Genomic DNA, 56395 nt, shown 5'->3' with positions numbered 1-56395 from the left:
ACGGCCCGTACCGCATGACACCCTGAGCGGGTGAAGAAGCAGCAGTCCCGCAACCCCGTCGGCGGTCATGTCCCCGTGGCCGGTGGCCTGAACTCCGTCGGGCTCACGTACGCCCGTGATCTGAAGGCCGAGACCGTGCAGGTCTTCGTGGCCAACCCGCGCGGCTGGGCCACGCCCGCCGGGAACCCGCGGCAGGACGAGGAGTTCCGCGCGGCGTGCGCGGCCGAGGCGATCCCGGCGTACGTGCACGCGCCGTACCTGATCAACTTCGGCTCGCACACCGAGGCCACCGTCGAGAAGTCGGTGGAGTCGCTGCGGCACTCGCTGCGGCGCGGGCGGGAGATCGGGGCGCTCGGCGTGGTGGTGCACACGGGCAGCGCGACGGGCGGGCGGGAGCGGTCCGTGGCGCTGAAGCAGGTACGGCAGCACCTGCTGCCGCTGCTCGACGAGCTGACGCACGACGACGACCCGTTCCTGCTGCTGGAGTCGACCGCCGGGCAGGGCGCCTCGCTCTGCTCGCGGACCTGGGACTTCGGGCCGTACTTCGAGGCGCTCGACGCCCATCCGAAGCTGGGTGTCTGCCTGGACACCTGCCACGTCTTCGCCGCCGGGCACGACCTGACCGGCCCCAGCGGTATGCACCAGACGCTCGACCTGCTGGTGGACACCGTCGGCGAGGGCCGGCTGAAGCTGATCCACGCCAACGACTCCAAGGACGTCGTCGGCGCGCACAAGGACCGGCACGAGAACATCGGCGCGGGTCACATCGGCGAGGACCCGTTCCGCGCGCTGATGACCCACCCCGCGACGGAGGGCGTACCGCTGGTCATCGAGACGCCCGGCGGCAAGGAGGGGCATGCGGCGGACGTGGAGCGGCTGAAGAAACTTCGTGATTCGTAGGACGCTGATTCATAAGGCGCTGATTCAAAAGACGTCGAGGACGTTCAGGAATACCCCCTAGGGGTATACGGTTCCTGCCAGGTGCAGGAACCGGTATCCGACGTTGGGGGCACCCATGCAGCACGAGGCACACACGCAGCACCACGAGACCCACGCACACCACCACCAGGCCGCCGCCACCTGGGCCATGGCCGCCCAGGCCACCCTGCACTGCCTCACCGGATGCGCCATCGGCGAGGTGCTCGGCATGGTGATCGGCACCGCGTTCGGCTGGGGGAACCTGGCGACCACGATCCTCGCGATCGTGCTCGCGTTCTTCTTCGGCTACTCGCTCACCCTGCGCGGAGTCCTGAAGGCGGGCGTCGGCTTCCGCGCCGCGTTCCGGGTGGCACTGGCCGCTGACACCCTGTCCATCGCCGTGATGGAGCTGATCGACAACGGCGTGATCGTGGTGTGGCCGGACGCGATGGACGCGACCCTGAGCGACCTGCTGTTCTGGGGCTCGCTCGCGATCTCGCTGGTGATCGCCTTCCTGGTCACCACGCCGGTCAACAGGTGGATGATCGGGCGGGGCAAGGGGCACGCGGTGGTGCACCAGTACCACTGACCCGCGGGAAGGACGCCGGGAGTCAGAGCTCGGGGCCATCCCCGGGCTCTTCCTGGTAGGAGTAGCGCTGTTCCTTCCAGGGGTCGCCGATGTTGTGGTAGCCGCGCTCCTCCCAGAAGCCGCGGCGGTCGGCGGTCATGTACTCCACGCCCCGGACCCACTTGGGCCCCTTCCAGGCGTACAGGTGCGGGACGACCAGGCGGAGCGGGAAGCCGTGTTCCGCGGTCAGCAGCTCGCCGTCCTTGTGGGTGGCGAAGATGGTCCGTTCGGACGCGAAGTCCGACAGCCGGAGATTCGAACTGAATCCGTACTCGGCCCACACCATCACATGGGTGACGGCGGGCGACGGCGGCGCGATCTCCAGGATCGTACGGGCCGGAATCCCGCCCCATTCGGCGCCGAGCATGCTGAACTTCGTGACACAGTGCAGGTCGGCGACGACGCCGGTGTACGGCAGGGCCGTGAACTCCTCGTGGTTCCAGCAGTGCTTCTCGCCGTCCGCGGTGGCGCCGAAGACCCTGAACTCCCAGCGCTCGGGGCGGAACTTGGGGACCGGTCCGTAGTGGGTGACCGGCCAGCCGCGCTGCAGGCGCTGTCCCGGCGGAAGCTCGGGCTGACCTGCTCCTCCTGAATCGCGCTCTCCCGATTCGCGCTCCACCGGCTGACCCATGTCTCCATCCTGACAGACCGAGGAGGGTGCATCCGACCTGCCCCACTCAAACCGGGGCAACCGCGACTAAGCATGCACTTACTTACTAAGTGAAGACTTACTGGACGATCTTCGTCGCCAGTGCAATCATGCGGCGCAACCTGCCAGTTCCCCTGTCGGAAGGAGCCTCTGCAATGCAGGGCGACCCCGAGGTCATCGAATTCCTCAACGAGCAGCTCACCGGCGAGCTGACCGCGATCAACCAGTACTTCCTGCACGCGAAGATGCAGGAGAACTTCGGCTGGACCAAGCTCGCGAAGTACACCCGCCACGAGTCGTTCGACGAGATGAAGCACGCCGAGGTGCTCACCGACCGGATCCTCTTCCTGGAGGGGCTGCCGAACTACCAGCGCCTCTTCCACGTGCGTGTGGGGCAGACGGTCAAGGAGATGTTCGAGGCCGACCGGCAGATCGAGGTCGAGGCGATCGACCGGCTCAAGCGGGGCATCAAGGTGATGCGCGAGAAGGGCGACGTCACTTCCGCGAACATCTTCGAGTCGATCCTGGAGGACGAGGAGCACCACATCGACTACCTCGACACCCAGCTGGAACTGGTGGAGAAGCTCGGCGAGGCGCTGTACATCGCGCAGCTGATCGAGCAGCCGGAGAGCTAGGCCGCCTCGTCCAGTTCCGCCAGGGCCGACGCTCCCTGCTCGACGAGCTCACGGCGGGGGCACGCACCTCGACCCAGGATCGCCTGGATACGGCGTACGCACGAACCGCAGTCCGTGCCCGCCTTGCAGGCCGAGGCTATCTGGCGGGGGGTGCAGGCACCGTCCTCCGCGTGCTTCTTGACCTGCTGCTCGGTGACGCCGAAGCAACTGCAGACGAACACGCGGTTCACCTCCCGCCGGGGTCGATCGTCGTGCCATCCCCGTTGATCGGTGAGGCTAACCTAACCTTACCCGCCGTCTGGGGACCGCAAAAGTGGAGCGGGGCGCGGATCGTATGTGATCCGCGCCCCATTTCACGCCCCTGTAACAGGCGAAACCCTTACTGGTCCCTGTACATCTCCGCCACGAGGAACGCCAGGTCGAGCGACTGGCTGCGGTTCAGCCGCGGGTCGCAGGCCGTCTCGTAGCGCTGGTGCAGATCGTCGACGAAGATCTCGTCGCCGCCGCCCACGCACTCGGTGACGTCGTCGCCGGTGAGCTCGACATGGATGCCGCCCGGGTGGGTGCCGAGGCCCTTGTGGACCTCGAAGAAGCCCTTGACCTCGTCGAGCACGTCGTCGAAGCGGCGGGTCTTGTGGCCGGAGGCCGCCTCGAAGGTGTTGCCGTGCATCGGGTCGGTCACCCAGGCCACGGTGGCACCGGACGCGGTGACCTTCTCGACCAGCTCGGGCAGCTTGTCGCGGACCTTGTCGGCGCCCATGCGGACGATGAAGGTCAGCCGGCCGGGCTCACGGTCGGGGTCGAGGCGCTCGATGTACTGCAGCGCGTCCTCGGCCGTGGTCGTCGGGCCGAGCTTGATGCCGATCGGGTTGCGGATCTTCGAGGCGAACTCGATGTGCGCGCCGTCCAGCTGCCGGGTGCGCTCACCGATCCACACCATGTGCGCCGAGACGTCGTACAGCTGCCCGGTGCGCGAGTCGACGCGGGTCAGCGCGGACTCGTAGTCGAGCAGCAGCGCCTCGTGCGAGGAGTAGAACTCGACGGTCTTGAACTCCTCCGGGTCGGTGCCGCAGGCCCGCATGAAGTTCAGCGCGTTGTCGATCTCCCGCGCGAGCTGCTCGTAGCGCTGGCCGGAGGGGGACGACTTCACGAAGTCCTGGTTCCAGGCGTGCACCTGGCGCAGGTCGGCGTAGCCGCCGGTGGTGAAGGCGCGCACCAGGTTGAGCGTGGAGGCGGACGCGTTGTACATCCGCTTCAGGCGCTCGGGGTCCGGGACGCGGGCGGCCTCGGTGAAGTCGAAGCCGTTGACGGAGTCGCCGCGGTAGGTCGGCAGGGTCACGCCGTCGCGGGTCTCGGTCGGCTTGGAGCGGGGCTTGGAGTACTGGCCGGCGATACGGCCGACCTTCACGACCGGCACCGAGGCGGCGTACGTCAGCACCGCGCCCATCTGCAGCAGCGTCTTGAGCTTGTTGCGGATGTGGTCGGCGGACACCGCGTCGAAGGCCTCGGCGCAGTCGCCGCCCTGGAGGAGGAACGCCTCTCCCTTGGCGACGGCCGCCATCCGGGCGCGCAGCTGGTCGCACTCGCCCGCGAAGACGAGCGGCGGATACGACTCGAGGTCCGCAACGACAGCGCGCAGAGCCTCAAGGTCGGGGTACTCGGGCTGCTGCGCCGCGGGCAGATCTCGCCAGGTGTTGCCGGCGCCGGCGCCGGTCTTAGCGTTCACGGTCACCCCCCAAACATTACGGGGTCGTGTCGACTGGTTTGTGCCGCGCCCGCCAGATGAGACGCACGTCCCGCTCAGCCGGCCACCGGATAGCCCGCCGCCGCGGCGTCCCCGGCCACGTCCGCGAGAGTGGACGCGCTGTTGAGGACGGTGACGATCTCCTCGGTCAGCGGGCGCAGTTCGTAGACGTGTCGCAGGGCGGCCGGATCCAGCGGCTCCCCGTAGTAGTCCTCGGCGAACTCCCGGAAGGCCTCCGCGGCCAGCGGCTCGGGAGCGACGAGGAGGCGGAAGAGATCGTTCGCGCCGTCCGGGTCCGGATCGTCGGGGTACTCGACCTCGCCCGTCCGCCAGACCTCGTCGGCCGGTTCGCGCCACAGACACGCGGTGACCACCGGCATCCCGTGCTCGTCGCAGAAGGCCGGTTCGGTGACCCAGCCCCGCAGCGGCTGCGGCACGGTGTCGACCACGCCGGGCCAGGGGCCGTCGGCCTGGTAGGGGCTCATCGGGGACTCGTGGGCGAAGCCTCTGATGTACGTCCCCTCCGGGGTGAAGACGACGGAGTACTCGTCGCCGGAGCCGTCGCGCATCGAGGCCAGCTCCACACCGGGTGCCCATCGGTGGTCGTAGGAGTGGTAGCGGTCGCCCCACTCGGGGCTGAGGATCGCCTCCAGCACCGCCATCGCCCGGCACCGGTCCCGCAGAGCTGATACGGAGGGCAGCAGACGGGCCACCTCGTGTGCCGTCACTCGGGACCGACCCCCAGATCGAAGTGCCAGCGGCCGGCGGCGGCTCCCTGGTCCAGCAGGGCCAGCACCGGCCCGGCCGGGGCGGACGCCGGGACGTCCACCGCGACCAGGCCGAAGGGGGTGGCGTGGGCCCGGCAGCCCAGCTCCTGGAAGAGGCTCGCCACGTCGTCGAGCGCGGCCGGGTCCTTGGGCACGACCCGGCTGGTCCAGTGCCCGGCCTGCTCGACGACCTCGGTGACCCACAGCCGGTCGTCGCCGCGCACCCGGGCGACCTTCACGACGTCGCCGACGGCGAGTCCGTAGACGAAGACCGGGACGCCCTCGATCCGGAACCGGCCCCCGCCCATCTCCGTGGCGTCGATCTCCTCCTCGTCGAAGGGCGGGTAGCCGTCCTCGTCCCGTTCCAGGGACACGTACACATGGGTCACCGGGCTCGGTCCATTCCCTAGGGGCCCCACGGTGCCGGGCCGTCGGACTTGTCTCCGTTGCAGACCCTACAGAGGCCCTGCCCGTTGGACGGATCCCCGGACCCGCCGTGCGCCTGCGGCTCTATGTGGTCGACCGCCGCCTCGTCGGAGCGCGGAGTGACACCGCTGCGTGACTGCTGGGCCTTGGTGAGCGGCACGTTGCACGTCGGGTTGGCGCAGCGGGCGATGCCGTCGGACTGGGCGGAGGCGTTGCGCTGCAGCACCTCGTCCTTGCCGGCCGGGGTGAACTTCATGTACGGCCTGCTGCCGGGTGCCCCGCCCCGGCCCGGGGTCGGAGTGAAGCCGGGTCGCTTGGTGACGTACTCGACGCCGTCCTCCAGACCGCTGCCGGGCTTGCCGCCGGTGATCTTGCGGGCGGTGTTCGCGATCCCCTTGGCGATGTCGGCGATCTTGCTGCCGGGCTTGGAGTTGGCGATGGCCTTGCCGGCCCGGGCGGCCGCCCCGGTGACCGCGGAGATCGCCTTCCCGCTGCCGCCGGACACGGCCCTGCTGGCCGCGGAGGTCACCGCCTTGCCGGCACTGCTGTTGAGCGCGGCGCGGGCACCGGCGCCGAGTCCGGCGAGCGCGCCCGCCGTGGCCGCTCCGGTGACGGCGCCGACCCCGGTGGCGGTGAGCAGTCCGCCGACGGAGAAGTCCGTCTTGCCCTCCGCGGCGTCCACGCTGTACCCGGTCGCCGCGCCGGCCGCACCCGCCACCGCGCCGGCGAGGATCACACAGCCGACGCCGGTGGAGCACACGGCCCCGACGGCGATGCCGACCGCGATGCCCACCGCCACGTTGGCGATGACGCCCTTGTTCTCCTTGGCCCAGTTCCAGGCGTCGGAGGCGCCTTCCTTGACCGAGTTCCAGACGCCGGACAGCGACCAAAGACCCGTCGGGTCGACGAACATGACGGGGTTGTCGGCGCCGTAGGAGTAGGCGTTGGCGGTCTGTGCGGAGGTCAGGTCCAGGGCCGGGTCGGTGGAGACGAAGCGGCCGAGGTCGGCGTCGTAGTAGCGGGCGTCCAGCGCGTTCAGGCCGGTGCTGGGGTCGCGGACCTTGCCGAGCCAGCCCCGGTCGGTGGGCGGCGCGTGCAGCAGCGGGTCCCTGATCTTCCCGTACGGGTCGTAGTACGCCCGCTCGACCAGGCCTGTGCCTTCCGGCACGGCGATCTGCGCGGAGCCCTGGGTGTCGTTGAACCGCCACTTCAGGATGCCGGCCGGGAGCCGTTCGGCGACCGCGGTCCCGGCGAGGCGGTAGTAGCGGGTGCCGCCCTTGAGGATGCCGAGGGCGACGGTGATCTCCTGGTCGTCGAGGTAGAGGGTGGCCACGCCGAGCGGATCGATCCGGGCGATCCGGGTGCCGTCGGGGGCGTAGACGAAGTCGGTCTTCTTCAGCAACGCCGTCGTCACCGAGGCCAGGCGCTGCTGGGCGTCCCATTCGTAGGAGGCCGGGACCAGGTCCTTGACCTTCTTCTTCAGGGCGCCGTCGGCGTCGTAGGCGTAGGTGTCGTGACCGACCTGGGTGACGGCGTGCGGATGGTCGGGGTCCTCGTACGCGTAGTCCTGCTTGAGGAGGAGGGAGCGGGCCGAGGTGATGTTGCCGTCCGCCGAGTAGGTCCAGGACTCGTTGTAGCCGGCCGGGCCGTCGTGGACGGTGGTCGAGTCGTCGTCCGAGCAGTCGGTGCGCTCGGTCGTCCAGGCGTGGGCGAGCCGGTCGAGGCCGTCGTACGTGTAGCAGGTGGCGACCGGGGTCTTCAGGGCGTTGTCGGTGATCGAGGTGAGGTTGCCCGCCTGGTCCCAGGCGTAGCCGTCGTCCTGTTTCGCCTCCCAGGAGTCGTCGTGGGCGGAGCCGACGAGGGTCTGGATGCGGGACAGCCGATGGGTGTCGTCCTCGTAGCCGTAGGCGCGGCGCAGCGGGTGGAGGGCGTCGGCGTAGTCGCGGGTGGCGAGCTTGCCGTCGGCCGCGTAGCCGGTGCCCGAGATGTAGCTCCGGGTGTGGTCCTCGCCGGTCAGCGGGTCGGTGATGGTACCGGTGAGGGTGGTGGGGTTGCCGAGGCTGTCGTAGCCGGTGGTGAGGGTCTCCTTCGGGGTTCCGGGGGCGGCGTCCGGGTAGCTGGTGCGGACCACGTGGTCGGAGGCGTCGTAGCCGTACTCGACCCGGTAGGAGGTGTCCTTCAGCAGGCCGCCGAGCCCCTTGGGGAAGGTCCACTTCTTGCCGGTGATGCGGCCCCGCGGGTCGAAGCCGGTGGCGGCGAGGGTGTAGGCGCGGCCGTCCTGGTAGGTGGTCTGCGTGGTGACATGGCCGACGGCGTTCGGGACGTCGGTGGAGTCGTAGGCCCACGAGGCGACCTTGGTGCCGCTGCCGACCCGGCCCGTCCAGCGGGACACCGGGCGGTTCAGCTTGTCGTACTCGGTGGACAGCGTCGGGGTGTCCGAGCCCGCCGCGAGTGCCTTGGCGTCCCAGGACGCGACCGGGTTGCCGTTCGCGTCGTACTCGGTGCGCATCCGGCCGGCGTCCGCGTCGACGGCCTCGGTACGGCGGCCGAGGAGGTCGTAGCCGAAGGTGGAGGTGTGGCCGCCGGGGTCGGTGACCGAGGCGGTCTGGTCGGCCGGGGTGTAGGTGTACGTCGTCGTCGCGGCCGTGTTCCCGGTGCCCTCCTGCTTGCGGACGCCGCGGCCGCGGGCGTCGGTCCAGGCGGTGCTGGGCACGCCGCCGTGGGGCGGGGTGGTGCGGGTGCGGTCGCCGAAGTACTCGGTGGTGGTGGCCCACAGGCGCTTGCCGTTGCCGTACTGCGCGGCCTCCAGGGTCCGGCCGAGGCTGTCGTAGGTGTAGCGCGTCTCGTCCACCTGGTCGCCGGGTACGGCGAGCAGGGCGCTGCCGGCCGCTCCGGCCGCGACGACGGGCAGCGACTCGGCGGCCACGTTCCCGGCGTCGTCGTAGCGCTTGTCGGTGACGATCGTCTTGTCGGTGCCGCCGGTCGATGCTGGGGATACCTGCTGGGTCTGCCGGTTGCGGCCCAGCGAGTCGAGGTACTGCCAGGTGGTGACGTAGGTGTCGCCGGACTGGAGGTTGGCGGTGGTGACCCGGGGCGGCTTCACGTGCTCGGGGTCGAGGAAGTAGGTGAAGACCTGCGCCGGCGGGTCGTCGGCGCCCTGTTCGGGCTGGCGCACGCTGATCAGCCGGCCGAGCGGGTCGTAGGAGTTGCGGGTGATCTGCCCGTTGGCGTCCTTGACGGAGACCGGCAGCTGCCGGTCCGCCTCGAAGGTGGTCACCTCGGCCTGGCCGAGCGCGTTGGTCTCGGTGACCGTGACCGGGCGGCCGGTGTCCGGGCTGTAGACGGTGCGGTCGGTGTTGCCCTTGGCGTCGGTCTGGGTGGCCGTGCGGCCGTAGGCGTCGAAGGTGGCCTCGGTCGTCTCGGTCTTCGTGACCGTGTCCGGGCCCGAGGCCGCGACGGCGGCGACACTGCGCGTGACGTCGCCCTTGGTGACCGGGGCGCCGAGGTCCGTGGAACCGTCGTAGTACTGGTCCTTGCCGGTGATCAGCGACTTGGGGTCGGCGCAGGTGCCGGAGTAGGTGCGGATCCGGTAGGGGAAGGCGAGCGTCCAGGAGTCGACGGCGGCGGCGCCGCGGTCGTACGAGGTCTTCGTGCAGCGGACGTCGTCGCCGGCCGTGTCGAGGACCTGGGTGACCTGGCCGTAGGTGTCGTAGTCGGTGGCCAGGGTGGTGGTGCGGGTGGAGCGGTCGCCGTTGTCGGCGATCAGGGTCTCGCGGCTGGTCGAGCTGTTCTCCACGACGAGGTGGGCGTCCTTGTCGGGATCGCTCTCGCCCTCCTTGGCCGGGGTGGTGTGCGCGGAGGTGTAGCCGTGCAGGGTGCCGCCGAGTTCGTAGCCGGCCGAGCCGTCGGCGTTCACCTGGAACTGGACGCTCTCGCGCTCCTTGCCCTTCAGATACGGCAGGTCCTTGACCGAGTTGCCCTGCGAGTCGGTGACCTCGACGGACTTGTGCGAGCCGTCGGCCTTCGCATCGCCGTCCATGCCGCGGTAGTTGAGCGAGCGGGTGATCTGGACGGCGCGGCTCGCGGACTCGCCCCGGTAGGACGGGTCGGTCATCTTGGCGACGTCGACGCTGCCGTAGCCGCGCCAGTCGCTCCAGGAGCGGCGCTCGGCCTTGGTGACCGGGTCGTCGTCGTGGTGCCAGGCGGGGGTGCCCCGGTAGCGGTACTCGGTGGTCTGCGGGGGCGAACCGCCGCCGCTGTCACGGACGGTGACCTCGGTGGTGAGGTACTTGTGCCAGACGCCGAAGCCGGAGGAGGTGCCGTTGGTGCGCCAACCCGGGAAGCAGTCCTGGGTGTTGGAGTCGTAGCGGCCCTCGGGCAGGTCGTCGATCGGGCACGGGTCGGGCTGGCCGTAGGTGACGTCCACTCGGCGGCCCAGCTCGTCGAGGAACGAGGTGATGCGCAGTTTGCGCATCTCGGGGGCGCCGGCCGCCGGGTCCGCGTCGGCCCGGTTGGCGAACTCCTTGCCGGTGAACTCGACCGCGGGAAGCTTGAGTTCACCGCCGACCAGGCCGGTCTGCTGCACCTTGGACAGCCACAGCATGGCGTCGGTGCCGTCGGAGGGCTTCGGGTAGTCGTACGTGAAGTCCATCCGGTCCACGTCCGTCCAGCCGCCGTCGGCGCCGGAACGCTGGGCCGTCACCGAGCGCAGCAGCGCGTTCGTGAAGAACGTCGGCGCCTTCTGCTCCTCACCCGTGCAGTCACCGCTCGCGCACAGGGAGTCGAGGGGCGCGTCGGGGTACGAGCTCGCGTGGTCGGCGTCGAAGGCCGGGCAGTCACCGCTGCCGTCGGCGGCCTCGACGCAGCGCAGGCCGGTGGTGAAGTGGAGCCGGGCGGGGGCCTGTTGGTCCTCGGCGCCGGAGCGCTGCGAGTAGACGATGTCCTTGAGGTGGCCGCCGCGGACGTACGAGGTCGACTTGTCCGGGTCGCCGTTGCGGGCGTAGCGGTTGGTCTCCTGCGCGTAGAAGTACGTGTTGGAGTTGCCGTGCGCGTCGACGACGCCGTCGAGGTTCCAGCGCCAGGCCTGGGTGCAGTACGAGTCCTCGACGCTGCCCTTGTGGCAGGGTTCGCCTTCGTCGTCGCCGAAGACCGGCACGGTGTAGACGGAGTCCGTGGCGGTACCGGTGGTGGCCTGCTTGCCGCGGCCGAAGGTGTATTGCGTGCCCTGGGGCGTGGTCACGACCCAGTACTCACCGTCGTTGTCGCCGTTCTCGGCGCCCGTCCTGTGCTGGACGCGCCAGCCCGGGTCGTCCTGCGCGCGCCAGGTGTCGCCGCCCGCCGTGGTGTCCTTGACCAGCGCGGACGAGGTGCCCTGGAGGGAGATGCGGTACTCGTCGCCGGCCCAGCACAGGTCGCCGGTGTCGCCGCCGTCGTCGGCGCAGCCGTTGTAGCGGCGCTCGATGTACGGCAGGGCGAGGTCCCAGCCCTGGCCGACCCAGGACGGCTGGTTGTTCTCGGCGGCCACCATGCCGTCGACGGCCTGCGATGAGTAGCCGAGGTTGATGTCGGGGGCGTCGCCCGCGATGGCGGGGACCTGGGGCAGGGGCAGCGACCAGGAGAAGTCGCCGGAGCTGAGGCCGACCTGCCACTTGCTGGACGAGGCGAGCTTGGTGGCGGTGGCGGAGCCCGTCTCGCCGTTCGGGGCGGCGGCGACCACGAAGACGGTGTCCGGGTCGGCGGCGAGCTCGGCGGAGAGGGTGTGCGTGGTCAGGTCGATGCGGCTCTTGACCGGGCTGCTCGCCGCGCATTTCGCGGCGCGGGGCGTGCTCAGGGCGCAGGCGGGCTTGGCGATCAGCCGCAGCCGTGACTCGAAGTCGGCGCCGAAGGCCCGCCGGAAGCCGGAGGTGTCCACGCGGACGCCGACACGGTCGGTGGTCTCGGCCGCCTTCAGGGTGAACGCCGTGGCGTGGCCCCCGAGTTGGCGGGCCTTGGCGTTGTCGTACGCCCGGACGTCGACCGTGTCGGGAGCGGCGGCCCGGCTGCGGGGCGCGGTCACCGACACGGCGGTGGCGGCGACGCGGGCCGGCTTCGCGCCGACGGCAACGTTGTCCTCGCCGGGGCTGGGCCAGGTGACCTTCGCGACCTCGGCGGCTGCGAGCGGTCTGCCCTTCGCGTCGGTGGGTCTGGTGTCGAACCGGGCGCCTGCCCGGATCTTGGTGCGGTCGATCGTGGTCACGGATCTTTCCGCGTCGGCGACCGAGGTGGTCCCTCTCGGTGCGGCCTCGGCGACCACCGGCTGTAAGCCGGACAGGCCCAGGGCCAGGACCACCGCTGCGACGCAGGATGACCGGAAGCGCTTCATGAGTCCCCCTCCACCCGTCAAGGGCTCAAGAGTCACGATCCGATCATGCGCACGTCAAGGAGAAGTCTGAGACATTCCTGTGAAGGAAAAGGGTGTAAGATCCGCGCCATGCTCGCGCACTCGATCCAGAACTGGTGGTGGACCGCTCATCCGGCGGCCCACTGACTGCGCGTACGCAAGACTTCGCGAAGGCCGCCCGAGGGGCGGCCTTCGGTGTTTCCGGGGTCGTTCCTCTTCGACATCGACAGTTTTCGACATCGACAGTTGAGGAACCATGGACCTGACACAGCTGCTGGCCGACGACCGCCCGTTCGCCCTGCTCCGCCGCCGTACGCCCGGCCATGACGAGGACACCGTGGAACTGTTCCTCGGCCCGGTCGGTGCCTACGACCGCCTCGCCGACCTGCCCGACGAGTGCCTCGCGCTCGTCCCCTACCGGCAGATCCGGGAGCGGGGCTTCGACGTACGGGACGACGGGACGCCGCTGCTGGCGCTCACCCCGACAGTGCTATGTCACATTCCACTGGCCGAGGCGCTCGCCCAGCTCCCCGCCCACGCCGTCCGCGTCGAACGCGGCGGCTTCGACGTCGACGACGAGGAGTACGCCGGGATCGTCGGCCGCGTGCTGCGCGAGGAGATCGGGCGGGGCGAGGGCGCCAACTTCGTGATCCGGCGGACGTACGAGGGCGAGATCCCGGGGTTCGGACGCGCCGACGCCCTCGCGCTGTTCCGGCGGCTGCTCGAGGGCGAGCGGGGCGCCTACTGGACCTTCGTCGTGCACACCGGCGACCGCACCCTGGTCGGCGCCAGCCCCGAGGTGCACGTCCGGATGTCCGGCGGCACGGTCGTCATGAACCCGATCAGCGGGACGTACCGCTATCCCGCCGAGGGCCCGACCCCCGAGCACCTGCTGGACTTCCTCGCCGACGGCAAGGAGATCGAGGAGCTGTCGATGGTCGTCGACGAGGAGCTCAAGATGATGTGCACGGTCGGCGACATGGGCGGGGTCGTGATCGGCCCGCGCCTGAAGGAGATGGCCCATCTCGCGCACACGGAGTACGAGTTGCGCGGCAAGTCGTCCCTGGACGTGCGCGAGGTGCTCAAGGAGACCATGTTCGCGGCCACCGTCACCGGCTCCCCCGTGCAGAACGCCTGCCGGGTCATCGAGCGGCACGAGGTCGGCGGACGCGGCTACTACGCGGGCGCCCTGGCCCTCCTCGGCCGTGACTCGGGCGGCGCCCAGACCCTGGACTCCCCCATCCTCATCCGCACCGCCGACATCGACGCCGACGGCGGCCTGCGCGTCCCGGTCGGCGCCACCCTCGTGCGCGGCTCCGACCCCGCCGGCGAGGTCGCCGAGACGCACGCGAAGGCGGCGGGCGTGCTCGCGGCTCTGGGCGTACGGCCGTCCCGCCCGCGCGCGGAGCACACGCGCGTACGGCTCGCCGACGACCCACGCGTGCGTGCCGCGCTCGACGGCCGCCGGGCCTCCCTCGCGCCGTTCTGGCTGCGGATGCAGGAGCGGTCGTACGACATCGAGGGGCACGCCCTCGTGGTGGACGGCGAGGACACCTTCACGGCGATGCTCGCGCACGTGCTGCGCTCTGGCGGCCTTGAGGTCACCGTCCGGCGCTACGACGAGCCGGGCCTTGAGGAAGCCGTCCTCGCCCACCAAGGGCCGGTCGTGCTGGGCCCCGGCCCCGGTGACCCGTCCGACCTGGACGACCCGAAGATGCGCCTCCTGCGCGACCTGACCGCCCAGGTGATCCGCACCCACCCGCACGGCGTGCTCGGCGTCTGCCTCGGGCACGAGCTGATCGCGGCCGAGCTGGGCCTGGAGATCGTACGGAAGGAAGTCCCGTACCAGGGCGCCCAGACGACGATCGACCTGTTCGGGCAGCCCGAGACCGTCGGCTTCTACAACAGCTTCGTGGCGCGCTGCGACGACGAGGTGGCCGAGGAGCTGGCCGCGCACGGCATCGAGGTCAGCAGGGCGGACAACACGGAGGTGCACGCGGTTCGGGGGCCGGGCTTCGCGGGCGTCCAGTTCCACCCGGAGTCGGTGCTGACGCTGAACGGCGCCGCCGTCGTCCGGGAGCTGGTCGGTCAGCTGCGCGGCACGAGCACGTTCTCCGAGCGGCGGCCGGCCCTGTAGTCGAGGACGTTGCCGACCGTGGCCTCGATGATCTGGCCGACGGCGTCCTCGGTGTAGTAGGCCTGGTGGGAGGTGACCAGGACGTTCGGGAAGGTGACCAGGCGGGCCAGGGTGTCGTCCTCGATCGCCTCCAGCGACTTGTCGAGGAAGAACAGGCCCGCCTCGGCCTCGTACACGTCGAGTCCGACGCCCGTGAAGCGGCCCTCGCGCAGTTCGGCGACGAGGGCCGCGGTGTCGATCAGGCCGCCGCGGCTGGAGTTGACCAGGATCGCGTCGTCCTTCATCGCCTTGAGGGCGGGGGCGTCGATCAGGCGCTGGGTCTGGGGCATCAGCGGGACGTGCAGGGTGACCAGGTCGGACTCGGCGAGCAGCTGCTCCTTGGGGACGTACTTCATGCCGAGTTCCGTGCAGGCCGGGTTCTCGGCGATGTCCCAGCCCAGCAGCCGCATGCCGAAGCCGTGCGCGATCCGGGTGAAGGCCTCGCCGATCTTGCCCGTGCCGAGGACGCCGGCGGTGCGGCCGTGCATGTCGCGGCCCATCAGTCCGTCGAGGCGGAAGTCGAAGTCACGCGTGCGCGTGGAGGCCCGCACGATACGGCGGTTGACCGCCATGGCGAGGGTCCAGGCGAACTCGGCGACCGAGTACGGCGAGTAGTACGAGACCCGGGCGACCGTCATGCCGAGCCGCTCGGCGACCTTGAGGTCGATGTTGTTGAACCCGGTGGAGCGCTGGGCGATCATCCGCGTGCCGCCCGCCGAGAGGATCTCCAGGACGCGCGGGCCGAGGTCGGCGTTGACGCTCGTGGAGACGATCTCGTAGCCGGCCGCGATGGGGGCGGTGTCCTCGTTGAGGAAGACGTCGAGGCAGCGGACGTCGTGGTGGCCGTGGAAGGCGCGCTCGATCAGGGGTTTCTCGTCCGCCTGGACGCCGAAGGCGAGGATCTCCACGAAACGGCTCCCGTTCTGGTGGGTTATGGGCCGAATATACGGCCCACAACCCCGGGGTGCCGTCCGGATCCGGTCAGCCGAAGAAGACCCCGACCTCCTCGTAGAGCTTCGGGTCCACCGTCTTCAGCTTCGCCGTCGCCTCGGCGATCGGGACGCGGACGATGTCGGTGCCGCGCAGGGCGACCATCTTGCCGAAGTCGCCGTCGCGGACGGCCTCGATGGCGTGCAGGCCGAAGCGGGTGGCGAGCCAGCGGTCGAAGGCGCTCGGGGTGCCGCCGCGCTGGATGTGCCCGAGGACGGTCGTCCGGGCCTCCTTGCCGGTGCGCTTCTCGATCTCCTTGGCCAGCCACTCGCCGACGCCGGAGAGGCGCACGTGCCCGAAGGAGTCGAGGGACTCGTCCTTCAGGACCATGTCGCCGTCCTTGGGCATCGCGCCCTCGGCGACGACCACGATCGGGGCGTACGACGCCTTGAAGCGCGAGGTGATCCAGGCGCACACCTGCTCGACGTCGAAGCGCTGTTCGGGGATGAGGATGACGTTGGCGCCGCCGGCGAGCCCGGAGTGGATGGCGATCCAGCCGGCGTGCCGGCCCATCACCTCGCAGACCAGGACGCGCATGTGGGACTCGGCGGTGGTGTGCAGGCGGTCGATGGCCTCGGTGGCGATGCCGACGGCGGTGTCGAAGCCGAAGGTGTAGTCGGTGGCGGAGAGGTCGTTGTCGATGGTCTTCGGTACGGCGACGACGGGGACGCCGTACTCGTCGTTGAGGCGTGCGGCCACGCCCAGGGTGTCCTCACCGCCGATCGCGATGAGCGCCTCGACGTCCTGCTTGGCGAGGTTCTCCTTGATGCGGCGGATGCCGTTCTCCTGCTTGAGGGGGTTGGTGCGCGAGGAGCCGAGGATGGTGCCGCCGCGGGGCAGGATGCCGCGCACGGCGGGGATGTCGAGGCGTACGGTGTCGCCCTCGAGCGGACCCCGCCAGCCGTCCCGGAAGCCGACGAAGTCGTAGCCGTACTCCTGCACGCCCTTGCGGACGATGCCCCGGATGACGGCGTTGAGCCCGGGGCAGTCGCCGCCTCCGGTCAGTACTCCGACCCGCATGGAAATGTCCCTTCGCCGCGGTTGCCTGTGAGGCCACGCTAATGGTGATCCAGGTCACAGAGGGATGGGCGGGAAGGGCAATTCCGGTGAATCAGCGGGTGATTGGTTTACTCGTCGTCAAGTCCGCGCTCTATCGCGTACCTCACCAGCTCGACCCGGTTGTGGAGTTGGAGCTTGCCGAGGGTGTTCTGGACGTGGTTCTGGACCGTGCGGTGCGAGATGACCAGGCGCTCGGCGATCTGCTTGTAGCTCAGGCCCTTGGCGACCAGCCGCAGTACCTCGGTCTCGCGGTCGGTGAGCTGCGGGGCCTTCGGCTCGTCGGGGTCGGAGGAGGGCGTGGGGTCGGAGGCGAGGCGGCGGTACTCGCCGAGGACCAGACCGGCGAGGCCCGGCGTGAACACCGGGTCACCGACGGCGGTACGGCGCACCGCGTCGAGCAGCTCCTCGGTGGACGCCGACTTCAGCAGATAGCCGGTCGCGCCCGACTTCACCGCTTCCAGTACGTCGGCGTGCTCGCCGCTCGCGGACAGGACCAGGACGCGCAACGCCGGGTTGTGGCCGACGAGTTCCTTGCAGACCTGGACGCCGGGCTTCAGCGGCAGGTTGAGGTCGAGGACGAGCACGTCCGGCCCGGCGGCCTTGGCGCGGCGCACGGCCTGGTCGCCGTCGCCCGCGGTGGCCACCACGTCGAAGCCGGACTCGGTCAGGTCGCGGGCGACGGCGTCGCGCCACATCGGGTGGTCGTCGACCACCATGACCTTGATCGGGCCCTGCTGCTGACTCATCGATTCCCCGCCTTCACGTCTTTCGCGTCCTTGGGTACCTTCAGCTCGACCTCCGTGCCCTGCCCCGGGATCGACATCAGCTCGGCACTGCCGCCCAGCTCGCGCAGCCGGCCCCGGATCGACAGGGCGACGCCGAGCCGCCCCTCCCCCTCGGCCTGGGCGAGCCGGCCCTCGGGGATGCCGGGTCCGTCGTCCCGTACGGTCACCACGACCTCGTCGGGCTCGTCCTCGACGAGGATCCACGCGCGCGCGTGCTCGCCGGCGTGCTTGTGCACGTTGTCCAGGGCGGCGCCGACGGCCGCGGCCAGCTCCTTCGCTGCGGGCGCGGGCAGCAGCACGGGGGCACCGGGCTCGGCGAAGCTCACCTTGGCCGCGGCGTACGGGGCGAGCAGGGCACGCAGGTCGACCGGGGCGTCCTCGTCGTAGGAGGGCTCGTCGACGGCCCGTACGACCGCACCCTCGGCCGCGTTCTCCGAGGCCCGCGAGACGGGGACCAGGCCGCCGGAGACCAGGGTGCGCAGGGCGACCTCCTGCTCGCCGGCCAGCTGCCCCAGCTCGGCCGCCTCGCCGCCCAGGACCGCGCCCCGGCGCTGCACCATGGCCAGCACCTGCAGCACGCCGTCGTGGATGTCCCGGGCGAGCCGCTCCCGCTCCCTGGTCGCGGCCTCGATCTCCAGGGCGCGGGCGAGGGTGCGCTCGGAGGCGCGGGCGACCTCGACGACGTAACCGATGGCGATGGAGGCGACCCAGACCAGGATGACGTTGTGGACGGTGTCGCGGGCCGGGGAGCCGCGCTCGATGAGGTTCGCGGCGGCGACCGGCGTGGAGGCGAAGGCGGCCCAGCGCCAGCCGCCCTTGATGGCGAACGCGAGGACCGAGCCGGCCGTCCATATCGACGGCAGGGTGGGGCCGCCGCTCTGGATGTGTTGGTCGTTCGCCGCCAGCGGGGTCAGGACGATGCCGGTGAGGGCGATGGCGAGGTCGACGGCGAGGAAGCGCTTGGTGCAGGCCGCGGCGCTCTGCACCCGGGGCAGGGTGGCGAGCGTCCAGACGAACAGGACGCAGTAGTACGCGATGGCGATGCCCGCGTGGTCGTACTCGTCGTAGGCGGTGGCGAACAGGCCGACCGCGTACAGCATGGTGAGCACCCGGTACGCGGTCAGGGCACGCCACAGCGGCTGCTCGACCGACATCCTCATGACTCGCTCGCGCCTGGCCATGTCCCCCACCCCCATCGAGCCCACCGACCGACAGCCTAGGCCCCGGACTTCTCCTTCTTGGCCAGTTCCTTGGCCTGCTCCTTGTCGGCCTTCGCCGCCTCCGCGATCCGGCGCTTGGCCGCGGTCGCGTAGATGTCGACGTACTCCTGGCCGGAGAGCTTCATGATCTCGTACATGACCTCGTCGGTCACCGCGCGCAGCACGAAGCGGTCGTGCTCCATGCCCTGGTAGCGGCTGAAGTCGAGGGCCTTGCCGATGCGGATGCCGGGGCGCATCAGCTTGGGCATGACCTTGCCCGGGGGCTGGATCTTCTCGGTGTCGATCATCGCGACCGGGATGACGGGCGCGCCGGTGGCGAGCGCCACGCGCGCGAGGCCGCCGGGCTTGCCCCGGTAGAGCCGGCCGTCGGGCGAGCGGGTGCCCTCCGGGTAGATCCCGAACAGCTCACCGCGCTCCAGGACGTCGATGCCGGCCTTGACGGCCGCCTCGCCCGCGCCGCGCGCGCCCGAGCGGTCCACGGGGAGCTGGCCCGCGCCCTTGAAGAAGGCGGCGGTGAGGCGGCCCTTGACGCCGGGTGTGGTGAAGTACTCGGCCTTCGCGATGAAGGTCACCTTGCGGTCGAGGACCGCGGGCAGGAAGAACGAGTCGGAGAAGGAGAGGTGGTTGCTCGCCAGGATCGCGGGCCCCTCGGCCGGAATGTTCTCCAGGCCTTCCACCCAGGGCCTGAAGGCAACCTTCAGCGGTCCGCCGATGGCGACCTTCATCGTGCCGTACAACACCCGTGTGCCTCCCGTTTCCGTCGATCAGACCTTAACCCGGCCCGCCGTCGAAGGAGCCGACGGCCCTGGTCGGTGTCAGTGCCGTCGCGTACGGTGAAGCACACCTGGACTCACGTCACTCTCATGCAGACTCACTCTCACTTGCACACTCACTCTCACTGACAGGAGACCGATGGTGCCGGTCCTTCCTGGAGCCGAGCCGTTCCGCCACGAGGGCGGGGAGGTAGGCGTCCTTCTCTGCCACGGCTTCACCGGTTCGCCCCAGTCGTTGCGCCCGTGGGCGGAGTATCTCGCCGAGCGCGGTTTCACCGTCTCGCTGCCGCTGCTGCCCGGGCACGGCACCCGCTGGGAGGACATGCAGCTCACCGGCTGGCAGGACTGGTACGCGGAGGTGGACCGCGAGCTGCGCGCCCTGGGCGAGCGCTGCTCGCAGGTGTTCGTGGCCGGCCTGTCGATGGGCGGCGCGCTGGCCCTGCGGCTCGCCGCCCGGCACGGGGACGCGGTCTCGGGCGTGATGGTCGTCAACCCGGCGAACAAGGTGCACGGCCTTGCCGCGTACGCCCTTCCGGTGGCCCGCCATCTCGTCCGGACGACGAAGGGCATCGCCAGCGACATCGCCAAGGAGGGCAGCGCCGAGCTGGGCTACGACAAGGTGCCGCTGCACGCGGCCCACTCGCTGCGGAACTTCTTCCGGCTGGTCGACCGGGAGCTGCCGCAGGTCACCCAGCCGCTGCTGCTTCTGCACAGCCCGCAGGACCATGTGGTCCCGCCCGCCGACTCGGCGCGCATCCTGGGCCGGGTCTCGTCCCGGGACGTGCGCGAGATCCTGCTGGAACAGAGCTACCACGTCGCGACGTTGGACCATGACGCGGACCGGATCTTCGAGGAGAGCCTCGCGTTCATCGGCCGGCTCGCAACCGGTGTCGGCAAGGAAGGGACGGCCGCTGGTGGCTGAGCACGGTTCGGATCGCGAGGACCGCGAACCGGAGGAGCAGGGCGTCCCCTTCGACGAGGACGCCGCATGGGCCGCGATCGTCGCCGGGTACGGCGAGGAGCCGAAGGACCCGCCGGGCACCAAGCCGTTCAAGTCCGTCGAGGACCTGGCGCTGCTCGAACCGGAGACGAACGACGCCCCGGCCGAGACCCCGAAGAAGGAGGAGAAGCCGGCCAAGCCCCTGGGCGGCTCGGTCTCCTTCGCGCCCGGCGTCGGCCCGCGCGACTACACGGCGGCGGAACCGTCCGAGGGCGACTTCGAAGAGGACGACGAGGGCCACTTCGTACCGCCGGAGCCGCCCCCGCTGCCGGCCGCCGACACCACGGCGAAGTTCGCCTGGCTGGGCGTGATCGGCGGCCCGGTCCTGCTGCTGCTCGCGGTGCTGTTCGGCTGGGACATGACCTGGTGGCTGGCGACGGTCGGCATCGGCGGCTTCCTGGGCGGGTTCGCGACGCTGGTGATGCGGATGCGCACGGACGACGAGGAGGACGACGACCCGGGGCGCGGCGCGGTCGTCTGACCAGGGCGGGCTAGGAAGCGGCGGGGACGTCGAGGGTGGCCAGGACCGGGAGGTGGTCCGTGGCCGCCCTCAGGTCCGTGGCGGTGATGCCGGGGAGGTCGGTGGGGACACCGCAGCCGAGCACCTCGATGCCCTTGGTGGCGAAGATCGCGTCGATACGGCGGTGTGGCTCGTCGCGGGTCCAGGTGTGTTCGCCGCCCTGAGGGTTGACGGCCCAGCAGTCCTGGAGGTCGGCGGCCAGGCGGCGGAAGGTGCGGCCTTCCGGGCGGTCGTTGAGGTCGCCGCCCGCCACCGCGTGCTCGACGCCCATGCCGGCGAGGCGGTCGAGGAGCATGCCGGCCTGCTCGTAGCGCTCGTCCTGCTGGAGGCTGAGGTGACAGCTGACGACGCCCAGGCGGGCGCCGGCGATGTCGACGACGGCTGTCGCGAAGCCGCGGCGGTGCCGGCCGGGGGTGAGGGGGAGGAGGACGTCCTCGGTGCGTTCGACCGTGACGCGGAGGTTGCAGAGGATGGCGGGGCCGGCCGCGGTTGCTCCGCCGGTGAGGATGACCTGGCCCGAGGCCGACGCGAGTCTTGCGAGTTTCTTGCGCCAGCGGAAGAAGCGGGGGGCTTCTTGGACCAGGACCAGGTCGGGGTCGCAGGCGGTGATGATGCGGGCTAGCGCGGCTGTGTCGTCGCGCATTGAGCGGATGTTGTAGCTCAGGACTTTGACGACGGGCATGTGGATCAATGTACGCCCAAGGGGGAGGGGCGCGGGGAGCCTGTGCGACTGCCGGTTCGTCGTGGCTTGTCGCGCAGTTCCCCGCGCCCCCAAAAAGCATTCCCCTGGCGCCTGATCACATGATCGGGTCGGGCTCCCGGGCCAGGTCGGCGGCGCCCACCAGGCCCGCCTCGTTGCCCAGTTGGGCTGCGATCACCTCTGCCACCGGGCGCCAGTTGCCGCCCACCAGCCAGCGCTTGTAGGACTTGCGGATGGGGTCCAGGACCAGTTCGCCCTCGTCGGAGAGGCCGCCGCCGACGATGAAGGCCGACGGGTCGAAGAGGGAGGCGAGGTCGGCCAGGCCGGCGCCGGCCCAGCGGGCCAGTTCGCGGTAGGAGTCGACCGCTACCGGGTCGCCCTGGCGGGCCGCCATGGAGATGTGCTTGCCCTCGATGCCGTCGGGGCTGCCGTCGCCCAGGCCGAGCAGGATCTCGGCGTTCTCCGGGGTCGCGTTGGCGCGCTGCTTGGCGTAGCGGACGAGGGCGCGGCCGGAGGCGTACTGCTCCCAGCAGCCCTGCGAGCCGCAGCCGCACAGCAGGCCGTCGGGGACCATGCGGATGTGGCCGAACTCGGCGGCGACGCCGAAGTGGCCGCGGCGCAGCTTGTTGCCGATGATGATGCCGCCGCCGAGGCCCGTGCCGAGGGTGATGCAGATGACGTTGCGGTGGCCCTTGCCGGCTCCGAACTTGTACTCGCCCCACGCGGCCGCGTTGGCGTCGTTCTCCACGACGACCGGGAGGCCGACGCGGGCCTCGACCTTCTCCTTCAGCGGCTCCTGGCGCCAGTCGATGTTCGGCGCGAAGTAGACGGTGGAGCGCTGCCGGTTGACGTAACCGGCAGCGCCGATGCCCACGCCGACGATCTCGTGCCCGGCGCGCGCGCCCTCCACGGCGGAGGCGATGGCGTCCACGATCGCCTCGGGCGTGCCCGGGGTCGGCACCTTGTGGGTCGAGAGGATGTTGCCTTCCTCGTCGACCACACCGGCCGCGATCTTGGTACCGCCGATGTCGACGCCGATGGTGAGTCCCATGAATCCCTCAGTTTCGGTCGAGCCCCGCTACGGCCAACCGTACCCGAGGCCCTGCCGTCAGGGACTCGTCGTCCACCCGCCGGGCAGCCGGGCGGGAGGGGGCGGCGTCAGTCCAGGTCGATGCGCTGCCCGGGACCCGTGCCCTCGCCGCCGTCCTTCTTGTTGCTCTCGTCCAGGTCCTTGTGCAGGTCGGTCGGGCGGGTCCAGCGCTGTTCCTGGGCCTGGACCGCGGAGCGGTAGGCGGCGAGCAGCTCGCTGCCGGCCGCGGCCAGGTGGTCGAAGACGTCCGGGTTGCGCTCGATGACGGGCTCGACGGCGGCCTTGGCCTGCTGGACGACCTGCTTCACCACCTGCTGCGCTGCGGGGCCCGCGACGGCCCCGAACAGCGGCGACTGGATCGTCGACAGCTTCTCCGAGACGGCGTCGACGAGCTTGCGCAGTTCCTCGGCGGCCGACACCGGCGGCTGGCCGTGCTCGGCACGACGGCGGGCCTTCTCCGCGGCGAGGTCCTCGGCGCACGCCGTCGCCCAGGCGTCGGCGTCGGTGGCCCGCACCTCGTCGACGGCATCCTTCGCACCGGCATCCGACGGGGGGAGCTCTTCGCTCATGACGGACTCCTGACTACGGTTCGTCCCTACGACGTTACCCGAACGGGCGTATGTCGTTCACTGCCTCTCCGGCCAGAGATCCGGGTCCGGCGCGAACCGGATCCGCAGCTCCCCCTCGCGCAGCGCGGCCCCGGCGACCGTGCAGCGGCGCAGTGCGGAGGGCAGCGCGACGATCCGCCGGAACCGCCCCGCCGTGACGACGAGTTCGTCACCGCGCCGGATGAGGTCCAGCTCGTCGCGTATCGCGCCGGGCAGCGGGATGTGCCACACGAGCACCCCGTCCTCGCCGATCCGGTCGACGACGGGCCACTCGACGGTGGAGGACGTGTCGTTGACGCCGGGGACGGGCAGCGCGGCGAGGTCGTCGGTGCCGCGGGGGTCGTGGCCGAGGTGCGGAAGGGCCCGTACGTCGTACGACTCCCCCCACTCCTCCAGCGCCTTCCGCTGCTGGGCGACGAGCCCGGCGGGCCACTCCTCGGACCCGACCCGGTTCGCCACGAGCACGTCGGGCGCCAGCCCGCGCAGGGCGAGCCCGAGCCCGGCCTCGCGCACGGCGTCGGCACCGGCGGGCCCCGGTTCGGCGACCAGCCGTACGACGGTGTCCCGGTCGGCGAGCACGGCCTCGACGGCCGCCAGCTCCGTGTCCCACCGGGCGGCGGTCTCGTACAGCCACTCCGAGGGCATGGGCACCCCGGCCAGCCGGCCGAGGACGGGGCGCAGGGCACGGGCCGCCTGCCGTTCGGGCGGGAGCAGCCGACGCAGGTATCGCCGCAGTTCCTCGGGGAGGGAGAGCAGCGCGAGAGCCTGCGGGGTGGCCGGCAGGTCGACGACGAGCAGCTCGAACCGCTCGGACAGCACGGCGTCCCGCAGGGCCCGCAGGATGGTCAGCTCCTCGGCTCCGGGGAGCGGGGTGACCTCCTCCGCGTCCAGCCGGGAGGCCCCGAGGAGGTCGAGAACATTGGCCGCACGTTCCTGAAAGGCGCTGAGATCATCCCGAAAACCGGCGACGGCATCGGGCCGCCAGGCGGTGAGGTTCGGGGCGACGGAGGCGGGGGCCGAGCCGGTCGCCGTGCCGAGAACAGCGCCGAGGGTGTCACCGCGGTCGGCACTGAGAACGAGGGCGCGGACGCCCTCGCGAGCGGCGGCCAGGGCGGTGGCGGCAGCAACGGTCGTACGACCGGCCCCGCCGGACCCGGTGATCAGGATGGTGCGCATGGTGGGCAACGGTAACGGACACGCCCCCAGGGGCGCGGGGAACTGCGCGACCAGCCCCCACACACCCGCACCCGACGACGAAACCTACTTCTCCCCCGACTCGACCCGCTTCTTCAAACCAGCAAGCGCCCGGTCAATGATGACCTTCTCGGCCTTCCGCTTGATCATCCCGAGCATCGGAATCTTGACGTCGACGGTCAGCTGATACGTGACCTCCGTCGCCCCCGCCCCCGCCGCCTTCAAGATGTACGACCCGTCCAGCGATCGCAGCATCTGGGACTTGACCAGCGTCCAGGAGACCTCGTTCTCCCCGGTCCAGGTGTAACCAAGCACCTGGTCGTCCTTGATCGCACCCGCGTCCATGACGAGCCGCACCTGCTCGGCACGCCCCTGCGCATCGGTGGAGAGGACCTCCGCCTCCTTCACCTCACCCGTCCAGTCCGGGTACCGCGCGAAGTCGGCGATCACCCCCATGACGTCGGCCGGTGCCGCCTCGATCGTGATGCTCGAGCTGGTGTGTTCCGCCATCGCCGTGGCTCCTCCAGATGCGGGCCGGTAAAGAGGGTGTGTGCAGCGTGAAGGCTACCGCGCACGTGAGCGCCCGACTCCACCCCCACCTGCGTTCACTCACCATTCAAGGACCCAGGGCTCCCCGGACCCCGCGAAGTGCCCCACGTTCACGCACTCGGTGGCGCCGATCCGCATCCGTCGCACCAACGGCTGGTGGACGTGGCCGAACAGGGCGTACCGGGGGCGCGTACGGCGAATCGCGGCCAGCAGAGCGGCGCTCCCCCGCTCGAACCGCCGCGCCACCGTGTCGTAGACCAGCTCCGGGACCTCCGGCGGGATGTGCGTGCACAGGACGTCCACCTCGCCGACCGCCTCGATCTTCGCCGCGTACTCCTCGTCGCTGATCTCGTACGGCGTGCGCATCGGCGTGCGCAGGCCGCCGCCCACGAAGCCGAAGACCCGGCCGCCGATCTCCACCCGCTCCCCGTCGAGCACCGTCGTGCCCGGTCCCGCGTACTCCGGCCAGAGAGGCGGCATATCGACATTGCCGTACGTCGCGTACGTCGGGGTCGGAAACGCCGCGAACATCTCGGCGTACTGCCTGCGCACGGCCTTCTCGATCGCCGTCGCCCGGTCCGCGCCGATGCCGGCCCACAGCCGGGCCCCGAACTCGCGGGCCTCCTCGAAGCGGCGGGCGGTGCGCAGTTCGACGATGCGGTCGGCGTTCTCCCTGCCGAACAGGTCGGGGAAGATGCCGCGCGAGTGGTCGGCGTAGTCGAGGAAGAGCACCAGGTCACCGAGACAGATCAGGGCATCGGCGCCTTCGCCGGCGCGGGCCAGGTCACGGGCGTTGCCGTGCACGTCGCTGACCACGTGGACGCGCGTGGTGCGATTTCCGGCTGGTGTGGATGCCATGGCGATCAAGGGTAAGCGTGTGCGGCATACGTGAACAGTGGCGGCGGGACCTGCGGTTACTGGCCAGTCAGTTAGCGGGTGGACTACCGTACGCGAAGGAACACCAATCTGTGTGACGCAGCGAACATCTCGCCGGGACCCCCTGTCGAAGAAGCCATACCGGCGGGTAACGTCCGGGCAGTCCAGTCGTGCTCAGTCTTTCAACCACTGAAGCTCTGAGTACCTGCCCGAGCCTTGGACCCACCGTCGCATCACACAACGTCGTGGCGCCGGCGCCTTATTAGGAGCAGCAGTCTTGCGCGAGTTCAGCCTTCCGGCTTTGTACGAGGTCCCTGCGGACGGCAACCTGACCGACATCGTCCGCAGAAACGCCGCGCAGCATCCGGACGTCGCCGTGATCGCCCGCAAGGTGGGCGGCGAGTGGCAGGACGTTTCCGCGACGGCCTTCCTGGCCGAGGTACGCGCGGCGGCCAAGGGCCTCATCGCCTCCGGCGTGCAGCCCGGCGACCGGGTCGGCCTGATGTCCCGCACCCGCTACGAGTGGACCCTGCTGGACTTCGCGATCTGGAGCGCGGGCGCGGTGACCGTGCCGGTGTACGAGACCAGCTCGCCGGAGCAGGTGCAGTGGATCCTGAGCGACTCCGGGGCCACCGCGTGCGTCGTGGAGCTGGACAACCACGTGGCCGCCGTCGAGTCGGTGCGCGAGAGCCTGCCGGCGCTCAAGCACGTGTGGCAGATCGAGGGCGGCGCGATCGAGGAGCTCGGGCGCCTCGGCAAGGACGTCACCGACGCGATGGTCGAGGACCGCAGCTCGCTGGCGCGGGCCGACGACCCGGCGACGATCGTCTACACCTCCGGTACGACCGGGCGCCCCAAGGGCTGTGTGCTGACCCACCGGGCCTTCTTCGCCGAGTGCGGCAACATCGTCGAGCGCCTGCGGCCGCTGTTCCGCACCGGCGAGTGTTCCGTGCTGCTGTTCCTGCCGCTCGCCCACGTCTTCGGCCGGCTGGTGCAGATCGCGCCGATGATGGCGCCGATCAAGCTGGGCAACGTCCCGGACATCAAGAACCTCACCGACGAGCTGGCGTCCTTCCGGCCGACGCTGATCCTGGGCGTCCCGCGCGTCTTCGAGAAGGTCTACAACTCGGCGCGCGCCAAGGCGCAGGCCGACGGCAAGGGCAAGATCTTCGACAAGGCGGCCGACACCGCGATCGCCTACAGCAAGGCGCTGGACACCCCGTCCGGCCCCTCGCTCGGCCTGAAGATCAAGCACAAGACCTTCGACAAGCTCGTCTACAGCAAGCTGCGCGCGGTGCTGGGCGGCCGGGGCGAGTACGCCATCTCCGGCGGGGCTCCGCTGGGCGAGAGACTCGGCCACTTCTTCCGCGGCATCGGCTTCACGGTCCTGGAGGGCTACGGCCTGACCGAGTCCTGCGCGGCGACCGCCTTCAACCCCTGGGACCGTACGAAGATCGGCACGGTCGGGCAGCCGCTGCCGGGCTCGGTGATCCGGATCGCGGACGACGGCGAGGTGCTGCTGCACGGCGAGCACCTGTTCAAGGGCTACTGGAACAACGAGGCCGCGACGGCCGAGGCGCTGACCGACGGCTGGTTCCACACCGGTGACATCGGCACCCTCGACGAGGACGGCTACCTCAGGATCACCGGCCGTAAGAAGGAGATCATCGTCACCGCGGGCGGCAAGAACGTCGCCCCGGCCGTGATCGAGGACCGCATCCGGGCGCACGCGCTGGTCGCGGAGTGCATGGTGGTGGGCGACGGGCGGCCGTTCGTGGGCGCGCTGGTCACCGTCGACGAGGAGTTCCTGGGCCGCTGGGCCGCCGAGCACGGCAAGCCCGAGGGTGTGACCGCGGCGTCGCTGCGCGATGACCCGGATCTGATCGCTGCGATCCAGGACGCGGTCGACGACGGCAACGCCGCGGTGTCGAAGGCGGAATCGGTGCGGAAGTTCCGCATTCTGTCCTCCCAGTTCACGGAGGAGTCGGGCCACCTCACGCCCTCGCTGAAGCTCAAGCGCAACGTGGTGGCGAAGGACTACGCGGACGAGATCGAGGCCATCTACCAGAAGTAGCAGGCCGGTTGTCGGTTCAGGTGTCTTCGGCGAGGACCCGGGTCATCGTCCGTTCCGCGAGAGCGGTGATGGTCACGAACGGGTTCACGCCGATGTTGCCCGGCACCAGCGAGCCGTCGGTGACGTAGAGCTTCGAATAGCCCTTCACCCGGCCGTAGTTGTCGGTCGCCTTGCCCAGCACGCAGCCGCCGAGCGGGTGGTAGCAGAAGTCGTCGGCGAAGACCTTGCTGGTGGAGCCGAACAGGTCGTAGCGGTAGATCGTCGCGTTGGCCGAGTTGATCCGGTCGAACAGCTTCTTGGCCATCGCGACCGACACGGCGCTCTGCGCCGCCGTCCAGCCGAGCTTCACCCCACCCGTCGAGGAGTCGTACGTGAACGACGCCCGCTGCGGGTTCTTGGTGATCGCCAGATAGAGGCTGACCCAGGTCTCAAGTCCCGTGGGCAGCGGGGCGATCTCGGCGAAGACGGGGTTGTCGGTGTTGGCCCAGTCGTCGATGCCCATGACGGGCATGGTCGACTGGTTGGCGCCGACGGTGTCCCAGAGGTGGTTGGCGCGCCCCACCATGGTGTTGCCGTTGGTGCCCCAGCCGGCCCCGACGCTGGAGTTCAGCGCGGGCAGCGCGCCGGTGTCCCGGGCCCGGACGAGGAGTTCGGTGGTGCCGAGGCTGCCGCCGCCGAGGAAGAGGTACGTGCAGCTGTACTGCTTGGTCTCGACGACCGCGCCGGTGACGTCGATGCGGTCGGCGGTGAGCAGCCAACTCCCGTCGCTCGCACGGGTGATGGACCTCACCTTCTCCAGGGTGTTGATGGTGACGTTGCCGGTGCCGAGCGCGGCGGCCAGGTAGGTCTTGTCGAGGCTCTTCTTGCCGTAGTTGTTGCCGTAGATGACCTCCTGCCCGAGCGCGGACTTGGTCGCCGTGCCGGCCGCCTCCTTCTGCATGTAGGCGAAGTCGTAGACGCTGGGCACGAAGGTGGTCTTCAGGCCGGTGTTCTGGGCGTGCTTCCGGGAGACGCGGGTGAACTGGTACCACTCGGTCGACTCGAACCACGTCGGGTCCACGGTGTTGACGCCGAGCATGGAGTTGGCGCGCGGGAAGTAGGTGCCGTACATCTCGTCGGCGTCGACGGTGGGGAACTGCTCCGCGAAGTACGACTTCAGCGGGGTGACCGCCATCGACCCGTTGACCAGGGACCCTCCCCCGACACCGCGTCCGACGTACACGGACATGTTGTCGAAGTGCACGCGGTCCAGGACGCCGGGGTAGGCGGTGATGTCCTTGTTGACGACGTCCAGCCACAGGAAGGTGGCGAGCGGCGCCTCGGTGCGGGTGCGGAACCACATGGAGCGCTGGTCCGGGTTGGCGGTGTTGCAGAAGACCTTGCCGTCGGAGCCGGGGGTGTTCCAGAGCCGGCCCATTTCGAGGACGAGGGTACGGATGCCGGCCTGGCCGAGGCGGAGGGCGGCGACGGCACCGCCGTAACCCGAACCGACCACGATGGCGGGGGCGTTGTCGACGGCGGCGGCCTCCTCGGCGGCCTGGGCCGACTGGAGACCGATGCGGGTGAGACCGGCGGCGGCCGCGGTCTGCAGGGCTACCATGCCCAGGATCTGACGTCTACTCAGCTGACGCTGCATCAGTTTTGCTGTCATGCGCGCAGCATCTGCGGAATTCGGCCGTCCGGCTATAGCAACGCCTTCAACTTTTCCGCCAACAGATCCCAGCGCCATTTCTCTTCGACCCACTCACGTCCCCGCTCCCCCATGCGGCTCCGCAGTTCCGCGTCCTGGAGGAGTACGACGATCCGGTCGGCGGCCTCCTCGGGGGAGTCACCGCGCACCACCCAGCCCGTCTCGCCGTCCAGCACGGCGTCCGGAGCGCCCCCGGAGTCGCCCGCGACCACCGGCAGTCCCGTCGCCGAGGCCTCTAGGTAGACGATGCCGAGGCCCTCGACGTCGAGGCCGCCGCGGCGGGTGCGGCAGGGCATGGCGAAGACGTCCCCGGCGCCGTAGTGCGCGGGCAGCTCGGACCAGGGGACGGCGCCGGTGAAGCGGACCGAGTCGGCGACGCCGGTCTCGTGGGCGAGCCTGCGCAGGTCCTTCTCGTAGGGCCCGCCGCCGACGATCAGCAGCACCGCCTCCGGCTCGGCGGCGAGGATGCGCGGCAGCGCGAGGATCAGCGTGTCCTGCCCCTTGCGCGGCACCAGCCGGGAGACGCAGACGACGACCGGCCGGTCCGTCAGCCCGAGCCGCGCCCGGACCGCGGCGCCCCCCGACCCGGGGTGGAAGGTCTTCTCGTCGACCCCGGGCGGCAACTGCACCATCCGCCCGGCCGCCGCCGGCGTCAGCGCGCCGGCGATCCGCGAGCGCGTGTACTCGCCGAGGTAGGTGATCGTGTCCGTCGACTCCCCGATCCGGCGCAGGAGCCCGCGCGCCGCGGGCAGCTGGGCCCAGCCCGCCTCGTGCCCGTGGGTCGTCGCCACGAGCCGCTCGGCGCCCGCCCTGCGCAGCGCCGGCGCCATCAGCCCGAGCGGCGCCGCCGCCCCGAACCACACCGACGTGCAGCCGTGCTCCCGCAGCAGTCCGACCGCCGTACGCGTGGCCGCCGGGGTCGGCAGCAGCATCGTCGTACGGTCGCGTACGACCGTGAAGGGCTGCTCGGCGTCGAAGGCGGCCGTCGCCTCCACGCCCTCCTTGCTCCGCTTCCAGGTGGAGGCGTAGACGACGAGTCGCTCGGGGTCGAGGCGCAGCGCCATGTTGTGCAGGAACGCCTGGATGCCACCGGGGCGGGGCGGGAAGTCGTTCGTCACGATCAGGGTCTTGTGCATCGCCGCCGACCCTACCGGGCCCGCCCGCGCGGGTGCGCTCGGCCACGTTTATGGCAAGTACACAGGTGAGCAGGACATCATGTTCCCCTCAAGACGGTCACGGGTGAACAGGGGCTCAGGTGGACATTGCGGGTGCGAGGCGGTCGCTCGCGGGGCTGCTGACGACCTGGGGCCTGACCAGGCTCGTGCTGCTGCTGTTCGTCTTCAAGGTGTGGATCTTCCCGGGCCCGGACGTCACCAGCGACGTCTCGGTGATCTACCAGGGCTGGTACGACGTGCTGCGCACCGGCACCTTCCCGCTGGGCGACGTCACCTGGCAGTACCCGCCCGCCGCCTCGCTCACGATCCTGTCCCCCGCGCTGCTGCCCTTCCTGCAGTACGCGTCGGCCTTCTTCGTCCTGGCCTTCGTGGCGGACTTCGCCGTCCTCGCCCTGCTCCTGTACGCGGGCCTGCGCCCCGGCAAGTCGCTGCGCGGGGCCTGGGTGTGGGTGGTGGGCGTGCCGCTGCTCGGGCCGACCGTGTACGCCCGCTACGACGTGATGGTGACCGCGGTGGCGGTGGCCGCGCTGCTCGCCGGGGCCCGGCATCCGCGGGTGATGGGCGTCCTGGTGGGCTTCGGCGCGATGCTCAAGGTGTGGCCGGTGCTGCTGTTGCTCGGGGTCCGCAAGCGGGGTGCCTGGGCCTGGGCGGCGGGGACCGTCGGGACGATCGCGGTGCTGTTCGCGGTGTCGATGCCGGGCGCGTTCTCCTTCCTGACCTTTCAGCGCAACCGCGGCACCGAGGTGGAGTCGCTGGGCTCGCTGGTCTTCCATGTGGCCCGGCAGTTCGGCTGGAACGGGCAGGTGCTGCTCAACTACGGCTCGGTGGAGTTCCTCGGCCCCTGGGTGAACGTCGTCAGCTCGGCCGCCCTGTTCCTGACCGGGGTCGCGTTCGGCTGGCTGCTGCTGTGGCGGCTGATGGCGACCCGGTTCCTGCCGGGCACGCTCGCGGACGCGGCCTTCACCGGGGTGCTGATGTTCACCGCCACCAGCCGGGTGATCAGCCCCCAGTACATGGTGTGGCTGGTCGGGACGGCCGCCGTCTGTGTGTGCTTCCGCAGCAGCCGGATGGGGCTGCCGGCCGGGCTGGTGCTCGCGGCCTGCTTCGTGACGGTGCTGGAGTTCCCGATCTGGTTCGCGCACGTCGTCGCCAGCGACCTGCTCGGCGTCTCCCTCCTGGTCCTGCGCAACGGCCTGCTGGTAGTCGCCGCCGTCCTCGCGGCCCTGGAGCTGTGGCAGTCGACGGTCTCCCGCGACCCGGTCCCGCCGCTCCCCGCTCAGGCCGCCCGCACCAGGGAGACCTCGGCGTCCTCCTGACGCCGGGCGCGTGCGAACAGCACCGCCACCGCCCCGCACTGCACCGCCATCGCGAGGGCCAGCGCCAGGCAGATGCCCGGCAGGCCGAGTGCCGACAGGGCGTACGCCAGCGGGAGTTGGACCGCCGTGCCGAGCAGTGTCACCCGCAGCAGGGCCGGGGCTCCCCCGCTGCCCTCGAAGACGCCGCCCAGCGCGATGAAGCAGGCCATCAGCAGCAGGTACGGCCCGACGCAGCGCAGGAACAGCACACCGGCGTGGGCGACCTCGGGCCCGGCGCCGAAGGCGGCCATGATCCAGGGGGCGGTGGCGCCGAGCAGGACGACCGCGGCAAGCCCGACCGTGCCGGACACGAGCATCGCCTGCCGCCCGATGGCACCCCGCTCGTCCCCGCCCGCGCCCCGGGTGTGCGCGGTGTGGATCGAGGCGGCCTGCCGTACCGAGTAGAACGCCATGGTGGCGACGTACATGACCTTGTAGGCGATGGCGTACGCGGCCACCGCCGTCACCCCGAGCCGCGCCACCACGGCGACCAGGACCAGCGCGCCGCCCTGCCGGACGGTGAAGTCGGCGGACATCGGCAGCCCGGTCCGCAGCGTCCGCCGCACGGCCGCGCCGGTCGTCCCGGCGGGCGGCGCGACGGCCGCCGTACGCAGGAGGGCGTTCCGCCGCAGCGCCCGCAGCCCCGCCCCGAGCGCCACGCACCGGCACAGCACCGTCGAGGCGGCGGCGCCCCGCACCCCGTACAGGTGGATCAGGAAGGGGTCGCAGACCAGGATCAGCCCGTTGGCCAGCAGGGCCAGGCGCATGGGGGTGCGGGTGTCGCCGGTGCCCTTGAGGATGCCGTCGACGAGGTTCTGCGCGAAGAAGACAGCCACACCGGGGAGGGAGATCGCGAAATAGGCCACGGCGAGCGGGACAGCGGCCCCGTCTCCCCCGCCCAGCACCAGCCGGGCCAGCGGTTCGCGCAGCAGCAGTCCCCCCGCCACGACCACGGGCGTGACCAGCGCGCACAGGGCCCGGCCGCCGCGCACGGCCGCCCGCACGGCCCCGGGATCCCACGCGCCCCTGGCGTGCGCGACCAGCACGGTCGTACCGGAGGCGAAGACCAGCGAGACGCCGAGCAGCACGTTCTCGGTGTTGGTCGCCACGGCCACGGCGGCGACGGCGGCCGGGCCGAGCCGGGAGACCCAGACGGTGTTGATGATCCCGGCGGCGACGGTGGCCAGGAGCGAGAAGTAGACGGGGTGGGCGAGCGAGATGAGCTGCTTGCGGTGCGCGTTCACCGATCGGATCCCCTCTTATCGAGCTACCTCGAATCGATGTAGCTCGATAAGAGGTAGCATGGCATCACCCGAGACCACAAGGAGGGGACCGGTGCTGGAGCTGTCGATCCTCGGCTTCCTGGCCGAACAGCCGCTGCACGGCTACGAGTTGAAGGAGCGCATCAAGGCGCTCAGCGGCCATGTCCGCCCGGTCAGCGACGGCGCCCTCTACCCGGCCATCACCCGCCTGGTCACCGCCGGCAAGCTCGACCAGCACACCGAGCCCGGCGCGAGCGCGGCCCCGCGCCGCATCCTGTCCCTCACCGACGCGGGCCGCGAGGACCTGCTGGAGCGACTGCGGCACCCGAAGCAGGCCGAGATCACCGACCACGTCCGCTTCAACACCGTCCTCGCGTTCCTACGGCACCTGCCGAACCGGCGGGAACAGGCGGCGGTGCTCAGGCGCCGGCTGGACTTCCTTCAGACGCCGTCGAGCTTCTTCTACGACGGCGGGAAGCCCGTGCGCGCGGAGGACAGCGGCGATCTCTTCCGGGAGGGCATGCTGCGGGTGGCGCGGGCGACCGGTACGGCCGAGCGGGCGTGGCTCCAGGAGGCCATCGAGCGGCTGGAGTCCGCGGGTTGAGGTCCCGTCAGCCCAGCTCGTCCCGCAGGTACTCCCGCCACTGCGCGGTGAACTTCTCCGGCGTCGTCCCCAGCACCTGCTTCAGCGCGCCCTCGACCGAGCCCGCCCGCGTCCTGTGGTCGCCGACGGCCCGGTAGAACGCGCCGAGCCGTGCCGCGCCCCACCGGCCGGCGATCATCCGGCAGGCCAGCCAGCCGCCCTCGTAGGCCTGCGCGAGCTTCGTCGCGTCGCCGCTGAACCCGAAGTCCTTGTCGGTCGGCAGCTCGGCCGGCTCCTGCCCGTCCGCCACCGCCCGCGCCAGCTCGGGCGCGGCCTGCGCGGCGGTGCGGCCGGTGCCGAGGTAGCCGATCCAGTCGGCGTACCCCTCGGAGAGCCACAGCGGGGTCGCGGCCGTGGTGTGGGCACGGGTGGCGACATGGGTGGTCTCGTGGGTGAGGACGACCTGTTTGCCGAGGGTGCCGAGGACACCGTACGCATCGGGGTTGACGATGATCCGGTCCGCGGGCGCGGTCGGCGGGCCGCCCACCTCGCCGGTGGTGACCGCGGCGATCCCGCGGTACTGGGAGGCGGGCGAGCCGAGCAGCCCCGCCATGCCCTCCAGCGACTTCGGTACGAGGACCACGACGTGCCGCGCCCAGTCGGTGCCCCAGGCCGCGGACACGGCCGGTACGGCGGCGTCCGCGAGGTCGGCGTAGCCGTGCAGCAGCTCGCTGGTCTGGCCGACGCCCAGGACGAGGCTCCGCTTCCCGCGCACGGCGGTCACCGAGCCCTGGTCCCACAGCTGCTCGGCCGCCTTCTTGGCGGGCGCGTCGGAGAGCACGTACCAGTCGCCGTCCGGGTCCCGGGTCAGGGTGAGCCTGCGGCCGACGGTGACGGGGGCGTTGTCGTAGCCCTCGACCTCGTAGCGCAGTTCGGCGTCGGCGGTGACCCGGTCGGCGCCGCGGTGCAGGGCGGTGACGCGGTACGACCAGGAGTGCAGCGGGACCCCGCGCACGTTCTCGAACCAGCCGGGCGCGCCCGTCGCCACGAACGCCGCCCGGTCCCGGTCGAGGACCGCGGTGGCCCGCCGGTCCAGGACCCGCTGCAGGTCGGCCTTCCCGCCGTCACCCGCCACTCCCCCGCCGCACGCCACCAGGGAGACGAGCAGCAGAACGAGAACCACCACCGCGGACCTCGGCGCCCGCCTACGACCAGCCACTTCAGGATCGTACGGCCGATCAGCCGCCCGGTCAGACCCTCGTCACGGACGAGACCGGCATCATGTTGACCGGGTCGTAGCGCACGGGTGCGCCGGGGTACGGCGCGTGGATCACCTGGCCGTTGCCCACGTACATGGCGACATGGCTGGCGTCGGACCGGTAGACGACCAGGTCACCGGGTTGCGCCTGGGAGAGCGGGACCTGGTGTCCGGCGTACCGCTGCTCCTGCGAGGTGCGCGGGAGATGGACGCCGGCGTGCGCGTACGACCACTGCATCAGGCCCGAGCAGTCGAAGCCGGAGGGGCCGGTGGCGCCCCAGACGTACGGCTTGCCGAGCGCGGAGCGGGCGGCGGCGATGGCGGCGGCCGCGCGGGCGTCGGGCGGGACGGCGCCGGTGAGGTCGGGGACGTCGCCGCCGCGCGAGGCGCGGTCGTAGGCGGCGCGCTCCGCGTACGGCAGGGAGTTGAGCAGCTGCCGGGCCTTGGCGAGCTTGCGCTCGACGGTCTTCTTGTGGGTGGCGACCGCCTTGCGGCTGCGCTCCAGCTCGGCCAGCTTGTCGGCCGCCTCGGCGCGCTCCTGGGCCAGTTCGCGCATGACGGACTGGAGTTCCCTGAGCTCGCCGGCCTGGTGGGCGCCGATCCGGTCGAGGACCGAGGCCTTGTCGAGGTAGTCGGCCGGGTCGTCGGAGAAGAGCAGGGCGATGGACGGGTCGATGCCGCCGGAGCGGTACTGGGCGCCGGCCAGCGAACCGAGCGACTCCCGCATGGAGTTGATGCGGTCCTGCTGGCGGGCGATCCGGTCCTGCGCCTGGCTCACCTCGCGGCGCAGCGTGCCCGCGGTCTCGTCGGCCTTGTCGTAGGCCTCGGTCGCCTTCTCGGCCTCCTGGTAGAGACGGTCCACCTCGGCCTTGGTGTCGTCGTGCGGTGCGGCGTTCGCCGGTACGGCGCCGAGGGCGGCGGCAGCGGCGGACAGGACGCACAGGGCGGCGCCCGCGCCCCGGTTGAACCCGGAGGACGGTGCAAGGCGGCGATGGGACCCCACGGGAAGCCGCGCTCCTTCCGTTGGCGACAGGGACTGCCTCCCCGGCGCAGCGGGGAAACGCGGCAGACAGTAGCCCTGCGGCAGGGGCTCGGCCAAAGACCTCGGCGGGCACACAAAGTGACGCCCCGCCTCTGACGCAGGTCATCGGCGGGGCGTGGGGTCAGCGGAAGTTGTCGTGATTCGCCCGTTCGGGGGTCGTGTTGTGCCCGGTTCGAAGGGGTACGGAGTCAGATCCGGACGCCGAACTGGAACGGCATGTTGCTGATCGACTCGTAGCGCACGACGGTACCGGTGCGCGGGGCGTGGATCACCTGGCCGTTGCCGGCGTAGAGGCCGACGTGGTGCAGGTCGCCGTAGAAGAGCACGAGGTCGCCGACCTTGAGCTGGCTGACGCTGTAGATCCGGGTGCCGGCGTTGGCCTGGGCCTGCGAGGTGCGCGGGATGGAGACGCCGGCCTGGGCGTAGGCCCAGGAGGTCAGGCCCGAGCAGTCGTAGGAGGCGGTGCCGGTGGCGCCGTAGACGTACGGCTTGCCGAGCTGGGACTGGGCGGCGGCGAAGGCCGCGGCGGCCCGGCTGGAGGCGGCGGTGGAGTTGCCGAGGTCCACGCGCTCGCTGGCCGAGCGGCTGGCGCGGGCGTCGGCGGCGGCGAGGGCGGCGCGCTCCGCGGCGGTCAGGGAGTTGAGCAGCTTCTGCGCCTCGGCGAGCTTGCCCTGGACGTCCTTCTTGTTCTTCGCCAGCTGGGCGCGGGTGGTGGCGAGGTCCTTGAGCTTGTCGGAGGCCTCGGCACGCTCCTGGGCGAGGGCCCGCTGCTTCTCCTGGATCTTCTTCAGCGCCTCGACCTGCTGGGCGCTCAACTGGTCGGCGGTGGAGGCCTTGTCCAGGTAGTCGTCGGGGTTCGACGACAGGAAGAGCTGGAGGGAGGAGTCGATGGAGCCGGTGCGGTACTGGGCGGCGGCCGCCAGGCCTATGGAGTCGCGCAGCTCGTTGAGCTCCTCCTGGCCGCGGGCGACGTTGTCCTGGATGGTGGAGATCTCCTTCTGGAGCTTCTCCTGCTTCTCCTTGGCGCCGTTGAGCTTCTCGGTGGCCTGCTCGGCCTGCTCGTAGAGCTTGTCGACCTTCGCCTTGACCTCGTCCTTCGACGGCTTCTCGCTCGGCGCGGCGTTCGCCGCCTGGGCGCTGATGGCAACGGCGGCAGCAGCTGCGGTGGTGAGCACGGTCACTCGAGCCCGGCTCGGCTGCTTGGGTCGACGGTGGGACGCCACGGACGAGGGCTCCTTCTTGAGAGTGATCACCCGTTCGGAGGTTCGAGCCCAGACCCTAGTGACCTTCCTGTGATCAGTTCAAATCCTCAGGAGCAAAATCCTGTCACGCCATGCATTCTTTACACACAACTCACGTGCGGTGATCCTCGACTGACACTACGTTGCGTGACGATCCCGCCAATTCGGGCATTAAACCTAGAAGTTCGACCTTCAGGACAGGCGCTTCAGAAGCATCGCAGAAGCGACCGGTCGGGCACCTGCCCTGGCGACGCCGTCGGCCACCTCGCGGTCGGTCGAGGCGACGATGACGGGGCGGCCCGGCGGCTCGGCGCGCACCAGCTGGCGGATCAACTCGTCCGCGGTGACGCCCGGTTTGGAGAACAGCACCCGCACCCCGCGCGGCGGCGCGAGCAGCACCGGCGCGACCAGCTCGGCCCCGTCGAAGACACAGGTGACCTCGGCGCCGGTCTGCGCGGCCAGCTGCGAGAGCTGCCCGAGCAGCCTGAGGCGCTGCTTCTCCAGGGGCATCTGGGGATAGCCGGTCTTGGTGACGTTGTAGCCGTCGACCACCAAGTGCGCCTGGGGCAGGGCCAGTAGCTGGTCGAGAACGGCCGGATCGTGTTCGGACAGCGCCCGCGCGGCGATGTCCTTCGGGGTCATTCGTCCCGGTTCGACCGCATCCACGGTCTCGGCCGGCCGCACGGACACGGGCGGCAACGCCAGCTCCCGGCGCAGCCCTTGGGCCGCGTCCAGAACGGTGTCAAGGAGCAGACGCACGCGCATGTCCTCGACACTGCGCCCCTCCCGCGCTGCTTTGCGCGTGGCCTCCAGCGCAGCCTCGGACTCCCCGAGCCGCGCCTTCAGCCGCCGCGCCTCGCTCTCCGCGGCGGACACCTGCGCCTGCCCCTCGGCGCGCAGGGTCTCCATCTCGCCCTGGACCTTGCGCAGGGCGGCCTCGCCGCGCTTGACGTCGCTGAGGGCGGCGCGCAGCTTGCGGTGAAGCGATTCCGCTTCCTTCCTGGCGGTCTCCAGCTCCAGCCGCAGCCGCTCGGTCTCGGCACGGGTCTGCTCGCGGGCACCGGCGAGCTCCTCGCGCAGCCGCTCCAGCTCGGCCCGGCTCTCCTCGCCGGCCCGCTCGGCGTCGGCCCGCTGGGCCTCCTCGCCGGCCGCGGTCACCAGCTTCACCCAGCCCGTGGGCCGCAGCACATAGGCCGCGGCCGCCACGTCGAGCGGATCCGCGGCCGGGGGCGGCGAGCCGGAGTCGAGGGCGCCGGCGAGTTCCGGCTGGGCCTCTCTCAGCTTCTCCCCGATGCGCTGCCGGAAGAGCGGATCGGTCTCCAGCGCGGCCGCCATCGCGTTCCCGGCGAACTTGGCCCGCCGGTTCGGCGCGAACCGGGCGTACTGCCTGAGCTGCGCGGGCAGTTCACCGACGGTCAGCCCGCCGAACCCGTCCGAGACGATCTGTACGACCCTGCGGCGCACGCCGTCGGGCAGCGGACGGTCGAGCACCTCGGCGGCGCCGTCGCCCGGCCCCCCGCCTTGTGTCTCCACCATCCGTCACACCCCATTTACCGTGCGGGGCCGCTCCCTGTCAGGAGCCGGCGCCCGGCCTGTCCACGAGTTCCACCTGATCCACCGCGTTGCACCAGCGGCAGCGCACCGACTCGATGGTCTCACTGACCACCTCGCGCTCCTCGACGTTCGGCTCTCCGGCCAGGTCGAGGTGGACGTACTCGACCACCTTCGACGAGCGGGTCACGTCGAAGCGCGTGAGATTGCCGCAGAGGGTGCAGCGCCACCGCGTCGAGGCGGTCGGCAGGGGAACCGTCATCGTGACTGTTCGCTTTCCTTCTAGTCTCCGTGACGCGCCAGTTTCCCTGGAGCGTGTGGCCGTAACCCTACGGCCTGGCGGCAACCCACCGCTGGTCCGTCCACGGCGGCGAGGCGGTCTGTGCGGCTGCGTCCTGTTACGTCATGCTCTGTGTTCATGATCGGCAACTGGAACGTGACCGTCGGCAGAGTGCTCCGAGGACCCTCGGCGCCGGTGACGTACGGGCTGATCGCCGTGTGCTGTCTGGCCTTCGTGATCGGCCCCGCCGGGGGGCTGAATCCCGCCTACGGCTCCGGGGACGCGCTGCTCGCCGCGCAGCGCGCCTACTTCCACCGCTGGGGCGTGGTCCCGGCCGAGCTCTTCGAGGGCTCCGCGCGCGCCGCCCTGACCCCGGCCACGGCCCTCTTCGTCCACGGCAGCTGGGTCCACCTGCTCGGCAACATGCTCTTCCTCTACGTCTTCGGGGTGATGACCGAGGAACGCATGGGCCGGATCCAGTTCACCCTCTTCTACGTCGGCTGCGGCTACCTCGCCCTGCTGGGGTACGCGGCGGCCAATTCCGCGTCCGAGCAGTCCCTGGTCGGCGCTTCCGGGGCGATCTCGGCGGTCCTCGGGGCGTTTCTGTACCTGTTCCCCGGAGCCAGGGTCACAAGCCTGCTCCCGTTCCTCTTCTTCCTCCCGCTGCGCTTCCCGGCCTGGGTCGTCCTGCCCTTCTGGGCGTCCCTCCAGTGGCTCGCGGCGGGCCGGGCGCCCCAGGGCCCCGGGGTGGCGTATCTGGCGCACCTGGTGGGCTTCGGCCTGGGCTTCTGCTACGCATGGGCCCGATTCCGCCGTACGACTACAGTTGACCCCGCCCCAGCTCCGGCCCCCGAGGGAGAGAACCAGCCGTGATCACCGCGATCGTCCTCATCAAGACCAGCGTGGACCGGATCCCCGAGATCGCGGAGCGGATCGCCGCGCTGGACTCCGTCAGCGAGGTCTTCTCGGTCACCGGCACGTACGACCTGATCGCGATGGTCCGGGTCAAGCAGCACGAGGACCTCGCCGAGGTCATTCCCGGCAGCATCAGCAAGATCCCCGGCGTCGAGGCCACGGACACCCACGTCGCCTTCCGCACGTACTCCCAGCACGACCTGGAGGCGGCCTTCGCGATCGGGCTGGACAGCTAGATCCAGAGCTTCTGGATCCAGAGCTTCTGGATCTAGAGCTTCAGCGCGGCGATTCCCTCGGCGGTCGCCACGTAGGCGAGGCCGTCCTTGATCACGGGGCTGTGGACTCCGCCGTCGGGCTCGGGGTCGCCGAAGGACAGCCTGCGGCGCTGCTTGCCGGTCGCGTCCACCGAGTAGAGGACGCCGTCCAGGCAGGCGTAGACGGAGTTCCCGACGACGGTGGGGTCGCTGTGGTCCGTGCCGCCCTGCGGGCTCTCGAAGGCCCACTTGGTCCTGCCGGTCACGGGGTCGATGGCCGCGAGGCGTCCCTGGTCGGTGGTGACCGCGAGGTCGCCGAGGCGGACCGAGGTGAAGTAGCGGCCGCCGCCCGCGTCGTCGTTGTCAGCGCTCCACAAGAGCCTTCCGGACGTGCTGATGGCGTGCAGGAGGGTCTCGCCACCGGACCCCACCAGCAGGGTGCCGCCGATCAGGGTGGGCCGGCCGGGGTCGACCCCGGCCGGGACGGACCAGCGCAGCCTGCCGTCCATCAGGCCGAAGGCCTGTACGACGTCCCCGAAGGTGCCGACGTAGACCATGCCGTTGCCCACGGCCGGCTCGCTGGTGGGGGCGGCGTCGGTCGACTTCTCCCAGACGAGTCCGCCGCCCGAGGCGTAGGCCCGGAGCGTGCCCTTGTCCGAGGTGGCGCCGGTCGTGACCAGCACGAAGTCTCCCGCGGTCACCGGGAACTGGCTGCCGCCCCCGTCGATCTTCTTCGTCCAGCGGATCCGCCCGTACCGCGAGACCGCGCACAGTTTCGACGCGCCCTCGCCGTCGTCCTCCAGCAGGCAGTACGCGCCGTCCGCGGTCGCCACCGGCGGCATCACCGGGGCGCCCAGGTCGACGGCCCACAGCTTCTTCCCGGCGGGGCTCACCGCGTGCAGGGAACCGTCCGCGCCCCCGACGTACACCCGGTCCCCGGCGGGCGAGAGCGCGACGCACGCCCCGTGCCGCCCGCCCGCGCGGCCACCGAGCCCACCGACGTCGTACGTCCAGCTCACTCCCGGGGGCAGTGTCGCCCCCGACGACCGGTCGCTGGAGACGGACGTGCCGGGGACGCCGCCGGCACCCCCGGACGGGTCCTCTCCGCTCCGGTCCCGCAGCCACAGCCAGCCACCGGTCCCGGCCCCCGCGGCGACCACGGCCCCGCCGACCAGCACCCTCAACACGCCGCGCCGGGACGGGCGTTCGGCGGTCTGCGCGCTGGTGTCGGCCGTCACGTCGGGTACGTCCGTCACCTCGGTGACCGTCATCGGCGCGACGTACTCGACCCGGCTCTCCCGCTCCCCCGAGTCCCGTTCCGGAAGCCACCGTTCGGTCTCGGCGACGGGCTCGGGGGCCAGGTACCAGCCGGGTCGCAGGCCCTCGCGGAGGGTGTCGGTGGTGTGGCCGGCGGCCTCGGGGACACCCGCCGGGGCCAGGCGGGCCGCCGGATCCTCCGCCAGGCACGACTCGACCAGCGGCCGGAGGCCGTCCGGCACCCCGGAGAGGTCGAAGTCGCGGGTCAGGATGCGCAGCAGGATCACCGAGTCCTGGCCCTCGCCGAAGGGTTCGCGCCCCGCGGCCGCGTACGCGAGCACCGCGCCCAGCGAGAAGACGTCGCTCGGCGGGCCCACCTCGGCGCCGTTGCGGATCTGCTCCGGCGAGACATAGCCGACCGAGCCGACGACGGCCCCGGTGTTGGTCAGGGCGGTCGCCTCAAGGGCCCGTACGATCCCGAAGTCGATGACCCGCGGGCCGTCCGGCGCCAGCAGGATGTTGGAGGGCTTCAGGTCCCGGTGGACCATCCCCTTGGCGTGGATCGCGGCGAGCGCCTCGCCGAGCGCGGCGGCCAGCAGCCGTACCGCACGGTCGGGCAGCGCGCCGTGGTCGAGCACCGCGTCGCGCAGGTTCGGGCCCTCGACGAACTCCGTTGCCATCCACGGCCGTTCGGCCTCGGTGTCGGCGTCGACGACCCGCGCGGTGTACGGCCCCGCGCCGCCGATGCTCTGCGCGGCCCGCACCTCCTGCCGGAACCGGGCCCGGAAGGTGCGGTCCTCGGCGTGCTCGGCCCGCACCACCTTCACGGCGAGCCGCGGCCCGCCCTGCCCCTCGGCGAGGTACACCTCCCCCATGCCGCCCGCGCCGAGCCTGCCCAGCACCTCGTACGGCCCGATCCGCCGCGGATCGTTCGCGCGCAGCGCTTCCACCCCGTGCTCCCCCTGTTCAGCGTCCTGCTGCTTGAGGGGGAGCGTATACGGCGGATGTCGTACGGCGCCTCAGACCGCCGGCACGCAGCGGCCGTCCTCGGTGCGGTAGCGCCACTTCGCGCCAACCGTCACCAGTTCCCTGACGGCGTTGACGAAGCGCTCGACGTGCTCGTCCGGCGTGCCCGCGCCGAAGCTCACCCGGATCGCGTTGAGGGACTTCTCGCCGGGCGCGGCCTCGGGCGCGCCGCACTCGCCCTGGGTCTGCGGGTCGGAGCCGAGCAGGGTCCTGACCAGCGGGTGGGCGCAGAAGAGGCCGTCGCGGACGCCGATGCCGTACTCGGCGGAGAGCGCGGCGGCGAAGTGCGAGCTGTTCCAGCCCTCGACGACGAAGGAGATCACGCCGACGCGCGGGGCGTCGTCGCCGAAGAGGGAGAGGACGCGGACCTCGGGGACCTCGGCGAGCCCCGCCCGCACCTTCTCGATCAGGTACCGCTCACGGGCCACCAGCGCCTCGAAGCCGGCCTCGGTGAGGGCCTTGCAGGCCGACGCGATGGAGTAGGCGCCGATGACGTTCGGGGAGCCGGCCTCGTGGCGGGCGGCGCTCTCGTGCCACTCCACGTCCACTCCCCCGTCCTCGCGCCGGGTGACCCTGCGGCTGGCGCCGCCGCCGGCGAGGTAGGGGTCGGCTGCCTGGAGCCAGTCCGCGCGGCCGGCCAGGACGCCGGAGCCGAAGGGGGCGTACAGCTTGTGGCCGGAGAAGGCGACCCAGTCGACGTCGAGGTCCCGCACGGAGACCGGGTGGTGCGGGGCCAGCTGGGCGGCGTCCAGGACGATCCGGGCGCCGTGCGCGTGGGCGGCGGCGGCCAGCTCGCGGACCGGCCACAGCTCGCCGGTGACGTTGGACGCGCCGGTGACGCAGACCAGGGCCGGGCCGTACGGGTCTCGGTCGGCGAGGGCGCGCTCCAGGGTCTCGACGGCCTGGCGGGGGGTGCGCGGGGCGTTGAGGTAGGTGACCCGGGCGTCCTGCCAGGGCAGCAGGCTCGCGTGGTGCTCGGTCTCGAAGACGAAGACCTGGCAGTCGGCGGGGAGCGCTGCGGCGAGGAGGTTGAGCGAGTCGGTGGTCGACCGGGTGAAGATCAGCTGGTCGTCGGCGCGGCAGTCCAGGAACTCGGCGACGGTCGTGCGCGCGTTCTCGAAGAGGTCGGTGGAGAGCTGGGAGAGGTAGCCGGCGCCGCGGTGGACGCTGCCGTAGTAGGGCGCGTAGGCCGCGACGTCGTCCCAGACGCGCTGGAGGGCGGGGGCGCTGGCCGCGTAGTCGAGCGCCGCGTAGGTGACCTCGCCGCCGGTGACGAGCGGGACGGTGACATCTCGACCCAGAACGGGCAGCGGGGCACAAATGGTCTGGGCGGAGGCAGCGGTGGAGACGGACATGGGGAACTCCCGTGAAAAGAGAAGGGTGAGATGGGTGTGCGGAGGCGGGGCTCGGCGCCCTATCGCATTCGCTTGCTCACGGAAGACTCCCTCGAACGACCAGGACCCCTGGTTTCGAGAGGGGCCCGCGCTTGCCGTAGACCTCGCTGCCTACGGCCTGGTCTTCACCCGGGGCACCCCGCCACGGACGGAGGGTTGCCGGACAGTCGGCCGGGGCCTCATGACTGTCACTCATGACCTGGTACGGGAACGTACGTGAAGTGATCGCGGTCCCGCAACTCGTGTCCGGATTGCGGGACCGCACCTCGCGGCGGTTACGCGTTGCTGGCCGCCACCCAGCGGTCCAGCGCCCGCTTGGCCGACCCGGAGTCGATCGACTCGGCCGCCTTCGCCATTCCGGCGCTGATCTGCTCGGCCAGCGTGCCGGGACCCGGGTCGAGGGCGACGAGGGCCGCCGCAGAGTTCAGGAGTACGGCGTCCCGGACCGGGCCCGTCTCGCCGTCCAGGAGGCGCCGGGCGACCTCCGCGTTGTACGAGGGGTCGCCGCCGCGCAGGGCCTCCACCGGGACCAGCTCGATGCCGACGTCACGCGGGTCGAAGGTCTCCTCGGTGACCTTGCCGTCCCGGACGACCCAGACGTGCGAGGTCGCCGTGGTCGTCAGCTCGTCGAGGCCGTCGTCGCCCCGGAAGACCAGCGAGGAGTTGCCGCGCTCGGCGAAGACGCCGGCGACGATCGGTGCCATGCGCGGGTCGGCGACACCGACGGCCTGCGCCCGCACCTTCGCGGGGTTGGTCAGCGGGCCGAGCGCGTTGAACACCGTACGGATGCCCAACTGGCCGCGGGCGGCGCCCACATGACGCAGCGCCGGGTGGAACTTGATGGCGAAGCAGAAGGTGATCCCGGCCTCCTCGGCCACCTGGGGCACCCGCCGCACCGGCAGCTCCAGATTGACGCCCAGCTTCTCCAGCACGTCGGACGCGCCGGACGCGGAGGACGCGGCGCGGTTGCCGTGCTTGACGACCCGGGCGCCGGTGCCGGCGACGACGATCGACGACATCGTGGAGATGTTGACGGTCTTCGCGCCGTCGCCGCCCGTGCCGACGATGTCGACGGTCGGGCCCGGCACCTCGATCACGTTCGCGTGCTCGTACATCGTCCGGACCAGGCCGTTGATCTCCTCGACGGTCTCGCCCTTGGCCCGCAGCGCCACCACGAACCCGGCGATCTGCGCGTCGGTCGCCTCGCCGCGCATCATCAGGTCCATCGCCCAGGCGGTGTCGTCGGTGCTCAGGTCCCGGCCGGCGAGCAGACCGTTCAGCAGGGCGGGCCAGGAACGGCCCGCCGCGGTGTCGCCTCCAGCGGGGGTCACAGCGCTCATAAGGCCGCTCCTGGTCGTCGTAGAACCGGAAAACAGTGGTGAGCCCCACCCTATCCAGCTCAGGGCATGGAGAAGGGCCCCGTCCGAACACCGGACGGGGCCCTTCTGCCGCGCTGTGGCGAGCGCAGCGACAGGCGGGGATCAGTGGTGGCCGTGGCCGCTCGTGATCTCCTTGTACTCCTCGACGGTCGGCTTCGGAATCTGGGACTCCTCGCCGTAGTACGCCTCGCTGAGCTTGGCGCGCAGCTTCTCGGTGCCCTTCACCTTGCGCTCGACGCCGTTCTCGTCGACCGTCGGGCCGATCTCGACCGGCTTGTACTGCTCGTGCGCGGTGAGGGTGTGCAGCGCGTCCTGGCTGAGCGGCTCGTGCACCTCGATGAACTCACCGTGCGGCAGGCGCTTGATGATGCCGGACTCGCGGCCGTGCAGCACCTTGTCCCGGTCACGGCGCTGGAGGCCGAGGCAGATCCGCTTGGTGGCGATGAAGACCAGCACCGGCACGACGAAGAAGCCGACGCGCACGAACCAGGTGATCGCGTTGATCGACAGGTGGAAGTGCGTGGCCCACAGGTCGTTGCCGCCACCGATCATCAGCACGAAGTACCAGGAGATCCACGCGGCGCCGAACGCGGTGCGCGTCGGGGCGTTGCGCGGACGGTCCAGGATGTGGTGCTCGCGCTTGTCGCCGGTGACCCAGGACTCGATGAACGGGTAGACCGCGATCGCGACCAGGACCAGCGGGAAGATCACCAGCGGGATGAACACGCCCAGGACGAGCGTGTGGCCCCAGAGGTTGATCTCCCAGCCCGGCATCGTACGGATCAGGCCCTCGGAGAAGCCCATGTACCAGTCGGGCTGGGCGCCGGTGGACACCTGGTCGGGACGGTAGGGGCCCATGGACCAGATCGGGTTGATCGAGGCGATCGCCGCGATGGCCGTGATGACGCCGAAGACCAGGAAGAAGAAGCCGCCGGCCTTCGCCATGTACACCGGCAGCAGGGGCATGCCGACGACGTTGTTGTTCGTCTTGCCGGGGCCCGCGAACTGCGTGTGCTTGTGGTAGAAGACCAGGATCAGGTGGCCCACCATCAGGCCGAGCATGATGCCCGGCAGCAGCAGGATGTGGACCGAGTAGAACCGGGCCACGAAGTCGCCGCCGGGGAACTCGCCGCCGAAGAGGAACATCGACAGGTACGTGCCGACGATCGGCACGGACAGGATCGCGCCCTCCATGAAGCGGACACCGGTGCCGGAGAGCAGGTCGTCCGGGAGCGAGTAGCCGGTGAAGCCGGTGAACATGCCCAGGACGAGCAGCAGGAAGCCGAACAGCCAGTTGACCTCACGCGGCTTGCGGAACGCGCCGGTGAAGAACACGCGCATCATGTGCACGAACATGCCGGCGAGGAAGATCAGCGCGGCCCAGTGGTGGATCTGCCGGATCAGCAGACCGCCGCGCACGTCGAAGGAGATGTGCAGGGTCGAGTTGAACGCCTCGGACATCATCTGGCCCTGCAGCGGGATGTAGCTGCCGTGGTACTCCACCTCGTTCATCGACGGGTGGAAGAACAGCGTCAGGTACACACCCGTGAGGATGAGGATGATGAAGCTGTACATGCACACTTCGCCCAACATGAACGACCAGTGGTCGGGGAAGATCTTGCGCATGTTGGTCTTGGCCAGGGAGTAGATCCCCAGCCGGCCGTCGGCCCAGTCGGCGACGCGCTCGCCGGCCGGCGCTTTGCCGCGCCGGGCCTCGGTGCTGGTGTTGGTGCTCATCCGCGCTCCCAGAATGCAGGACCGACGGGCTCTTCGAAGTCGCCGAGCGCCTCGAGGTAGCCCTCGTCGTTCACGCCGATGCGCAGCTGCGGCAGGGCGTGACCGGCGGGGCCGAAGATCACTCGGGCACCGTCGGAGAGGTCGAAGGTGGACTGGTGGCAGGGGCACAGCACGTGGTGCGTCTGCTGCTCGTACAGGGAGATCGGGCAACCGACGTGGGTGCAGATCTTCGAGTACGCCACGATGCCCTCGTGCGACCACTCGAGCTCGCGCTTGTCCTTGATGTTGGCCGGCTGGAGCCGGACGATCATCAGGGCCGCCTTGGCGATCTCGGTCTGGAAGTTCTCGTCGTGCTCCTCCAGGCCCTCGGGCTTGGCGAAGGTGAGCGAGCCGACCGCGACGTCAGCGGGACGCAGCGGCTCGTTGGTGTTCATGTTGACGAGCAGCTTGCCCTTGGACCACAGCGTGTGGCGGAGCTTGGTCCCCGGCAGCGGGCCGAGGTCGCGCAGCAGCATGACGCCGGAGAGCGGGAACAGGGCCAGCGCGCCGAACATCGTGTTGCGGATCAGCTTGCGGCGGCCGAGCGCGGACTCCTTGGCGCCCTGCTTGAAGTCGGCCATGACCTTGGCCTTGACCTCGGGCGGGGCCTCGATCGGGTGCCGCTCGTCGGCGATCTCCTCGTCGGACATCAGGGTGCGGGCCCAGTGGACCGCGCCGGCGCCGATGGAGAACAGCGCGAGGCCCAGGGTCAGGCCCAGCGCGAAGTTCAGCGCGTTGATGTGGCCGATCGGGAAGACGTAGATCGCCTTGTCGTGCGGGATCCCCACGTACGAGGCGATGAAGCCGACCGTGGCGAGCATCGAGACCGTGAACAGCATGGCCACCGTGCGCTCGGACCGCTTGGCGGCCCGCTCGTCGATGTCCTGGATCCGGTGCTCGTGCGGGGGCAGACCGGGATCCGCGAACGGGTCCTTGTCGTCCGCGACGCTTACCGCGCCGTGCGCGTCCTGCTCAGCGGGCAGGTTCTCTTCTGGAATGTCTTGGCTACTCATGACTTCTTGGCCTTTGCGGTCCGAGCGGCGACCCAGACGGCGACCGCGATCAGCGCGCCGAGTCCGAAGATCCAGGCGAACAGGCCCTCGGAGACCGGGCCGAGACCGCCCAGCTCAAGGCCGCCGGGGCTCTCGGTGTCGTCACCGTTGACCGCGTTCAGGTACGCGATGATGTCCTTCTTGTTCTGCTCCGACAGCGTGGTGTCGGGGAACGACGGCATGTTCTGCGGGCCGGTCTGCATGGCCTCGTAGATGTGCTTCGGGTCGACGCCCTCGAGGCTCGGCGCGAACTTGCCGTGCGTCAGCGCGCCGCCCTTGCCGGTGAAGTTGTGGCACTGCGCGCAGTTGGTGCGGAACAGCTCGCCGCCCTTGGCGATGTCGGCACCGTCGGGGCCGTACTGCGCCTTCGTGGGGACCGTCGGGCCGGCGCCCAGCGACGCGATGTACGCGGCCAGCTGGTCGATCTCGGCCTGGCTGTAGATGACCTTCTTGCGCGGGATCTGCGCGCCCGGCTGCTGGGCCGGCATACGACCGGTGCCGACCTGGAAGTCGACGGCGGCGGAGCCCACGCCGACCAGGCTCGGGCCGTCGGAGGTGCCCTGACCGCCGGTTCCGTGGCACGTAGCGCAGCCTACGGAGTAGAGCTTCTTGCCCTCGTCGATGGCGAGAGACTGGGAGGTTTCATCGGCCTGCGCCTTGCTCGCGGGCGCGAACGCGGCGTACAGCCCCCCAGTGGCCGCCAGCGCGAGGAGTAGGACGACGACCGCCGCCAGCGGATGGCGTCGTCGTGCGGAGAGCTTTTTCACGGATTACCCCGGTGTCAGGATCTTCTGCGTCGATGCTTGTGGGTTGTGCGCCTGCCCGGCGCACGCGGGAACAGGCCCCGGCTACTTGATCAGGTAGATCGTGGCGAAGAGGCCGATCCACACGACATCGACGAAGTGCCAGTAGTAGGACACGACGATGGCCGCGGTCGCCTGCTCGTGGGTGAACCTCTTCGCCGCGTAGGTGCGGCCGAGGACGAACAGGAAGGCGATGAGGCCGCCCGTCACGTGCATGCCGTGGAACCCGGTGGTCAGGTAGAACACCGAGCCGTACGGGTCGGAGGACAGGGACAGCCCGTCCTTCTTCACCAGCTCCGTGTACTCGAAGATCTGACCGCCGATGAAGATCGCACCCATGACGAAGGTGACGATGAACCAGCCCCGGAGCTTCTTCACGTCCCCGCGCTCGGCGGCGAAGACGCCGAGCTGGCAGGTGAGGGAGGAGAGCACCAGGATCGTGGTGTTGGTCGCGGAGAACGGAAGGTTGAGATGGCTCGCCATCTCCTTCCAGTGATCCGGACCGGTCACCGATCGCAGGGTGAAGTACATCGCGAAGAGGGCCGCGAAGAACATCAGCTCGGAACTCAGCCAGATGATGGTTCCGACGCTGGTGAGGTTCGGCCGGTTGACCGACGGGTGCGCGTGCCCGGTTTCTACTGTCGTTGCTGTCGCCACGACCGACATTATGTCGGTCGCTTATCCCGCCCTCACTCCGGGGGGTGCCGTTCGGAGTGTTCGCACCGTGTGTACTGCCCGTATGGCCCATCGAAGCCGTGTTCCAACAGGTGTTGACGCGGTGTTCATGGGAGTAGCATCCGCCCCATCGGCAACCGATGTTCCCGACCAACGATGCGGAGGAACGATGCAGGCGACCGCCACGGTGCTGGTCTACAGCGATGACTCCAACACCCGCGAACAGGTCCGGCTGGCGACCGGACGCAGGCCTGCGCCGGACGTCCCCGTCGTCGAGTTCGTGGAGTGCGCGACGCCCGCCGCCGTCCTCAAGGAGCTGGACAAGGGCGGGATCGACGTCTGTGTCCTGGACGGCGAGGCCGTACCCATGGGCGGCATGGGCGTGTGCCGGCAGATCAAGGACGAGGTCTTCAACTGCCCGCCGGTGCTGCTGCTGATCGGCCGGCCCCAGGACGCGTGGCTGGCGACCTGGAGCCGTGCGGACGCGGCGGTGACGCACCCGGTGGACCCGGTGGAGTTCGCCTCGGCCCTGGCCTCCCTGCTGCGTCACAAGCGGCTGCAGCAGAGCGCCTAGACGCTTTCCGGCCTGAGCCTCGCCACCTGGGCGGGGCTCGGGCCGTCCGGGGTGCCGGCGATCAGGGCGCTGCCCGAGCGCCACTTCTTCCAGCCCATGTTCCAGTCGCCGAAGCCGTTGCCGAAGGTCTCCATGGTGTCGCCGTTGGAGTTGACGACCTTCACGACGTCGCCTTCGTTGATGTGGTCGAAGAACCACTCGGCGTTGGACGTGCTCATGCCGGTGCAGCCGTGGCTGACGTTCTCGTAGCCCTGCGAGCCGACCGACCAGGGCGCGGCGTGCACGTACTCGCCGCTCCAGGTGACGCGGGTGGCGTAGTAGACCGGGAGGTCGTACGAGTCCGCGGAGCCCTCGGCGATGCCGACCGTGGTGCCGCGCATGCGTACGAAGTACTCCTTGCCCAGCACCACTTTGACGCCGTTGCGGGTCTCGAAGCCGGGCTTGCCGGTGGTGACGGGGATCTCGTTGATCTCCTCGCCGTTCTTGTAGACCGTCATGGAGTGCGACGAGGCGTCGGTGAGGGCGACGACCTTGTCGCCGATGCCGATCTTCAGGGGCTTGGACTTCGCGCCCCACAGCCGGTCGCCGATCTTCACGCCGTCCAGGTTGCTGTGGACCGTGACGGTGGCGTGGGCGGGCCAGTAGTCCTTGGGGCGGTAGTGGAGTTCCTTGTCGTCCACCCAGTGCCAGGCGCCTTCGACGGCGGGCACGGAGTCGACCCTCAGGGCCCGTTCGACGACGGCGCGCTGCGCCTTGTCCTTGACCGGCCGGTCGAGTTCGGCGGTGATGGGCTGGCCTACGCCGTACTTGCCGGACTTGGGCCCGAACGTCACCTTCAGGGTCTTCTTGGTGGTGGGCCTGCTGGTGTCGAAGGCGAGCACCTTGCGGCCGGGCGCCCCGTCCTCGTCCTCGGTGCTCACCCGCAGCGTGTAGTGGGCGTTGGCGGCGAGCGGGGAGGTGCTGTGCCAGCGGGTGCCGTCGGCGTTGAGTTCGCCCGTCACATAGCGTCCTGTGGCGTCCGTGGCGGTGACGTCCGTGATACGGCCGTCGTCGTCCTCGGCGGTGACTTCCAGGGGCTTGTCCGGGTCGGCCTTCTTCCCGTCGCCGGAGGGGCCGTTGAAGGAGATCTGGTCCGACGCGTCGTACGGCTTGGCGGTCAGCGGGTTGCCGCCGCTGCCGCAAGCGGTGCCGCCCGCGCCGAGGGCGATCACCAGCAGCGTGCAGCTGACGACGGTGCGGGTGCGCGGAGTGTGGTTCATGACCATCACGCTATGGACGTCGGTCAAGGACGGCGCGCGGGGTAACTCGTACGAGCGACCCGCGCTGCGGCAAAAGCAGGAGCCCGGACCCTCCTGACGGAGTGTCCGGGCTCCTGTGAGCTCAGCTCGTGCTACTGGGTGCGGTTCTCACCGCGGTAGTACTCGAAGACCCAGCCGTACAGACCGATCATGATGATCGGCGCCGAGAAGTAGAGCAGCCACCAGCCGATGGCGATGGCCAGGAAGGCCAGCGCGCCACCGACGCCGAGGGCGAGCGGCTGCCAGCTGTGCGGGCTGAAGAACCCGACCTCGCCGGCGTCGTCCGCGACGTCCGCCTCCTTGTTGTCCTGCGCGCCCACGTCGACCCGCCGGGCGGTGAAGCCCAGGTAGAAGCCGATCATGATGCACAGGCCGAAGGCCATGAAGAGCGCCGTGGTACCGGCCGCCTCCTTCGACCACACGCCATAGACGACAGCCATGGCGAGGACGAAGACGCTCAGCCACATGAACATCTTGCCCTGGATCTTCACTTGCCGGCCTCCTTGCCACCAGCCAGAGCCTTCTCACCGTGAGGGGCGTTCTCGAGCTGGTCGAGAGCGGCGATCTCAGGGTGATGCAGGTCGAACGCCGGGGATTCGCTGCGGATCCGCGGCAGGGTGAGGAAGTTGTGCCGCGGCGGCGGGCAGGACGTCGCCCACTCGAGCGAGCGGCCGTAGCCCCACGGGTCGTCGACGCCGACCGGCTTGCCGTACTTGGCCGTCTTCCACACGTTGTAGAGGAACGGCAGGATCGACAGGCCGAGCAGGAACGAACCGATCGTCGAGACCGTGTTCAGCGCGGTGAAGCCGTCGGCCGCGAGGTAGTCCGCGTAACGACGCGGCATGCCCTCGGCGCCCAGCCAGTGCTGCACCAGGAACGTGGTGTGGAAGCCGATGAACAGCGTCCAGAAGGTGATCTTGCCGAGCCGCTCGTCCAGCATCTTGCCGGTCATCTTCGGCCACCAGAAGTGGAAGCCGGAGAACATCGCGAACACCACGGTGCCGAAGACGACGTAGTGGAAGTGCGCCACCACGAAGTACGAGTCGGAGACGTGGAAGTCCAGCGGCGGCGAGGCCAGGATGACGCCGGTCAGACCACCGAAGGTGAAGGTGATGAGGAAGCCGGTCGCCCAGAGCATCGGGGTCTCGAAGGACAACGACCCCTTCCACATCGTTCCGATCCAGTTGAAGAACTTCACGCCGGTCGGTACGGCGATGAGGAACGTCATGAAGGAGAAGAACGGCAGGAGCACACCGCCGGTGACGTACATGTGGTGCGCCCACACCGTCACCGAGAGGCCGGCGATCGCGATGGTCGCGCCGATCAGGCCCATGTAGCCGAACATCGGCTTACGGGAGAAGACCGGGATGACCTCGGAGATGATGCCGAAGAACGGCAGCGCGATGATGTACACCTCTGGGTGGCCGAAGAACCAGAAGAGGTGCTGCCACAGCAACGCTCCGCCGTTGGCCGAGTCGAAGACGTGTGCCCCGAATTTCCGATCCGCCTCCAGCGCGAACAGCGCGGCGGCGAGGACGGGGAAGGCGAGCAGGACGAGCACGGCGGTCAGCAGCACGTTCCACACGAAGATCGGCATGCGGAACATGGTCATGCCCGGCGCGCGCATGCAGATGATCGTGGTGATGAAGTTGACCGCACCGAGGATGGTGCCGAAGCCGGAGAAGGCCAGACCCATGATCCACATGTCGGCGCCGACGCCCGGCGAGCGGACCGCGTCCGACAGCGGGCTGTAGGCGAACCAGCCGAAGTCGGCCGCGCCCTGCGGGGTGAGGAAGCCGCCGACCGCGATGGTGGAGCCGAACAGGTAGAGCCAGTAGGCGAACATGTTCAGCCGCGGGAACGCCACGTCGGGCGCGCCGATCTGCAGCGGCATGATCCAGTTCGTGAAGCCGGCGAACAGCGGCGTCGCGAACATCAGCAGCATGATCGTGCCGTGCATCGTGAACGCCTGGTTGAACTGCTCGTTCGACATGATCTGCAGACCGGGCCGGGCGAGCTCGGCGCGCATCAGCAGCGCCATGACGCCGCCGATCAGGAAGAACGCGAACGAGGTGACGAGGTACAGCGTTCCGATCGTCTTGTGGTCAGTGGTCGTCAGCCACTTGATCACGACGTTGCCGGGCTGCTTGCGCCTGACCGGCAGCTCGTCCGCGTAGTGGGACCCTGCTGCCGCGGCACCCTGGGGTTCGTTGAGGATGCTCACAGGTTGTTCGTCTCCCGGTTCTTCTCGTGGCTCGTCTGCGCGATGCCGGCGGGAACGTAACCGGTCTGCCCCTTCTTGGCCAGTTCCTGGAGGTGCTTCTGGTAAGCGTCCTCGGAGACGACCTTCACGTTGAAGAGCATCCGGGAGTGGTCCGTGCCGCACAGCTCGGCGCACTTGCCAAGGAAGGTGCCCTCCTTGTTGGGCGTCACCTGGAAGGCGTTGGTGTGGCCCGGGATGACGTCCATCTTCATCAGGAACGGCACCACCCAGAAGGAGTGGATGACGTCACGCGAGGTCAGGACGAAGCGGACCGTCTTGCCCTTGGGCAGCCACAGCGTCGGACCCGGGTTGCCGGTCTGCGGGTTCCGCGTGCCGGGCGTGCCCGTGTCATAGACACCGCCGGCGTTCGCCGGGAACGCGTTCTTGAACCGGTCCGGAATGGCCGCCAGGTTCTTGTCGGTCTTCGCGTCACCGGTCACGCCCTCGACGGGCGTGATGTAGTTGAAGCCCCAGCTCCACTGGTAGCCCACGACGTTGATGGTGACGTCGGGCTTCTTGTCGGTGAGGCTGAGGAGCTTCGACTCGTCGCGGGCCGTGAAGTAGAAGAGCACGGAGACGATGACGAGCGGAACGACCGTGTACAGCGCCTCGATCGGCATGTTGTACCGAGTCTGCGGAGGAACCTCGACCTTGGTGCGGCTGCGCCGGTGGAAGATCGTGCTCCAGATGATCAGGCCCCACACCAGCACGCCGGTTGCCAGCGCGGCAGCCCAGGAGCCCTGCCACAGGGAGAGGATCCGCGGAGCCTCTTCGGTGGTGGGGGTGGGCATACCAAGGCGGGGGAAGTCCTTGTATGTGCAACCGGTGGCGGTCGCCAGGACCAGGCCCGCGGTCATTGCCTGCAGCAGCTTCCGCCGCATCGGGCGCCGCGGCGAGCGGTCGGAGCCGTTGGGACTCACGTAGCGCCTTCCCGAGAGTCTCGCCCGCGCGGTTCGGCTGCGGCCTGCCTGCTCATCTGGTCGGTCGCCGCCCTGCGTCGGGCAGGGGTTTGGATGTTTATGCGGACCAAACCCTAGCCGACGCCCTCCGGGGGTTCAGCGGGAGGGGTGCCTACTGGGTAGGGGGTTCGCTGAATTGGCGGCTGCCGGTCCGTTGTGGCTGGTCGCGCAGTTCCCCGCGCCCCTAGGGGGTTAGCGTGGCTGCGTGTCATATTTCGACGCTGCTTCCAGTGCTCCTCTCCATCCCGTGGCTCGTCAGGCGCTGTTGGCCTCATTGGATGAAGGGTGGGCCGATCCGTCCCGTCTCTACCGTGAAGGCCGCAAGGCCCGGCTGCTCCTCGATGCCGCTCGGGAGGCTGCTGCCGATGCTGTCGGGTGCAGGACGGACGAGTTGGTGTTCACCACCTCCGGGACCCGGGCCGTGCACGAGGGCGTCTCCGGGGCGCTGGCCGGGCGGCGGCGCGCTGGGCGTCACCTGATCGTGTCTGCTGTCGAACACTCCTCGGTGCTGCATGCCGCCGATGCGCATGAGGGCGGGGGCGGGAGTGTCACCCGGGTGGGTGTGGGCCGAACGGGCGCCGTGGAACCGTCGGTCTACGCGGACGCGCTCCGGCCGGACACCGCGCTCGCCTGTCTGCAGTCCGCCAATCACGAGGTGGGGACCGTGCAGCCGGTGGCGGCGGTGGCCGAGGCGTGCCGGGCGGCCGGGGTGCCGTTGCTGGTGGACGCGGCGCAGTCGCTGGGGTGGGGGCCGGTCGAGGGCGACTGGTCGTTGTTGGCGGCCAGTGCGCACAAGTGGGGCGGGCCGTCGGGCGTCGGGCTGCTCGTCGTACGGAAGGGCGTGCGGTTCGCGCCGCAAGGGCCCGTCGATGAGCGGGAGTCGGGGCGGGCGGCCGGGTTCGAGAACCTGCCGGGGATCGTCGCCGCCGCGGCCTCGCTGCGGGCCGTGCGGGCCGAGGCGGAGCAAGAGGCGGTACGGCTGCGGGAGCTGACGGAGCGGATCCGGGTACGGGTGCCGCGGCTGGTGTCCGACGTGGAGGTGGTCGGGGACGCCGAGCGGCGGCTGCCGGGGATCGTCACCTTCTCGTGTCTCTATGTCGATGGGGAGACATTGCTGCACGAGCTGGACCGGGAGGGTTTCTCCGTCTCGTCCGGATCGTCCTGCACCAGCAGCACGCTGACGCCCAGCCATGTGCTGAAGGCGATGGGGGTGCTGAGTGAGGGGAATGTGCGGGTTTCGCTGCCGGCCGGGACGGCCGAGGAGGACGTCGAGCGGTTCCTCGCGGTGCTGCCGGGGGCCGTGGCGGGGGTGCGGGCGAAGCTGGGGGCGCCGGTGCCCGTGACGGTGCGGCAGGAGGACGCGCTGGTCGTGGACGCCCTGGGGAAGCTGTGCCCGCTGCCCGTCATCGAGCTGGCCAAGGTGATCGGGGATGTCCCGGTGGGCGGGACGGTGCGGGTGCTGGCCGACGACGAGGCGGCGCGGCTGGACATCCCGGCGTGGTGCGCGATGCGGGGGCAGGAGTACGTGGGGGAGGAACCGGCGGATCGGGGCTCGGCCTATGTGGTCCGCCGG

At 70.4% G+C, this 56395-nt stretch carries 50 protein-coding genes and 1 riboswitch (1 of these 51 cut by a window edge); of the genes, 14 read left to right on the top strand and 36 right to left on the bottom strand.

All coding sequences use genetic code 11. The features are described 5' to 3' along the window. Positions 1-30: 30 nt before the first annotated feature. On the top strand, positions 31-900 hold the full coding sequence (locus tag MQP27_RS04275; RefSeq protein ID WP_242760909.1) for a deoxyribonuclease IV: 870 nt from the start codon (positions 31-33) through the stop codon (positions 898-900). Between the two features lie 115 nt (positions 901-1015). Further along, positions 1016-1507 carry a DUF4396 domain-containing protein gene (locus MQP27_RS04270; RefSeq protein WP_242760908.1) on the top strand — a complete coding sequence of 164 codons (492 nt, stop codon included), beginning with the start codon at positions 1016-1018 and terminating at the stop codon, positions 1505-1507. A 22-nt stretch (positions 1508-1529) separates the two neighbouring features. Here MQP27_RS04270 and MQP27_RS04265 read toward each other — a convergent pair whose 3' ends face one another. After that, positions 1530-2177 (bottom strand): sulfite oxidase-like oxidoreductase, encoded by a 648-nt coding sequence (locus MQP27_RS04265; protein WP_242760907.1) that lies wholly within the window; start codon positions 2175-2177, stop codon positions 1530-1532. Positions 2178-2350: 173 nt separating this feature from the next. Here MQP27_RS04265 and bfr point away from each other — a divergent pair, with 173 nt between their 5' ends. Then, entirely contained in the window at positions 2351-2830 is a 480-nt protein-coding gene (gene bfr / locus MQP27_RS04260; RefSeq protein ID WP_242760906.1) for a bacterioferritin, read from the top strand. Here bfr and MQP27_RS04255 read toward each other — a convergent pair. The 5 genes from MQP27_RS04255 to MQP27_RS04235 form a co-directional block, all read right to left on the bottom strand. Next, a complete protein-coding gene (locus MQP27_RS04255) occupies positions 2827-3060 on the bottom strand; it encodes a (2Fe-2S)-binding protein (protein ID WP_242760905.1) in 234 nt (77 codons plus the stop codon). The two genes, bfr and MQP27_RS04255, sit on opposite strands and share 4 nt — an antisense overlap. 149 nt (positions 3061-3209) lie before the next feature. After that, positions 3210-4562 carry a class II 3-deoxy-7-phosphoheptulonate synthase gene (locus MQP27_RS04250; RefSeq protein ID WP_242760904.1) on the bottom strand — a complete coding sequence of 451 codons (1353 nt, stop codon included), beginning with the start codon at positions 4560-4562 and terminating at the stop codon, positions 3210-3212. Between the two features lie 68 nt (positions 4563-4630). Beyond that, positions 4631-5302, bottom strand: coding sequence for a hypothetical protein (locus tag MQP27_RS04245; RefSeq protein WP_242760903.1), 672 nt, complete (start codon positions 5300-5302; stop codon positions 4631-4633). Beyond that, positions 5299-5730 carry a DUF4265 domain-containing protein gene (locus MQP27_RS04240; protein WP_242760902.1) on the bottom strand — a complete coding sequence of 144 codons (432 nt, stop codon included), beginning with the start codon at positions 5728-5730 and terminating at the stop codon, positions 5299-5301. The genes MQP27_RS04245 and MQP27_RS04240 overlap by 4 nt, the downstream gene beginning before the upstream one ends. Positions 5731-5747: 17 nt before the next feature. Beyond that, complete coding sequence (locus MQP27_RS04235; RefSeq protein WP_242760901.1) at positions 5748-12128, bottom strand: RHS repeat-associated core domain-containing protein; 6381 nt, start codon at positions 12126-12128, stop codon at positions 5748-5750. A 45-nt stretch (positions 12129-12173) separates the two neighbouring features. Here MQP27_RS04235 and MQP27_RS51585 point away from each other — a divergent pair, with 45 nt between their 5' ends. Together MQP27_RS51585 and MQP27_RS04230 are read left to right on the top strand one after the other, a co-directional pair. Then, positions 12174-12293 (top strand): trp operon leader peptide, encoded by a 120-nt coding sequence (locus tag MQP27_RS51585; protein ID WP_372511129.1) that lies wholly within the window; start codon positions 12174-12176, stop codon positions 12291-12293. A 109-nt stretch (positions 12294-12402) separates the two neighbouring features. Next, positions 12403-14283 carry an anthranilate synthase family protein gene (locus MQP27_RS04230; protein WP_242760900.1) on the top strand — a complete coding sequence of 627 codons (1881 nt, stop codon included), beginning with the start codon at positions 12403-12405 and terminating at the stop codon, positions 14281-14283. Here the strand turns inward: MQP27_RS04230 and MQP27_RS04225 are convergent. The 5 genes from MQP27_RS04225 to MQP27_RS04205 all read right to left on the bottom strand — a co-directional run bounded on the left by MQP27_RS04225 (position 14235) and on the right by MQP27_RS04205 (position 19116). Beyond that, positions 14235-15230 (bottom strand): 2-hydroxyacid dehydrogenase, encoded by a 996-nt coding sequence (locus tag MQP27_RS04225; RefSeq protein ID WP_242760899.1) that lies wholly within the window; start codon positions 15228-15230, stop codon positions 14235-14237. The genes MQP27_RS04230 and MQP27_RS04225 overlap by 49 nt on opposite strands. Positions 15231-15303: 73 nt before the next feature. Next, positions 15304-16332, bottom strand: a complete 1029-nt coding sequence (locus tag MQP27_RS04220; protein ID WP_242760898.1) for a 6-phosphofructokinase — start codon at positions 16330-16332, stop codon at positions 15304-15306. A 107-nt stretch (positions 16333-16439) separates the two neighbouring features. After that, the gene (locus tag MQP27_RS04215) at positions 16440-17117 is read right to left on the bottom strand and encodes a response regulator (RefSeq protein WP_242760897.1); all 678 of its coding nucleotides are present in this window, start codon (positions 17115-17117) and stop codon (positions 16440-16442) included. Continuing rightward, positions 17114-18337 carry a MacS family sensor histidine kinase gene (gene macS / locus MQP27_RS04210; protein ID WP_242760896.1) on the bottom strand — a complete coding sequence of 408 codons (1224 nt, stop codon included), beginning with the start codon at positions 18335-18337 and terminating at the stop codon, positions 17114-17116. Before macS ends, MQP27_RS04215 begins: the two co-directional genes overlap by 4 nt. A gap of 35 nt (positions 18338-18372) precedes the next feature. After that, entirely contained in the window at positions 18373-19116 is a 744-nt protein-coding gene (locus tag MQP27_RS04205) for a lysophospholipid acyltransferase family protein (RefSeq protein WP_242760895.1), read from the bottom strand. Between the two features lie 175 nt (positions 19117-19291). Between MQP27_RS04205 and MQP27_RS04200 the strand changes: the two genes are divergently transcribed. Beyond that, positions 19292-20071, top strand: a complete 780-nt coding sequence (locus MQP27_RS04200; protein ID WP_242761410.1) for an alpha/beta hydrolase — start codon at positions 19292-19294, stop codon at positions 20069-20071. Beyond that, a complete protein-coding gene (locus MQP27_RS04195) occupies positions 20064-20630 on the top strand; it encodes a hypothetical protein (RefSeq protein ID WP_242760894.1) in 567 nt (188 codons plus the stop codon). Before MQP27_RS04200 ends, MQP27_RS04195 begins: the two co-directional genes overlap by 8 nt. 10 nt (positions 20631-20640) lie before the next feature. Here the strand turns inward: MQP27_RS04195 and MQP27_RS04190 are convergent, their stop codons facing one another. From MQP27_RS04190 to MQP27_RS04165, 6 genes are all read right to left on the bottom strand, one after another. Further along, positions 20641-21351 carry an endonuclease/exonuclease/phosphatase family protein gene (locus MQP27_RS04190; protein WP_242760893.1) on the bottom strand — a complete coding sequence of 237 codons (711 nt, stop codon included), beginning with the start codon at positions 21349-21351 and terminating at the stop codon, positions 20641-20643. A 115-nt stretch (positions 21352-21466) separates the two neighbouring features. Then, entirely contained in the window at positions 21467-22420 is a 954-nt protein-coding gene (locus tag MQP27_RS04185) for an ROK family glucokinase (RefSeq protein ID WP_242760892.1), read from the bottom strand. A gap of 107 nt (positions 22421-22527) precedes the next feature. Then, positions 22528-23028 carry a DUF5304 domain-containing protein gene (locus MQP27_RS04180; protein ID WP_242760891.1) on the bottom strand — a complete coding sequence of 167 codons (501 nt, stop codon included), beginning with the start codon at positions 23026-23028 and terminating at the stop codon, positions 22528-22530. A 57-nt stretch (positions 23029-23085) separates the two neighbouring features. Continuing rightward, positions 23086-24243 (bottom strand): ArsA family ATPase, encoded by a 1158-nt coding sequence (locus MQP27_RS04175; RefSeq protein WP_242760890.1) that lies wholly within the window; start codon positions 24241-24243, stop codon positions 23086-23088. Positions 24244-24327: 84 nt separating this feature from the next. After that, positions 24328-24771 (bottom strand): SRPBCC family protein, encoded by a 444-nt coding sequence (locus tag MQP27_RS04170; protein WP_242760889.1) that lies wholly within the window; start codon positions 24769-24771, stop codon positions 24328-24330. A gap of 99 nt (positions 24772-24870) precedes the next feature. Continuing rightward, positions 24871-25668 (bottom strand): metallophosphoesterase family protein, encoded by a 798-nt coding sequence (locus MQP27_RS04165; RefSeq protein WP_242760888.1) that lies wholly within the window; start codon positions 25666-25668, stop codon positions 24871-24873. A gap of 295 nt (positions 25669-25963) precedes the next feature. Between MQP27_RS04165 and MQP27_RS04160 the strand changes: the two genes are divergently transcribed. Beyond that, positions 25964-27760 (top strand): AMP-dependent synthetase/ligase, encoded by a 1797-nt coding sequence (locus MQP27_RS04160; RefSeq protein ID WP_242760887.1) that lies wholly within the window; start codon positions 25964-25966, stop codon positions 27758-27760. A 16-nt stretch (positions 27761-27776) separates the two neighbouring features. Here MQP27_RS04160 and MQP27_RS04155 read toward each other — a convergent pair whose 3' ends face one another. Then, complete coding sequence (locus MQP27_RS04155) at positions 27777-29411, bottom strand: GMC oxidoreductase (RefSeq protein ID WP_372511128.1); 1635 nt, start codon at positions 29409-29411, stop codon at positions 27777-27779. A 32-nt stretch (positions 29412-29443) separates the two neighbouring features. After that, on the bottom strand, positions 29444-30586 hold the full coding sequence (locus tag MQP27_RS04150; RefSeq protein WP_242760886.1) for a glycosyltransferase family 4 protein: 1143 nt from the start codon (positions 30584-30586) through the stop codon (positions 29444-29446). Between the two features lie 119 nt (positions 30587-30705). Between MQP27_RS04150 and MQP27_RS04145 the strand changes: the two genes are divergently transcribed. After that, a complete protein-coding gene (locus MQP27_RS04145) occupies positions 30706-31941 on the top strand; it encodes a glycosyltransferase 87 family protein (RefSeq protein WP_242760885.1) in 1236 nt (411 codons plus the stop codon). On the opposite strand, the gene MQP27_RS04140 is transcribed toward MQP27_RS04145, so the two are convergent. Next, on the bottom strand, positions 31902-33224 hold the full coding sequence (locus tag MQP27_RS04140) for an MATE family efflux transporter (protein WP_242760884.1): 1323 nt from the start codon (positions 33222-33224) through the stop codon (positions 31902-31904). The two genes, MQP27_RS04145 and MQP27_RS04140, sit on opposite strands and share 40 nt — an antisense overlap. 91 nt (positions 33225-33315) lie before the next feature. Here MQP27_RS04140 and MQP27_RS04135 point away from each other — a divergent pair, with 91 nt between their 5' ends. Continuing rightward, on the top strand, positions 33316-33846 hold the full coding sequence (locus MQP27_RS04135; protein WP_242761406.1) for a PadR family transcriptional regulator: 531 nt from the start codon (positions 33316-33318) through the stop codon (positions 33844-33846). 7 nt (positions 33847-33853) lie between these two features. Here the strand turns inward: MQP27_RS04135 and MQP27_RS04130 are convergent, their stop codons facing one another. The 5 genes from MQP27_RS04130 to MQP27_RS04110 form a co-directional block, all read right to left on the bottom strand. Beyond that, entirely contained in the window at positions 33854-35044 is a 1191-nt protein-coding gene (locus MQP27_RS04130; RefSeq protein ID WP_242760883.1) for a hypothetical protein, read from the bottom strand. Between the two features lie 31 nt (positions 35045-35075). Next, the gene (locus tag MQP27_RS04125; RefSeq protein ID WP_242760882.1) at positions 35076-36086 is read right to left on the bottom strand and encodes a C40 family peptidase; all 1011 of its coding nucleotides are present in this window, start codon (positions 36084-36086) and stop codon (positions 35076-35078) included. A gap of 227 nt (positions 36087-36313) precedes the next feature. Then, positions 36314-37348 carry a C40 family peptidase gene (locus MQP27_RS04120; RefSeq protein ID WP_242760881.1) on the bottom strand — a complete coding sequence of 345 codons (1035 nt, stop codon included), beginning with the start codon at positions 37346-37348 and terminating at the stop codon, positions 36314-36316. A 210-nt stretch (positions 37349-37558) separates the two neighbouring features. Next, positions 37559-38902, bottom strand: coding sequence for an NYN domain-containing protein (locus MQP27_RS04115; protein ID WP_242760880.1), 1344 nt, complete (start codon positions 38900-38902; stop codon positions 37559-37561). A 37-nt stretch (positions 38903-38939) separates the two neighbouring features. Further along, on the bottom strand, positions 38940-39179 hold the full coding sequence (locus MQP27_RS04110) for a hypothetical protein (RefSeq protein ID WP_123988646.1): 240 nt from the start codon (positions 39177-39179) through the stop codon (positions 38940-38942). A gap of 156 nt (positions 39180-39335) precedes the next feature. On the opposite strand from MQP27_RS04110, the gene MQP27_RS04105 reads away from it, so the two are divergent. Together MQP27_RS04105 and MQP27_RS04100 are read left to right on the top strand one after the other, a co-directional pair. Further along, positions 39336-40070, top strand: a complete 735-nt coding sequence (locus tag MQP27_RS04105) for a rhomboid family intramembrane serine protease (protein ID WP_242760879.1) — start codon at positions 39336-39338, stop codon at positions 40068-40070. Then, positions 40067-40348 carry an Lrp/AsnC family transcriptional regulator gene (locus tag MQP27_RS04100; RefSeq protein ID WP_089101146.1) on the top strand — a complete coding sequence of 94 codons (282 nt, stop codon included), beginning with the start codon at positions 40067-40069 and terminating at the stop codon, positions 40346-40348. Before MQP27_RS04105 ends, MQP27_RS04100 begins: the two co-directional genes overlap by 4 nt. Positions 40349-40380: 32 nt before the next feature. Here MQP27_RS04100 and MQP27_RS04095 read toward each other — a convergent pair whose 3' ends face one another. From MQP27_RS04095 to ctaE, 7 genes are all read right to left on the bottom strand, one after another. Then, entirely contained in the window at positions 40381-42573 is a 2193-nt protein-coding gene (locus tag MQP27_RS04095) for a serine/threonine-protein kinase (protein ID WP_242760878.1), read from the bottom strand. Positions 42574-42642: 69 nt separating this feature from the next. Further along, complete coding sequence (locus MQP27_RS04090; protein WP_242760877.1) at positions 42643-44004, bottom strand: aminotransferase class V-fold PLP-dependent enzyme; 1362 nt, start codon at positions 44002-44004, stop codon at positions 42643-42645. A gap of 122 nt (positions 44005-44126) precedes the next feature. After that, positions 44127-44243: riboswitch (SAM riboswitch) on the bottom strand. A 75-nt stretch (positions 44244-44318) separates the two neighbouring features. Then, positions 44319-45383 (bottom strand): anthranilate phosphoribosyltransferase, encoded by a 1065-nt coding sequence (gene trpD, locus MQP27_RS04085; protein WP_242760876.1) that lies wholly within the window; start codon positions 45381-45383, stop codon positions 44319-44321. 141 nt (positions 45384-45524) lie between these two features. Continuing rightward, on the bottom strand, positions 45525-47159 hold the full coding sequence (gene qcrB, locus MQP27_RS04080) for a cytochrome bc1 complex cytochrome b subunit (RefSeq protein ID WP_242760875.1): 1635 nt from the start codon (positions 47157-47159) through the stop codon (positions 45525-45527). After that, positions 47156-48211, bottom strand: a complete 1056-nt coding sequence (gene qcrA / locus MQP27_RS04075) for a cytochrome bc1 complex Rieske iron-sulfur subunit (protein WP_242760874.1) — start codon at positions 48209-48211, stop codon at positions 47156-47158. Before qcrA ends, qcrB begins: the two co-directional genes overlap by 4 nt. Beyond that, a complete protein-coding gene (gene qcrC, locus MQP27_RS04070; protein WP_242760873.1) occupies positions 48208-49017 on the bottom strand; it encodes a cytochrome bc1 complex diheme cytochrome c subunit in 810 nt (269 codons plus the stop codon). The genes qcrA and qcrC overlap by 4 nt, the downstream gene beginning before the upstream one ends. A gap of 81 nt (positions 49018-49098) precedes the next feature. After that, positions 49099-49719, bottom strand: a complete 621-nt coding sequence (gene ctaE / locus MQP27_RS04065) for an aa3-type cytochrome oxidase subunit III (protein ID WP_242760872.1) — start codon at positions 49717-49719, stop codon at positions 49099-49101. A 178-nt stretch (positions 49720-49897) separates the two neighbouring features. On the opposite strand from ctaE, the gene MQP27_RS04060 reads away from it, so the two are divergent. Continuing rightward, on the top strand, positions 49898-50302 hold the full coding sequence (locus tag MQP27_RS04060; protein ID WP_242760871.1) for a response regulator: 405 nt from the start codon (positions 49898-49900) through the stop codon (positions 50300-50302). On the opposite strand, the gene MQP27_RS04055 is transcribed toward MQP27_RS04060, so the two are convergent. The 4 genes from MQP27_RS04055 to ctaC form a co-directional block, all read right to left on the bottom strand. Further along, entirely contained in the window at positions 50299-51561 is a 1263-nt protein-coding gene (locus MQP27_RS04055; RefSeq protein WP_242760870.1) for a L,D-transpeptidase, read from the bottom strand. The genes MQP27_RS04060 and MQP27_RS04055 overlap by 4 nt on opposite strands. A 131-nt stretch (positions 51562-51692) precedes the next feature. Next, the gene (locus MQP27_RS04050; RefSeq protein WP_242760869.1) at positions 51693-52091 is read right to left on the bottom strand and encodes a cytochrome c oxidase subunit 4; all 399 of its coding nucleotides are present in this window, start codon (positions 52089-52091) and stop codon (positions 51693-51695) included. Then, complete coding sequence (gene ctaD, locus MQP27_RS04045) at positions 52088-53824, bottom strand: aa3-type cytochrome oxidase subunit I (RefSeq protein ID WP_242760868.1); 1737 nt, start codon at positions 53822-53824, stop codon at positions 52088-52090. The genes MQP27_RS04050 and ctaD overlap by 4 nt, the downstream gene beginning before the upstream one ends. Then, positions 53821-54783 carry an aa3-type cytochrome oxidase subunit II gene (gene ctaC, locus MQP27_RS04040; protein ID WP_242760867.1) on the bottom strand — a complete coding sequence of 321 codons (963 nt, stop codon included), beginning with the start codon at positions 54781-54783 and terminating at the stop codon, positions 53821-53823. Before ctaC ends, ctaD begins: the two co-directional genes overlap by 4 nt. 244 nt (positions 54784-55027) lie before the next feature. Between ctaC and MQP27_RS04035 the strand changes: the two genes are divergently transcribed. Continuing rightward, on the top strand, positions 55028-56395 hold the 5' portion of the coding sequence (locus tag MQP27_RS04035) for a cysteine desulfurase/sulfurtransferase TusA family protein (protein WP_242760866.1). The gene runs 9 nt beyond the window's last position; the window shows 1368 of its 1377 coding nt (coding positions 1-1368); its start codon is at positions 55028-55030; the stop codon falls past the right edge of the window.

Source organism: Streptomyces cylindrosporus, from assembly GCF_022698165.1.
GTDB classification, from domain to species: domain Bacteria; phylum Actinomycetota; class Actinomycetes; order Streptomycetales; family Streptomycetaceae; genus Streptomyces; species Streptomyces cylindrosporus.
Note: the sequence above shows the minus strand (reverse complement) of the source record. Positions and strands in the feature narration are given on the sequence as shown.

What these genes read in the sequence shown, in the direction of transcription:
- qcrA (WP_242760874.1), bottom strand. Translation starts at nt 48,211, where the DNA reads ATGAGTAGCCAAGACATTCCAGAAGAGAACCTGCCCGCTGAGCAGGAC.
- MQP27_RS04215 (WP_242760897.1), bottom strand. Translation starts at nt 17,117, where the DNA reads ATGAGTCAGCAGCAGGGCCCGATCAAGGTCATGGTGGTCGACGACCAC.
- MQP27_RS04055 (WP_242760870.1), bottom strand. Translation starts at nt 51,561, where the DNA reads ATGAACCACACTCCGCGCACCCGCACCGTCGTCAGCTGCACGCTGCTG.
- MQP27_RS04155 (WP_372511128.1), bottom strand. Translation starts at nt 29,411, where the DNA reads ATGACAGCAAAACTGATGCAGCGTCAGCTGAGTAGACGTCAGATCCTG.
- bfr (WP_242760906.1), top strand. Translation starts at nt 2,351, where the DNA reads ATGCAGGGCGACCCCGAGGTCATCGAATTCCTCAACGAGCAGCTCACC.
- MQP27_RS04150 (WP_242760886.1), bottom strand. Translation starts at nt 30,586, where the DNA reads ATGCACAAGACCCTGATCGTGACGAACGACTTCCCGCCCCGCCCCGGT.
- MQP27_RS04175 (WP_242760890.1), bottom strand. Translation starts at nt 24,243, where the DNA reads ATGCGCACCATCCTGATCACCGGGTCCGGCGGGGCCGGTCGTACGACC.
- MQP27_RS04180 (WP_242760891.1), bottom strand. Translation starts at nt 23,028, where the DNA reads ATGAGCGAAGAGCTCCCCCCGTCGGATGCCGGTGCGAAGGATGCCGTC.
- ctaE (WP_242760872.1), bottom strand. Translation starts at nt 49,719, where the DNA reads ATGTCGGTCGTGGCGACAGCAACGACAGTAGAAACCGGGCACGCGCAC.
- MQP27_RS04220 (WP_242760898.1), bottom strand. Translation starts at nt 16,332, where the DNA reads ATGCGGGTCGGAGTACTGACCGGAGGCGGCGACTGCCCCGGGCTCAAC.
- MQP27_RS04110 (WP_123988646.1), bottom strand. Translation starts at nt 39,179, where the DNA reads ATGACGGTTCCCCTGCCGACCGCCTCGACGCGGTGGCGCTGCACCCTC.
- MQP27_RS04115 (WP_242760880.1), bottom strand. Translation starts at nt 38,902, where the DNA reads ATGGTGGAGACACAAGGCGGGGGGCCGGGCGACGGCGCCGCCGAGGTG.
- MQP27_RS04230 (WP_242760900.1), top strand. Translation starts at nt 12,403, where the DNA reads ATGGACCTGACACAGCTGCTGGCCGACGACCGCCCGTTCGCCCTGCTC.
- MQP27_RS04270 (WP_242760908.1), top strand. Translation starts at nt 1,016, where the DNA reads ATGCAGCACGAGGCACACACGCAGCACCACGAGACCCACGCACACCAC.
- MQP27_RS04090 (WP_242760877.1), bottom strand. Translation starts at nt 44,004, where the DNA reads ATGTCCGTCTCCACCGCTGCCTCCGCCCAGACCATTTGTGCCCCGCTG.
- MQP27_RS51585 (WP_372511129.1), top strand. Translation starts at nt 12,174, where the DNA reads ATGCGCACGTCAAGGAGAAGTCTGAGACATTCCTGTGAAGGAAAAGGG.
- MQP27_RS04190 (WP_242760893.1), bottom strand. Translation starts at nt 21,351, where the DNA reads ATGCCCGTCGTCAAAGTCCTGAGCTACAACATCCGCTCAATGCGCGAC.
- MQP27_RS04170 (WP_242760889.1), bottom strand. Translation starts at nt 24,771, where the DNA reads ATGGCGGAACACACCAGCTCGAGCATCACGATCGAGGCGGCACCGGCC.
- MQP27_RS04060 (WP_242760871.1), top strand. Translation starts at nt 49,898, where the DNA reads ATGCAGGCGACCGCCACGGTGCTGGTCTACAGCGATGACTCCAACACC.
- MQP27_RS04105 (WP_242760879.1), top strand. Translation starts at nt 39,336, where the DNA reads ATGATCGGCAACTGGAACGTGACCGTCGGCAGAGTGCTCCGAGGACCC.
- MQP27_RS04265 (WP_242760907.1), bottom strand. Translation starts at nt 2,177, where the DNA reads ATGGGTCAGCCGGTGGAGCGCGAATCGGGAGAGCGCGATTCAGGAGGA.
- macS (WP_242760896.1), bottom strand. Translation starts at nt 18,337, where the DNA reads ATGGCCAGGCGCGAGCGAGTCATGAGGATGTCGGTCGAGCAGCCGCTG.
- trpD (WP_242760876.1), bottom strand. Translation starts at nt 45,383, where the DNA reads ATGAGCGCTGTGACCCCCGCTGGAGGCGACACCGCGGCGGGCCGTTCC.
- MQP27_RS04185 (WP_242760892.1), bottom strand. Translation starts at nt 22,420, where the DNA reads ATGGGACTCACCATCGGCGTCGACATCGGCGGTACCAAGATCGCGGCC.
- qcrB (WP_242760875.1), bottom strand. Translation starts at nt 47,159, where the DNA reads ATGAGCACCAACACCAGCACCGAGGCCCGGCGCGGCAAAGCGCCGGCC.
- MQP27_RS04235 (WP_242760901.1), bottom strand. Translation starts at nt 12,128, where the DNA reads ATGAAGCGCTTCCGGTCATCCTGCGTCGCAGCGGTGGTCCTGGCCCTG.
- MQP27_RS04165 (WP_242760888.1), bottom strand. Translation starts at nt 25,668, where the DNA reads ATGGCATCCACACCAGCCGGAAATCGCACCACGCGCGTCCACGTGGTC.